This is a genomic window from Achromobacter sp. LC458 (assembly GCF_001005835.2).
GTDB classification, from domain to species: Bacteria; Pseudomonadota; Gammaproteobacteria; order Burkholderiales; family Burkholderiaceae_B; genus Achromobacter; species Achromobacter spanius_B.
The window spans coordinates 112,711-163,331 of the sequence record NZ_LBHW02000012.1 but is presented as its reverse complement, the minus strand read 5'-3'; the positions used below and the strand labels follow the sequence as shown (position 1 = coordinate 163,331).

The 50,621-nt window shown below is 66.2% G+C and carries 43 protein-coding genes (1 of these 43 running past the window's edge); 16 read left to right on the top strand and 27 right to left on the bottom strand.

The features are described from left to right. Positions 1 to 571, top strand: a 571-nt coding sequence (locus tag YH64_RS12955; protein ID WP_143215361.1) for a hypothetical protein, incomplete at its 5' end; no start/stop codon positions are given. Between the two features lie 19 nt (positions 572 to 590). Then, the gene (locus YH64_RS12950) at positions 591 to 1,835 is read left to right on the top strand and encodes a hypothetical protein (protein ID WP_255444382.1); all 1,245 of its coding nucleotides are present in this window, start codon (positions 591 to 593) and stop codon (positions 1,833 to 1,835) included. Between the two features lie 24 nt (positions 1,836 to 1,859). Here the strand turns inward: YH64_RS12950 and YH64_RS12945 are convergent, their stop codons facing one another. The 9 genes from YH64_RS12945 to ggt all read right to left on the bottom strand — a co-directional run bounded on the left by YH64_RS12945 (position 1,860) and on the right by ggt (position 12,422). Then, positions 1,860 to 3,266 carry an MFS transporter gene (locus YH64_RS12945; protein ID WP_046804623.1) on the bottom strand — a complete coding sequence of 469 codons (1,407 nt, stop codon included), beginning with the start codon at positions 3,264 to 3,266 and terminating at the stop codon, positions 1,860 to 1,862. A gap of 7 nt (positions 3,267 to 3,273) precedes the next feature. Then, positions 3,274 to 3,978: an SDR family oxidoreductase gene (locus YH64_RS12940; protein ID WP_046804622.1), complete on the bottom strand. Its 705-nt coding sequence runs from the start codon at positions 3,976 to 3,978 to the stop codon at positions 3,274 to 3,276. Between the two features lie 115 nt (positions 3,979 to 4,093). Continuing rightward, positions 4,094 to 4,693 carry a TetR/AcrR family transcriptional regulator gene (locus YH64_RS12935; protein WP_046804621.1) on the bottom strand — a complete coding sequence of 200 codons (600 nt, stop codon included), beginning with the start codon at positions 4,691 to 4,693 and terminating at the stop codon, positions 4,094 to 4,096. A 104-nt stretch (positions 4,694 to 4,797) separates the two neighbouring features. Then, positions 4,798 to 5,334, bottom strand: coding sequence for a YaeQ family protein (locus YH64_RS12930; protein WP_046804620.1), 537 nt, complete (start codon positions 5,332 to 5,334; stop codon positions 4,798 to 4,800). A gap of 67 nt (positions 5,335 to 5,401) precedes the next feature. Next, the gene (locus YH64_RS12925; protein WP_120154926.1) at positions 5,402 to 7,270 is read right to left on the bottom strand and encodes a dipeptide ABC transporter ATP-binding protein; all 1,869 of its coding nucleotides are present in this window, start codon (positions 7,268 to 7,270) and stop codon (positions 5,402 to 5,404) included. 14 nt (positions 7,271 to 7,284) lie between these two features. Then, positions 7,285 to 8,163 (bottom strand): nickel transporter permease, encoded by an 879-nt coding sequence (gene nikC, locus YH64_RS12920; protein ID WP_046804619.1) that lies wholly within the window; start codon positions 8,161 to 8,163, stop codon positions 7,285 to 7,287. Beyond that, the gene (locus YH64_RS12915) at positions 8,160 to 9,104 is read right to left on the bottom strand and encodes an ABC transporter permease (RefSeq protein ID WP_046804618.1); all 945 of its coding nucleotides are present in this window, start codon (positions 9,102 to 9,104) and stop codon (positions 8,160 to 8,162) included. Before YH64_RS12915 ends, nikC begins: the two co-directional genes overlap by 4 nt. A 136-nt stretch (positions 9,105 to 9,240) precedes the next feature. After that, complete coding sequence (locus YH64_RS12910) at positions 9,241 to 10,755, bottom strand: ABC transporter substrate-binding protein (RefSeq protein ID WP_046804617.1); 1,515 nt, start codon at positions 10,753 to 10,755, stop codon at positions 9,241 to 9,243. A gap of 38 nt (positions 10,756 to 10,793) precedes the next feature. Continuing rightward, positions 10,794 to 12,422 (bottom strand): gamma-glutamyltransferase, encoded by a 1,629-nt coding sequence (ggt, locus tag YH64_RS12905; RefSeq protein ID WP_046804616.1) that lies wholly within the window; start codon positions 12,420 to 12,422, stop codon positions 10,794 to 10,796. Positions 12,423 to 12,535: 113 nt separating this feature from the next. Between ggt and YH64_RS12900 the strand changes: the two genes are divergently transcribed. Continuing rightward, positions 12,536 to 13,438 carry a LysR family transcriptional regulator gene (locus YH64_RS12900; RefSeq protein ID WP_046804615.1) on the top strand — a complete coding sequence of 301 codons (903 nt, stop codon included), beginning with the start codon at positions 12,536 to 12,538 and terminating at the stop codon, positions 13,436 to 13,438. Between the two features lie 5 nt (positions 13,439 to 13,443). Here YH64_RS12900 and YH64_RS12895 read toward each other — a convergent pair whose 3' ends face one another. From YH64_RS12895 to YH64_RS12870, 5 genes are all read right to left on the bottom strand, one after another. Then, complete coding sequence (locus YH64_RS12895; protein WP_046804614.1) at positions 13,444 to 15,615, bottom strand: phosphocholine-specific phospholipase C; 2,172 nt, start codon at positions 15,613 to 15,615, stop codon at positions 13,444 to 13,446. A gap of 35 nt (positions 15,616 to 15,650) precedes the next feature. Continuing rightward, entirely contained in the window at positions 15,651 to 15,851 is a 201-nt protein-coding gene (locus tag YH64_RS12890) for a hypothetical protein (protein WP_046804613.1), read from the bottom strand. Between the two features lie 21 nt (positions 15,852 to 15,872). Next, positions 15,873 to 17,855, bottom strand: a complete 1,983-nt coding sequence (locus YH64_RS12885; protein WP_143215364.1) for an alkaline phosphatase family protein — start codon at positions 17,853 to 17,855, stop codon at positions 15,873 to 15,875. Positions 17,856 to 18,035: 180 nt separating this feature from the next. Beyond that, positions 18,036 to 20,066, bottom strand: coding sequence for a PhoX family phosphatase (locus YH64_RS12880; RefSeq protein ID WP_046804612.1), 2,031 nt, complete (start codon positions 20,064 to 20,066; stop codon positions 18,036 to 18,038). A gap of 405 nt (positions 20,067 to 20,471) precedes the next feature. Further along, positions 20,472 to 22,451 (bottom strand): PhoX family phosphatase, encoded by a 1,980-nt coding sequence (locus YH64_RS12870; RefSeq protein ID WP_046804611.1) that lies wholly within the window; start codon positions 22,449 to 22,451, stop codon positions 20,472 to 20,474. A 368-nt stretch (positions 22,452 to 22,819) separates the two neighbouring features. Between YH64_RS12870 and YH64_RS12865 the strand changes: the two genes are divergently transcribed. Beyond that, on the top strand, positions 22,820 to 23,266 hold the full coding sequence (locus YH64_RS12865) for a hypothetical protein (protein ID WP_046804610.1): 447 nt from the start codon (positions 22,820 to 22,822) through the stop codon (positions 23,264 to 23,266). Positions 23,267 to 23,311: 45 nt separating this feature from the next. Here the strand turns inward: YH64_RS12865 and YH64_RS30195 are convergent, their stop codons facing one another. After that, complete coding sequence (locus YH64_RS30195; protein ID WP_006218955.1) at positions 23,312 to 23,473, bottom strand: hypothetical protein; 162 nt, start codon at positions 23,471 to 23,473, stop codon at positions 23,312 to 23,314. Positions 23,474 to 23,583: 110 nt separating this feature from the next. Between YH64_RS30195 and gspG the strand changes: the two genes are divergently transcribed. From gspG to gspN, 8 genes are all read left to right on the top strand, one after another. Then, entirely contained in the window at positions 23,584 to 24,012 is a 429-nt protein-coding gene (gspG, locus tag YH64_RS12860) for a type II secretion system major pseudopilin GspG (RefSeq protein ID WP_046804609.1), read from the top strand. Next, positions 23,984 to 24,472 (top strand): type II secretion system minor pseudopilin GspH, encoded by a 489-nt coding sequence (gene gspH, locus YH64_RS12855; protein WP_046804608.1) that lies wholly within the window; start codon positions 23,984 to 23,986, stop codon positions 24,470 to 24,472. Before gspG ends, gspH begins: the two co-directional genes overlap by 29 nt. A 103-nt stretch (positions 24,473 to 24,575) precedes the next feature. Then, positions 24,576 to 24,974, top strand: a complete 399-nt coding sequence (gene gspI, locus YH64_RS12850) for a type II secretion system minor pseudopilin GspI (RefSeq protein ID WP_046804650.1) — start codon at positions 24,576 to 24,578, stop codon at positions 24,972 to 24,974. Next, entirely contained in the window at positions 24,971 to 25,597 is a 627-nt protein-coding gene (locus YH64_RS12845; RefSeq protein ID WP_046804607.1) for a prepilin-type N-terminal cleavage/methylation domain-containing protein, read from the top strand. Before gspI ends, YH64_RS12845 begins: the two co-directional genes overlap by 4 nt. Further along, the gene (gene gspK / locus YH64_RS12840) at positions 25,594 to 26,580 is read left to right on the top strand and encodes a type II secretion system minor pseudopilin GspK (protein WP_255444377.1); all 987 of its coding nucleotides are present in this window, start codon (positions 25,594 to 25,596) and stop codon (positions 26,578 to 26,580) included. The genes YH64_RS12845 and gspK overlap by 4 nt, the downstream gene beginning before the upstream one ends. After that, on the top strand, positions 26,577 to 27,665 hold the full coding sequence (gene gspL / locus YH64_RS12835; protein WP_255444376.1) for a type II secretion system protein GspL: 1,089 nt from the start codon (positions 26,577 to 26,579) through the stop codon (positions 27,663 to 27,665). The genes gspK and gspL overlap by 4 nt, the downstream gene beginning before the upstream one ends. Further along, positions 27,662 to 28,261: a type II secretion system protein GspM gene (gene gspM, locus YH64_RS12830; protein WP_046804605.1), complete on the top strand. Its 600-nt coding sequence runs from the start codon at positions 27,662 to 27,664 to the stop codon at positions 28,259 to 28,261. Before gspL ends, gspM begins: the two co-directional genes overlap by 4 nt. A 37-nt stretch (positions 28,262 to 28,298) precedes the next feature. Next, positions 28,299 to 29,057 (top strand): type II secretion system protein N, encoded by a 759-nt coding sequence (gspN, locus tag YH64_RS12825; RefSeq protein ID WP_046804604.1) that lies wholly within the window; start codon positions 28,299 to 28,301, stop codon positions 29,055 to 29,057. Between the two features lie 54 nt (positions 29,058 to 29,111). On the opposite strand, the gene gspE is transcribed toward gspN, so the two are convergent. Next, positions 29,112 to 30,539 carry a type II secretion system ATPase GspE gene (gene gspE / locus YH64_RS12820; protein ID WP_046804603.1) on the bottom strand — a complete coding sequence of 476 codons (1,428 nt, stop codon included), beginning with the start codon at positions 30,537 to 30,539 and terminating at the stop codon, positions 29,112 to 29,114. Continuing rightward, complete coding sequence (gene gspD, locus YH64_RS12815) at positions 30,536 to 32,950, bottom strand: type II secretion system secretin GspD (RefSeq protein WP_046804602.1); 2,415 nt, start codon at positions 32,948 to 32,950, stop codon at positions 30,536 to 30,538. Before gspD ends, gspE begins: the two co-directional genes overlap by 4 nt. 180 nt (positions 32,951 to 33,130) lie before the next feature. Between gspD and gspF the strand changes: the two genes are divergently transcribed. Then, on the top strand, positions 33,131 to 34,336 hold the full coding sequence (gene gspF / locus YH64_RS12810; RefSeq protein WP_046804648.1) for a type II secretion system inner membrane protein GspF: 1,206 nt from the start codon (positions 33,131 to 33,133) through the stop codon (positions 34,334 to 34,336). 94 nt (positions 34,337 to 34,430) lie between these two features. Here the strand turns inward: gspF and YH64_RS12805 are convergent, their stop codons facing one another. The 3 genes from YH64_RS12805 to YH64_RS12795 form a co-directional block, all read right to left on the bottom strand. Next, positions 34,431 to 34,769 (bottom strand): P-II family nitrogen regulator, encoded by a 339-nt coding sequence (locus YH64_RS12805; RefSeq protein ID WP_046804601.1) that lies wholly within the window; start codon positions 34,767 to 34,769, stop codon positions 34,431 to 34,433. 138 nt (positions 34,770 to 34,907) lie between these two features. Continuing rightward, a complete protein-coding gene (locus YH64_RS12800; protein ID WP_046804600.1) occupies positions 34,908 to 36,974 on the bottom strand; it encodes an NAD(+) synthase in 2,067 nt (688 codons plus the stop codon). Between the two features lie 69 nt (positions 36,975 to 37,043). Continuing rightward, entirely contained in the window at positions 37,044 to 38,414 is a 1,371-nt protein-coding gene (locus YH64_RS12795; protein WP_046804647.1) for a mechanosensitive ion channel family protein, read from the bottom strand. A 152-nt stretch (positions 38,415 to 38,566) separates the two neighbouring features. On the opposite strand from YH64_RS12795, the gene argH reads away from it, so the two are divergent. Further along, positions 38,567 to 39,988 (top strand): argininosuccinate lyase, encoded by a 1,422-nt coding sequence (gene argH, locus YH64_RS12790; RefSeq protein ID WP_046804599.1) that lies wholly within the window; start codon positions 38,567 to 38,569, stop codon positions 39,986 to 39,988. 81 nt (positions 39,989 to 40,069) lie between these two features. On the opposite strand, the gene YH64_RS12785 is transcribed toward argH, so the two are convergent. Then, entirely contained in the window at positions 40,070 to 40,309 is a 240-nt protein-coding gene (locus tag YH64_RS12785; protein ID WP_319305777.1) for a hypothetical protein, read from the bottom strand. Positions 40,310 to 40,504: 195 nt separating this feature from the next. On the opposite strand from YH64_RS12785, the gene YH64_RS12780 reads away from it, so the two are divergent. Next, on the top strand, positions 40,505 to 42,520 hold the full coding sequence (locus YH64_RS12780; RefSeq protein WP_046804598.1) for a PEP/pyruvate-binding domain-containing protein: 2,016 nt from the start codon (positions 40,505 to 40,507) through the stop codon (positions 42,518 to 42,520). Positions 42,521 to 42,644: 124 nt separating this feature from the next. Here YH64_RS12780 and lpdA read toward each other — a convergent pair whose 3' ends face one another. The 6 genes from lpdA to cadR all read right to left on the bottom strand — a co-directional run bounded on the left by lpdA (position 42,645) and on the right by cadR (position 49,314). After that, on the bottom strand, positions 42,645 to 44,048 hold the full coding sequence (gene lpdA / locus YH64_RS12775; protein ID WP_046804597.1) for a dihydrolipoyl dehydrogenase: 1,404 nt from the start codon (positions 44,046 to 44,048) through the stop codon (positions 42,645 to 42,647). Between the two features lie 2 nt (positions 44,049 to 44,050). Then, on the bottom strand, positions 44,051 to 45,517 hold the full coding sequence (locus YH64_RS12770) for a dihydrolipoamide acetyltransferase family protein (protein ID WP_046804596.1): 1,467 nt from the start codon (positions 45,515 to 45,517) through the stop codon (positions 44,051 to 44,053). A gap of 1 nt (position 45,518) precedes the next feature. Continuing rightward, complete coding sequence (locus YH64_RS12765; protein WP_046804595.1) at positions 45,519 to 46,562, bottom strand: alpha-ketoacid dehydrogenase subunit beta; 1,044 nt, start codon at positions 46,560 to 46,562, stop codon at positions 45,519 to 45,521. A gap of 2 nt (positions 46,563 to 46,564) precedes the next feature. Next, positions 46,565 to 47,797 carry a 3-methyl-2-oxobutanoate dehydrogenase (2-methylpropanoyl-transferring) subunit alpha gene (locus tag YH64_RS12760; protein WP_046804594.1) on the bottom strand — a complete coding sequence of 411 codons (1,233 nt, stop codon included), beginning with the start codon at positions 47,795 to 47,797 and terminating at the stop codon, positions 46,565 to 46,567. A 361-nt stretch (positions 47,798 to 48,158) separates the two neighbouring features. Further along, positions 48,159 to 48,755: a nitroreductase gene (locus tag YH64_RS12755; protein ID WP_046804593.1), complete on the bottom strand. Its 597-nt coding sequence runs from the start codon at positions 48,753 to 48,755 to the stop codon at positions 48,159 to 48,161. Between the two features lie 124 nt (positions 48,756 to 48,879). Further along, positions 48,880 to 49,314, bottom strand: a complete 435-nt coding sequence (cadR, locus tag YH64_RS12750; RefSeq protein WP_046804592.1) for a Cd(II)/Pb(II)-responsive transcriptional regulator — start codon at positions 49,312 to 49,314, stop codon at positions 48,880 to 48,882. 99 nt (positions 49,315 to 49,413) lie between these two features. On the opposite strand from cadR, the gene YH64_RS12745 reads away from it, so the two are divergent. Beyond that, positions 49,414 to 50,621, top strand: the beginning of a protein-coding gene (locus YH64_RS12745; RefSeq protein WP_143215359.1) for a heavy metal translocating P-type ATPase. The gene runs 1,264 nt beyond the window's last position; the window shows 1,208 of its 2,472 coding nt (coding positions 1-1,208); its start codon is at positions 49,414 to 49,416; its stop codon lies beyond the right edge, outside the window.

Below are 50,621 nucleotides of genomic sequence, written 5' to 3'. Positions count from 1 at the left end.
CGCGCTGGTTGCGGGCGTGGTCCGGGCCGAGTCGTTTGACCGCCAGCTTGAGAACCAGCGCTACCAGCAATGGCTGACCGACTTCCGGCAAGACCTGCAAACCTTGCGGCAGTCGCCTGACCCGGCCAACGCCGACATCGACAAGATGTTTGCCAAGACGCTGGTGCCAGGCTCGCGCGCGACGCAGCTGGTCAAGTCATTGGCGAAGGCGCCGGGCGGCAGCACGCACGGGGAAATTCACTTCGTGGGAATCCAGCGGGTCTTCATGGGCGCCTTGGCCCAATCGGTGGTGGCCGGCGATGGCGGCGTGTACCCCGACACGCACGACACGTACAAATTGCAGACCTTGCGCGTGCGCTACATGCACGTGGACGGCGGCGGAAGGCTGGAGCGGTATTTCAATAACCCGGAAATCTTCACGCCCTACCGGCTGCCGGACAACGGCGTGTATGCGCGCAATGCTTACCCGTTCCTGTTGTTCGAAGATAGCCAGGGCGGGCTGCGCCTGGGCGGGGTGTCGAAGGAATTCTGGGATCTGGTGCAGTTCATGGACTCGCTGCAATATGCATAAGCCGCCCAGTAGCCTGCCTATGCCGCACAGTTTTCACACCCCGCGTACTTCGCACCCCCTGCATATTTCGCGCAGCCGGCCTATTCCTCGCACCGCGCACGCCAGCCCCATCCCGCGTTTGTTGTTGCTGTTATGCGCGGCCGCGCCGATGTTCTTCGCCGCCCCGGCCCACGCCGCCTGCGGCCCGACCGAGACCGACTTCTCGGTGCCGTCCACCCTGCCCGCCGTGCCGGTCACCCTGGCGCTGGACGATGAGCGCGTGCTGCTCGGCAAGCGCGGAGAACGGGTGCCGACCAACGGCAGGCTGGCCTGGATAGATGACAGCGGAGACCTGATGCCGCACACGTGGGCGGACAAGGTCGACTGGTCCGCGTACCGCGCCGGCAACAAGGTGGCGGGCTCCGCGCCCACGCGGCTGTACTTCGACGCTGAGGGGCACCTTTGCCGCATAGAGCGCTATCGGCCAATACGCGGCAAGGCAGTGCTGGACGGCGGCTTTACGCTGGCGTACGACACCACCGGCGCGTTGACGGCTTATACCGAATACGGCGAGGCCGGCGCATCCGGCGATCAACCCTACCAGCCAACGCGTCGCGCGTGCGTGCAGCGCGACGCCCAAGGCCGGCTGACGGCGTTCATCGACGACGGTTGTAGCCTCGGCAGTGCCGGCAGCACTGCCAGCGCCACGACCGGCACCACCACCGGCGCCAGCCGTCACTATGTGCGCGATGCGTCCGGCGGCTTGCTGCGCGTGATCGATCTGGCGTCACCGGGGCAGCCCGTGGCCGTTCAGACCCTGGACGCGCAGGGCAAGCCCGGGCCGCGTTACGTTCTTCAGAGCCTTGGCGACTTCGCGCCGGGCGGCGATACGCTGGCCGCCTATGCCGCGCCGCCCGGCAAACCGTCTGATCGATTGTTCCCCGTGCATCGCGATGCGCTGGCGGCGCTGCCCGTCGACGTGCCGGACAACCCGTGGCGCGTTGTCCGCATCAAGGACGACGTGCCGCTGGACGACGACATGCTGTCCTGGGACCCCGACGCGCAGATCGTGCTGGCCGAAGGCGCGCAAAGCACGCCCGGTGGCGCGATCCTGACGCCGGCTCAACAGCAAGCGGTATGGCAAGCGATGGGGGAACACCCATGGCGCGTGTACTTCTACCGGGACCCGGCAAGCCGCGTCATGCTGCTGCCCGCCTTGCCGCCGGAAACGTGGAAGGCATGCAGCGACCCGGCCAACCCGGCCCCCGACGCCTGCGCAAGCTGAGGATCGGCCCGCCCGCCCGGGCAATCAGCCCCTGCCCGGCCGCGTATCGACTGCCAAACACAGCAACGCCGTCACCAAGGCCAGCGCCACATGCCCCACATACAGCGGTGAAAACGCCGCATGGTTCACCGCGCCGTGCCCCAGCAACAGCACCGTGATCGCCACCCCCATCACGCCGCCGATCTGCCGCGTGGCCTGGTTCACGGCGCTGCCCACCGCGTAGTGCTGCGCCGGTAAACGGCTGACCGCCGCCGCCGACAAGGACGGCAGCACCATGCCCACGCCGATGCCGCTAAGCAGCAGGCCCGGCAACCATTGCGTCAGATAAGCCGGCTGCTCGCCCGGCACCAGCAAGAACCACAGGCCGCTCGCCGCATAGATCAGCGCCCCCGTCACCAGGAACGGCCGATGGCCCAGACGCGCGGCCAGCCGCCCCGTCAGGATGGCCGTGGGCACCACCAGCAAAGGCCCCGGCGTTACCGCCAACCCGGCACGCGGCAGGCTGTACTGCCACACCCCGGTCATGTAGAAAAAGAAAGCAAAGAACATCATCGCGAACGCGATGCCGAAGCTCAACGTCGCCAGGTTCACGTAGCGATACGTGCGATGCGAAAACAGCGACAGGTCCACCAGCGGATGCGGCGTCGACCGCGCCCACGCCACGAACGCGCCCAACGACACCACGCCCACCGCCGCCACCACCCCCAATTCCAGCCGGCTCCATGAAGGCGATTCCGACTGCACCGTCGCCAACGCCAGCGCACCCACCGCCAACATCAACAATGTCATGCCCACGCCATCCACCCGGCGGCGCGCGTCCGGCTTGACCGATTCACGCAGCAGCCCCGCCCCAAACCACAGCGACAGCGCGCCCAACGGCAAGTTGATATAGAACGCCCACGGCCAACCCGCCGCGTCCACCACGAACGCCCCCAGGCTGGGGCCGACCGCCGCCGCCAGACCGCCCACCGCGCCCCACAGGCTGACTGCCACCGCGCGCTTGGACACCGGAAACGCCGCCAGCACAATCGACAGTGACGCCGGCGTCAACAACGCCGCGCCTATCGCCTGCAACACGCGCGCGGCAATCAGCCAGCCCACGCTGCCCGCCAAGCCACACGCCGCCGACGCGGCCAGGAACAACACCACCCCCATCATGAACATGCGCTTGCGCCCATGCGTGTCCGCCAACCCGCCCGACGGAATCAACATCGCGGCGTACACCACCGTGTAGGCGTTCAGCACCCACGACATATCCGCGGCGGACGCCTCGGGAAAGCCCGCCCGCAACGCGCCGAACGCCGCGTACAACATCGTGCCGTCCAGCGACACCAGAAACACCGCAATGCTGGCCACCCAGAACACCGGCCAGGGCGACGCCGCCACCGGTTCGGCCGCGGGCGACGTAGAAGAATGAGTCGTAGCGTGCATGACAGCCTTAGCCCCGCGCCTGCAGGTACACCGCCGGCTCGGCGGACAAGCCCTGCTTGACCTGACGCGCCACCGCATCGGCCAGCACTTCCTCGGCGCCCTTTTCCAAGCCGTCAAACGCTTGCACCACGATGTCTTGCGGCGTGGACTTCGGCGCGTCGATGCCCTTGGTGAAGTCGGTATCGACAAAGCCCATGTGCAGCCCCAAGACCTGCGTCCCTTGCCCACGCAGATCATGACGCAGCCCGTTCGTCATCGCCCACGCGGCTGACTTGCTCATCGCATACAAACCCAGCGGCTGCCCATTGACCCAACTGGCCACCGACAGCACATTCAGCAACGCCCCGCCGCCATTGGCGCCCAGCACCGGCGCAAAGGCCTGCGCCACACGCAATGACCCGTACAGGTTGACCTCCAGATGACGCTGGGCCGATTCGATTGCATCCGCATCCAGAAAACCACCCAGCGCCGCGATGCCCGCATTGTTGATCACCAAGGTCACGTCCGTGGCCAGCGCCGCTGCCGCCGCCACATCGGCCGCGTTCGTCACGTCAAGCTTGATGGCCTGGACGCCCGGCAACGTCACCATGGACGGGTCCCGCGCCCCGGCGTAGACCTTGCGCGCCCCCCGCGCCAACGCTTCGCGCGCAAACGCCAGGCCAAGCCCACGATTGGCGCCGGTAATCAAAACGACTGCATTCTTTAAATCCATGATGATTTCTCGATAAGGCCTGCACACCGCTGGTGACAGAAGGCACAAATATGACGATCATCATATTTGTGTCGGATAAAAGGGCCGCGCATGGCGACCCTTGGAAATGTGGGATTCAGTGCGCCGGGCGGACTGCCTTGCGCTCGTACTGATCCAGAATCGATTGGCGCGCCGACGCCAACACCGCCCGCCCGTCGTCGTTATCGCCCAACGCACGCGCCAGCTGCAACGCGCCCACCATCGTGCTGGTCACCGCCACCGCCGCATGCTCGCCCGCCTCCGCCGGCAACACCGCCCGCACCGCTTGTATCAAGCGCTGCACACGCACCGCCGACACCTCGCGCACTTCGGTCGACTGACGCGGCATCTCGGAGGCCAGCGCCGCTACCGGGCAGCCGCTTTCGCAGCCTTTCAGATGCGCATTGCCCAGATACGCTTCCACCCACGCACGCAGCGTGCTGGCCCCCTCGGCCTCGCGCCGGGCCACGCTTTGCTTCATCCGCGCCGCGCCGTCGCTGCCCGCCCGCTCCATCGCAGCGGCCAGCAACGCATCACGCGATGGGAAGTGCGCATAGAACCCGCCATGCGTCAGCCCCGCTTCCTTCATGATGTCCGCCACGCCCACCCCGGCGTACCCCTCTCGCCGGATCGCGCGCGCGGCGGCGTCAACGATCCGTTCGTGGGAAAGCGCTTTGCGGTTGGATGGGCCAGGCATGATCGGGCTTCTGAAATATGATGATCATCATATTAATCCCGCAAAAAACCGGCGAGCAAGAAAAATCGCCGGAAAATGTGTAACGCCGGGTTCAGGCGCAGCGCTTAGCGCCACACCTCGGGCTCGATGCTGACCTCGCCCTTGTCGGCCGAGAAATACACGATGCCATCAGAAATGTTTGCATTCAGCTGCATGGTGCGTTCCGCCAGCTTCGCCAGCGCCCGGCTCTGCTCCGAAGGCAGATTCACCACCTTCAGGTTGCGCGTGCGTTCCAGCTTGTTGCGCACGCCGTCCCACCAGATCTTGCTGGCAGACCCGCCGTAGCAATAAACGATGACCTCGTCCGCCCGCCCACAAGCGCGCAAGATGCGCCGCTCTTCCGGCTGCCCGACCTCGATCCACAGCTTGACCGCCCCCGTCAGATCCTTGACCCACAAATCGGGCTCATCGGTATCGCTCAGCCCTTTGGTAAACGCCAGGTCTTCCTGCGCATGCAACGCAAACGCCACCAGCCGCACCATCATCCGTTCATCGGTCTCGGAGGGATGACGCGCCACCGTCAGCGCGTGGCTGCCGTAGTAGTGGCGATCGGTATCGGCAACGTTAAGTTCGGCCTTGTAGATAGTGGCGCGCAGGGCCATGGCAAAAATCCGTATAAGAAAGGGCAAATAGCGTGAAGCCCGCCATGATACCGCCTGCGCACATTCGTCAATAAACCCCGACCGAATGCCGGGCCACAAAATGCCCCTCTCCGACGGCCACCAACGGCTCCACCAGCGGATCGTCCCCCAGCTTTCTCATCGGGCTGGGAATCTCATCCACCAGCAACGACCTCTCGCGATGCCGCCTTTGCGGATCCGCGATCGGCACCGCCGCCATCAGCTTCTTCGTATAGGGATGCTGCGGATTTTCGAAGATCGCCCGGCGCGGTCCGATCTCGACGATCTGCCCCAGATACATCACCGCCACCCGATGGCTCACGCGTTCCACCACCGCCATGTCATGCGAGATAAACAGGAACGACACCCCCAATTCCCGTTGCAGATCCAGCAGCAAATTCACGATCTGCGCCTGAATCGACACATCCAGCGCCGACACCGACTCGTCGGCAATCACCACCTTCGGGTTCAGCGCCAATGCCCGCGCAATGCAGATCCGTTGACGCTGCCCGCCGGAGAACTCATGCGGATAGCGGTCGATCATTTCAGGCAGCAAGCCGCACTTATCCATCAGCCAGCGCACCCGGTCTTGCGCCGCCTTGCCCTTGGCCACGTTATGAATCAGCAGCGGTTCCATAATGGAATAGCCCACCGTCATGCGCGGATCCAGCGACGCAAAGGGGTCCTGGAAAATGAACTGAATGTGCTGGCGCAGCGTCTGCATCGCGCTACCGCGCAACGCCCCGATATTCTTGCCGTCGAATTCAATCGTGCCGCTCTTGCTCTTGACCAGCTGCAACAGCGACCGACCCGTCGTCGTCTTCCCGCAACCCGACTCACCCACCAGCGACAAGGTCTCGCCCGGGTACAGATCAAAGCTGACCTTCTCCACCGCATGCACGCGCTTCTGCACGCGTCCCAGAATGCCGCCCGTGATGTCGAAACTGGTCGTCAGATCCCGCACCTTGAGCACCGGGCCATTCTCGCGACGCACCGTTGACGGCGCCGCCACCGGCGCATCCACCAGCGCCGCCGGGTTTGCCACATGCGCCGCCTCTTCCACCTTCAACAGCGGAAACGGCGCCGGCTCATCCGTGCCATGCATCGCGCCCAAGCGCGGCACCGCCGACAACAACGCCCGCGTATACGCATGCCGCGGCCGCGCAAAAATCTCGTCCGAGCCGCCCTCTTCCACCTTGTCGCCGCGATACATCACCAGCACACGGTCGGCCACTTCCGCCACCACGCCCATATCGTGCGTGATGAAAATCACCCCCATGTCCATCTCTTCTTGCAGCTGACGTATCAGTTGCAGAATCTGAGCCTGAATCGTCACGTCCAACGCCGTCGTCGGCTCATCCGCAATCAGCAATTGCGGCTTGCACGACAACGCCATCGCAATCATCACCCGCTGCCGCATGCCACCCGACAACTGGTGCGGATAACGGTCAAGAATCGCGCGCGCCTCGGGAATTCGTACCCGTTCCAGCATCCGCAACGTTTCCGCCCGCGCCGCCGCCGCGTCCAGCCCCTGGTGCAACTGCAACGCCTCGGCAATCTGGTTGCCCGCCGTAAAGCTGGGGTTAAGCGACGTCATCGGCTCCTGGAAAATCATCGCCACGTCCGCGCCACGCACTCGTTGCAGCGTCGTATCGGGCGCATGCGCCAGGTCCAGCACCTCGCCGTTGCGGCGGCGCAGGAACATATCGCCATTGACGATCTTGCCACCGCCGTATTCCACCAGCCGCATCAGCGCCAGCGACGTCACCGACTTGCCCGAACCGGACTCGCCCACAATCGCCAGCGTCTCGCCGCGATCAACGTGGAACGACACATTGCGCACCGCTTCCACCGTGCGTTCGGGCGTCTTGAAGCGCACCGTCAGGCCGCTGACATCAACGACGCGTTTGGGATCCATTGTTGCCATAGTCATTACTTTTCCTGACGCGGATCGAGCGCGTCGCGCAACCCGTCGCCCAACAGATTGAAGCCCAGCACCACCAGGAAAATGGCCGACCCGGGGAAGATCGACATCCAGGGCGCCTGGGTCATGAAGTTCTTGGCCGTGTTCAGCATCGAGCCCCACGACGGCGTCGGCGGTTGCAGGCCCAGCCCCAGGAACGACAGGCTGGCCTCGGCAATGATCGCCGTGGCGATGGTGATCGTGGCCTGCACGATCAGCGGCGGCATCACGTTCGGGAACACGTGCCGGCCGATGATGCGCAAGTCCGACGCGCCCAACGCCCGCGCGCTTTGCACATAGTCTTCGTTCTTGACGGCCAGCACCTGCCCGCGCGTCAAGCGCACAAACTTCGGCGCGGCCGACACGCCGATGGCGATCATCGCGTTTGTCAGGCTGGGCCCGAGGAAGGCGGCCAGCGCGATGGCCAGGATCAGGAACGGAATCGCCAGCAACGCCTCCGTGGCGCGCGAAATGATGCTGTCCGTCCAGCCACCGAAGTAGCCGGCGGCCAAGCCAAACGGCACCCCGACCACCAAGGCGATCAACACCGACACCAGGCCCGCCATCAACGACGCCCGGGCGCCATAGACCATGCGGCTGAAAATGTCGCGACCCAGCTCGTCCGTGCCCAGCCAGTACGACGCCGACGGCGCCTTGCGGATGGTGGTGAAGCTGGTCTGCAAGGGGTCGTGATTGGCGATGAAAGGCGCCAGCACGGCCAACAGCACAAAGAACGCGACGATGGCCAGGCCCAGCATCGCGATGTGATTACGTTTGAATTTTCCCCAGGCGCGGTTGCGGCTGCGGGGCGGCGTGACGGCAGCGGCCGTTGCAGTATTTGCGCTCATGAGTGCCTCAGGCGGGGGTTGACCAGGATGTAGAGAATGTCGGCCAGCAGGTTCATCAGAATGAAGCCCACCGCCACGCAGAGCACCACGCCCTGCACCACCGCGTAATCACGCGTGAACACCGCGTCCACCACCAGCTTGCCGAACCCCGGAATCGTGAAGACCTGTTCCGTCAGCACCGCACCGGCCAGCAATTCGCCGAACAGCAGCGTCACCAGCGTCACGATCGGCATCAACGCATTGCGCAGCGCGTGGCGCAACACTACCTGGCGCGGCGACACGCCCTTGGCGCGCGCCGTACGTACGTAGTCAGCCGACAAGGCTTCCAGCATCGACGAACGCGTATGCCGCATCAGGTACGCCGCGATGGCCGTGGACAGCACCAGCGACGGCATCAGCATGGTCTTGATCGACAACCAAAAGTCTTCGGCGGGCGACACATAGCCCGATGCCGGCAGCAGCTTCCATTGCACCGACACCACCATGATCAGGATGATGCCCAGCCAGAAGTTGGGTATCGACATGCCGGAGAGCGCCGCGATGTTCGCCCCCATTTCAATCGGCTTGCCCTTGCGCACCGCGGCGACGATCCCCATGGGAATGCCGACCAACAGCGCAAAGAACATCGCCATGGCGGCCAGTTGCAAGGTCACCGGCAGCTTTTGCGCGATCAGCGTCGTGACCGGCACGTCGGTGCGCAGCGACTTGCCCAGGTCGCCTTGCAGCACCTGCCCGGCCCACGCCGCGTACTGCATCGGCAAGGGGTCGTTCAGGCGGTATTTGTCGCGCAGATAATCCAGGACGGCCGGGTCGCGCTCTTCGCCGGCCAGCGTCAGCACCGGGTCGCCCGGCAGGATTTTCTGCAGCATGAAGACGATCATCGACACCAGTATCAGTGTCGGTATCGCGACGATCACGCGGCGCAAGATAAGTTTGAGCATGTGGGAAAAACCGTATAACAGGAACGGCGGACGGCATCAGGCCTGCATCACCTGGCGCGCGTCCGCCGCAAAAAGCCAAAGGACGCGTTGCCGCGTCCAACGCGCGCGGCAGCCCTGGGGCCGCCGCGCCTCGTTCTTACTTCTGGGCGAACGTCACGCCCTTCAGGCGGATCATGCCATCCGGGTACGGCGTGAAGCCCTTGACCTTCTTGCCCATCGCGAAGGGCCACGGCTGGTAGTAGTTATACACGCCGGGCAGCTCGTCCTGGATGATGGTCATCGCCTGCTCGTAGATGGCCTTGCGGCGCGTCTCGTCAGGAACGGTGCGCGCTTCGTTCAGCAGCTTGTCCACTTCCGGGTTGCAGTAGTGGCCGTCGTTCAGCGCGCCCTTGCACGTCACGAAGGCGTAGATATTGCCGTCCGGGTCCACCCGGCCCGACCAACCCAGCATGACGATCTGGAAGTTGCCGCCCGACGCTTCCTTTTGCAGCGCCGCGTACTCCGTGGGGCGCAGCGACAGGTCAAAGCCCGCCTCGGACGCCATCGCCTGCACGATCTCGGCAATCGACGAGGTAGTCGTGTTGTTGCCGAACACCAGTTCCGCCTTCACGCGATCCATGCCGGCCTGCTTGAGCAGCGCCTTGGACTTCGCCACGTCGCGCTGGGTGACGGGGAATTTGTCGCTGTGATAGGGGCTTGCGGGCGGGAACGGCTGCTGCGCGGGTTCAAAGATGCCGCCGCCGGCCACTTCGTTGATGGCGTTGCGGTCGATGGCGTACTGGAACGCCTGACGCACCAGCTTGTTCTTGAACGGGTTGTCTTCGGCGCGCTTGCCGTTGCCCACGTTGAACATGAACTGCTGGAAGCCCAGGCCGGCCACCGGCGCGAACGTCAGGCTGGCGTCGGTCTTGACTTGGGGCGCGTCGGACGGGTTCAGGCGTTCAAGCATGTCCAGGTCGCCCGCGCGCAGGTTCGACAGGCGCACCGTCGTGTCGGGGATCGGCAGGAAGGTGACGCGCTTGAACGCGTAATCCTTGGCGTCGTAGTACTGGTCGAATTTTTCCAGCACGATGCGGTCGTTCTGGATGCGTTCAACGAACTTGTACGGACCCGAGCACACGGGCTTGCGGCCCACGGCGGCCACGTCGGCGTCGGTGAAGGTCTTGGGCGACAGCATCATGCCGGCGCGGTCGGACAGTTGCGCCAGCAAGGTGGCGTCCGGCTTCTTCAAGGTCAGCACCAGCGTCGTGGCATCAGGCGCGTCCACTTTTTCAACCGAGCCCAGTTCGCCCTTGCGCAGGCTGTCCGGCAGCGTCATCGCGCGTTCCAGGTTGGCCTTGGCGGCCGCGGCGTCGAACTTCGAGCCGTCATGGAACAGCGCGTCGTCGCGCAGCTTGAAGGTCAGCACCTTGTTGTCCGGGCTGAACGACCACGAGGTGGCCAGTTGCGGCACAAAGTGCAGCTTGGGGTCGATGTCCACCAGCTTGTCGCACAGCGACGTGAACACGATGCGGCCCACGTAGGTACGGGCGCGGTGCGGGTCCAGCACGTCCGGATCTTCCTGCAGGCCGATGCGGATGTTCTGCGCGCACGCGGCGCCGGCGGCAAGCGCCAGCAGGCTGGCGCCGAAGGTCAAGGTCAAGCGTTTCATTGTGAGTTTTCCCCTTGTAGCTTGCGAGCGGTTTGGTCTTAGAAGCCGACCGCCTGGCCGTCGCGACGGCTGTCGCTGGCGGCGACGTAACCCAGTTCGTTGTCGTTTTCCGACATGCGCCAGATGAATTGGCCGGCGCCGAAGTCCATGTACGGATCGTCAACGGACTTCAGAGCATGCCCCAGGTCTTTCAGGCCCGCAATGGTGGAAGCCTTCATATTGGTCTCGATGTCCAGCGTGAAGTCGCGGTTGACCTTCCAGCGCGGCGCGCAGCACGCGGCCTGCGGGTTCTGGTGGTAGTCGATCATGCGCACAACCGTCTGCATATGGCCTTGCGGCTGCATGTCGCCACCCATCACGCCAAAGCTCATCACCGGCTTGCCGCCGCGCGTGAGGAAGCCCGGGATGATGGTGTGGAACGGGCGCTTGCCGCCTTCCACCACGTTGGCCGACTTGGGATCCATCGAGAAACCCACGCCCCGATTCTGCATGCTGATGCCCGTGCCCGGCACGACCACGCCCGATCCGAAGCCCATGTAGTTGGACTGGATGAACGAAATCATCATGCCGTTTTCGTCGGCGGCGGTCAGGTAGATCGTGCCGCCTGCATGCGGGCGGCCGGCTTCGAAATGCGTGGCCTGGTCCAGACGGATCAGCTTGGCGCGGCTGTCCAGGTAGGCGTCCGACAGCATCTGTTCGGGCGTCACCTGCATGGCGCGCGGGTCGGCCACGTACTTGTACAGGTCGGCAAACGCCAGCTTCATGGCTTCGATCTGGATGTGCTGCGACTGCACGGAATCCACGGGGATGTCCGACATATCGAAGCGTTCCACGATGCCCAGCGCGATCAGCGCGGCAATGCCCTGGCCGTTCGGCGGGATCTCGTGCAGCTCGTAGCCACGGTACGACTTGGAAATGGGCTTGACCCAGTCCGGGCGGTAGTTGCGCAGGTCTTCCAGCGTCATCGCGCCGCCGCATTCCTTGCTGAAGGCGGCGATACGTTCGGCCAGTTCGCCTTCGTAGAAGTCGCGGCCCTTGGATTCGGCGATGCGGCGCAGCGTGTTGGCGGCATCCGGAAAGCGGAAGTGTTCGCCGACCTTGGGCGCGCGGCCCTCGGGCATGAAGGCGGCGGCGTAGCCGGGTTGCGACTTCAATTCGTCAGCGGCGGCGGCCCACTTGTGCGCCACTACCGGCGGCACGGCATAGCCGCGCTCGGCAATTTCGATGGCCGGTTCGAACAGTTGTTCAAACGGCAGCTTGCCCAGCTTTTCGTGCAGCGCGGCCCAACCGGCCACCACGCCCGGCACCGTCACGGCATCCCAGCCGCGCTTGGGCTGGATGGCCAGGCCATCCGGGCCCGTGCCGTACTTGGCCTTGAAGTATTCGGTATTCCAGGCCGCCGGGGCCACGCCCGACGAATTCAGGCCATGCAATTCCTTGCCGTCCCAGACGATGGCGAAGCAGTCGCCGCCCAGGCCGCAAGACACCGGTTCCACCAGCACGATGGTGGCGGCGGCGGCAATGGCCGCATCAACGGCGTTGCCGCCCTTGAGCAGCATGCGCAAGCCCGCCTGGGCCGCCAGCGGGTGCGACGTGGACACCACGTTGCGCGCGAACAGCGGAATGCGTACGGAAGGATACGGATTGACCCAGTCGAAGGTTTTCATGGCTTGTCTCTAAACGGTCTGAACGGTTAAGCAGGCGAAGGTACTCTCGTGATCTAATTAAATCAATTTGATTTTTTGTTCCGTCATAAAAGAAATTTTTATGGATCACGGCGATGAGCACCATCCGGTTTTTACGCACTTTCCTGGCCGTCGCGCACCATGGCTCTTTTTCCGAAGCGGCCGAGCAGGTGGCGCTGACCCAGGCCGCCGTCAGCTTCCAGATGCGTTCGCTGGAAGCCGAGCTGGGCCGGGAACTGTTCGACCGTAGCGGCCGACTTGCCATTCTTAACGCAGCTGGCCGCGAATTGCTACCCGAAATCAAGCATTTGCTGGATTTATACGACCGGATGCGGCTGCCCCGAACCGTGCCGGGCGAACTGGCCGGGTCGGTGTCGGTGGGCAGCATCGTGTCCTGCATGGGCACCTTGTCCAAGGTCGTGTCCGGGCTAAAAAAAGCGCACCCCAAGCTGGACGTGCGCATTTTGTCGGGCAAGGCCAGCGAACTGGCGGGCAAGGTCGAAGACGGCGAGCTGGACGCGGCCTTTCTGGTGGAAGCCGGCCGCAAGATGGCCAGCACGCGCTGGACCCCGCTATATGAAGAACAGCTGGTGGTGATTGCGCCGGCGTCAGCCACCGGCAAGGACGCCCGCCAGGTGCTGGCCAACAACCCCTTCCTGCGCTTTGACCGCACGCAGCGCACCGGCTTGCAGATTGACCGGCTGCTGCGCCGCCTGGCGGTGCCGATCAATGAATTCCTGGAACTGAACGCCATCGAGACGCTGGTGGAACTGGTGCGCCAGGAAGTCGGCGTCACCCTGCTGCCGCTGATCAACGGGTCCAACTGGCAGCACAGCCCCGAACTGCGCATCCTGACGCTGCCGCAAGATTTAGGCCCGCTGTCGCGGGCCGTCGGGATGCTGGAACGGCGCGAACACGCGCGCCAGAGCATTACGGCGGCGATCTGCGAAGCCTGCGCCACGGCCTTCCGGGCGCGCGAACCGCAAACCGCCGCGTAAGGCTTCTACATGCCCATCGCCGGATCGGTGACGGACGGCTTGCCGGTTTCGACGCGGCCGGCGAAGCGGCGCAGGTAGGACGGGTCTTGCGCCAGGCGGGCGGTGAAGTCGTACCAGTGGCCGCTGCCTTCCAGCGCCCAATGTTGTTCGACCTTGCTGCCGGCCGGCACGGTCAGCGTCCAGCGCTCGTTATTGCTGTAGTAGGCGTTGGGCGTGACTTCGAACGTGCAGGCGTCCTTGCCGCTGTTGATGAAGCTGACATAGACGTCGCCATTGGCGATGTCATAGCAGACACGGATTTCCGGGTCCAGCTGCGACGTGCGGGCCAGCGCCAGGTCGCCCGCGAAATGCCGGTGATAGCCGTTGGGGCCCAATACCCACAGGTCGTACTTGCCGCCGTCGGCCGCCGTGTCCCAGCTGCCTTCCAGCTGCTTGCCCGGTTCCACGGTATAGCGGCGCGGCAGGCGGTCCAGGTGCAGGCGGTCATACACATGAAAAACCGCCGCCTGCTTGCCCGTGTTGGAAAACAGCAGCCACATGTTGCCGGTGGTGGGCTGGCTGCGGCCGCTGGTGTGCAGCTCGTAGGGCAAGGCGCGCGAATAACGCACGCCTTGCTCCTGCACCGGCTTGGCCTGCGTCGTCGTGTCGGGCAAGGGCACGGCGGTCAGCGCCTGCTGGTCGGCGCGCAACTGGTCGGCGCCGGACCGGGTCAGGATATTCAGGTCGGGCAGCTTTTCATCGTTGGGCGTGGCGAAGTTGAAGGCGGACGTCAGGTCGCCCAGCACGGCGCGGCGCCACGGGCTGATGTTGTCTTCCGGCACCCCGAAGCGCGCTTCCAGGAAGCGCAGCACCGAGGTGTGATCGAACGCCTGCGAATTGACCCAGCCGCCACGGCTCCACGGCGACACCACGTACATCGGCACGCGCGGGCCGGGGCCATAGACGCGGTTGTCGGCCGCGTCTTGCGCCGAGGCGTGCGTGTGGCGATCCAGGTCGGTGTTGACGGTGGACGCGCCGGCCATCGAGCCGTCGGGGTTCAGGGACGGCGCGGCGGGCGACGGCACGTGGTCGAAGTAGCCGTCGTTCTCGTCGAAGTTGATCAACAGGACGGTCTTGCTCCAGACGTCGGGGTTGGCCGTCAGCGCGTCCAGCGTTTCCTGGATGTACCACGCGCCCTGCACCGGGCTGGACGGGCCGGGGTGTTCGGAATACGTGGCGGGCGCCACGATCCACGACACCTGCGGCAAGGTGCCGTTGTTGACGTCATCGCGCAGCGATTGCAGGAAGCCGCCGTCGGGCATGGTGTTGGCCGTGCCTTTGTACAAGGGGTTGGCGCCGTCCATGCTGGGCGTCCAGGCCGGGTACGGCGAACCGTCGGCGGCGTTGCCTGCCTGTTCGTTGGCGCGGCGGTATTGCTGGAAACCGGCCAGCGAGTTGTCGCCGAAGTTCTCGGGCAGGTTCTGGTAAACCTTCCAGCTGACGCCGGCCTTTTGCAGGCGTTCGGGATACGTCATCCAGGTCCAGCCCGTGGTGGACGCGCCCAGGCTGTCCCACTGGTTGCGGGTCGACGGGCCATTGCCTTGGGCCAGCGGGTCGTTGGTGCCGGTCCACAGGAACAAGCGGTTGGTGTTGGTGCCGCCGTGGGTGGAACAGTGGTAGGCGTCGCACAGCGTGAAGGCTTCGGCCAGCGAAAACTGGAATTCCACCTCTTTCTGGCGGTAATAGCCCATGGACTGGTTCTGCTTGTAGCGCGGCCACTGATCCATGCGGCCGCCGTCCCAGGCCATCTGGGCGTCCATATAGTCGTGCGGCGTGCCGGACACGCGCTGGGCATTGCCCTGCGTGCTGTCCAGGTGATACGGCATCACCACGCGAGTGCCGTTGGTCTGTTCCCACACCGAACGGTTCTGCGGCAGCGGAATCGTCATGCGGTCGCCAAAACCGCGCACGCCCTTGTACGTGCCGAAGTACATGTCGAACGAGCGGTTCTCCTGCATCAGGATCACCACGTGTTCAACGTCGTTGATCGTGCCGGTGCGGTTGTTGGCGGGAATGGCCAGCGCGCGGCGGATGGCCGGCGGGAACATCGACAGCGCGGTCAGGCCGGCAGTGGATGCGGCGGCATTGCGCAGGAAGCGGCGCTTGCCGGCGTGGATCGGGTCTTTTTCGGACTTCACGGATGCTATTCCTAGTGATCGATAAGAAGCGCGGCTCAGGGCGCGCAACGCAGTTCGGGCTTGGCCGGGGTCGGCGGCGTCACCGGCGTTTCGGTGCCGCCGTTGCCGGGCGTGCCGGCGCCGTTATCCGGCTTGCTGTCATCGCCGTCGTCGCCGCCACACGCGGCCAGGGCCGCGGTCAACATCAGCACCGCGCCGGCGCGCACGAAACCGCGCAATATCAGGGACTTGCTCATGGTTTTTCTATCCTTGCCACATCAGGGAAACAGGTCGGAAACGGACTTGCCGGACAGCGCCAGGGACTTCACTTCCGTCTCGGTCAGGGCGCGCGACCAGAAGGCCAGGTCGTCAAAATTCATCGTGTACGGGCCCTTGGTGCCGGCGCAGCAGATGCCGTAGGTGCCCTTGCCGTCTTCGTTCAGGCCGATGTGCGGACCGAACAGGCCGGCCACTTGCGCCAGGTTCACCGAGCCCGTGGTCACGTTGCGCCGCAGGAAGCCGATTTCGCTGTCGTACACGTACGCCGTCATCATCTTGGCGGGCTTGTCGATGGTCATGGCGATGTACACGGGCTTGTTCGGCGTGAACTTGATGCCGTTGATATCGGCGCGCACGCCGCCCCCGGCCAAGTTAAAGCGCAGCTCGGGGCCGGCCCACTGGGCGATGGTGATACCGGGGTTGCCGCCCGAGTTGTAGTCCTTGTTGCCCAGGATCGAGCGGTCGTTCGCCGTGCCGTCCGACTGATACCAGAAGCCGATGGTGAACACGGACACGCTGTCCAGCATGCCTGCCGGGTAATCCAGCTTGAACGCGCCCAGGGCGGCCGAGCCACGCTCGTTCTGGAACATCTTGCCGAACACGCCGCCGTCCGCGAACGCGGGCGCCTGTACGCCGTCATACGGGGTGATCGCGCCGCCGCCTGCTGCAACGTCGGTCAGATTGCCTTCAAACGGAAACAGCATCGTCAGCCCCGTGCGCAGTGACGCCAACAGCGGCACCGGCTTGGCATACACCACCGACGCATGCGTGGCGCTGCTGGCGCGGCCCGCCGACACGGTGTAGTTCAGCGTGTGCACGCCTTCCGTGTCGAACGTGAAACCGCTGTCGGTATAGGTGGCGTCGGTGCCGGGCAAGCGCGCAACTTCCACGCCGTCGCGGCTGACCACGATCTGGCCGTCGGGCTCGCCCACGCGCACCCAGGACAGCGTCACGCTCTTGTTGTCCATGGACGTGCGGGCCGACAGGCGGCGCAGCGCCAGGGCTTCGGACAAGGGCGTGCCCGCCATGTCGTACTGGCCGGCGGCGGGCAAGGCGCCCAGGTGCGCCAGCATCGTGGGGGCCACGTCGGCGGCGCTGGGCAGCGCGTACCAATTGCTGTCCCACGCGCCGTCGAACGAGGCGTCATCCGCGCTGCCGCCCAACATTGTCGGCTGGTTGCTGGCCAGGAAGATGGTCTTGTTCGCGGACAGGGGCAGGCCATCGGCCACGCCGGTCTTGCCCAGGCCATGGCTGGAGGCCACCACCATCAGCCAGTTCTCGTTCGGATGCGCGGCGCGACGCTCGGCGATCTGCTTGGCCAGCACGCCGATGGCCGCGTCCGTCTGGCGGATAACCGCATCGTAGTTGCCGGTAAAGCCGTTGTCCGAGGCCGCGCGTTCGGGTGCGCCGAACTGCGCAACCACCACGTCGTAGCCTTCGGTGATGCGGTCGCGCGCTTGCGAAGCCACGCAATCGTCCACGCCCGCGCAGTCGGTCAGGGTTTGCAGGTAGCCCGCGTCGCGATCGCCGCCGACCAGGCCGGCCAGCAACGGCGAATTGAATGCGCCGGCCGTGCGCGCCTCGGGGTGCGCCAGCTTGACGCGCTGGAACAGGCTGGCCGCCTTCATCCCCTGCCCGGCCGCGTTGGAGCGCACGCCGTGTACGTCCGCCCACTGGCCTGTCAACAAGGTGGTCCAGCCGGGCGCGGATAGCGTCGGCTGCTGCGTCACGTCGCCGGTCACGCCGCCCGTCCAGGCGCGGGTTGCGGTCAACTGGCCGATGTTGGCCAGGGACTTGTCGGCCACGCCACGGCGCATGGCGTCATAGGTCAGGCCGTCCACGCCGATGAACAGCACCTTGTCGGCGCGCGGCGCGGCGGGTTCGCTGACCGGCGGTTGCGTGGGCGGCGGCGGCGCGGTCGTGCCGTCATCGTCGTCATCACTGCCCCCACAGCCGACCAATGCGCTGGTGGCCAGCAACATGGCGCACCATTTTCTCCAATCCATTGTTCTCATGCTTCTCTTCTCGTTTCATGAACACGGTTTACGCTGCGCACAGTGTGGCGAGCGAACGTGAAAGGCCCATGAAACAAAGAGCAGAAAGCTTGATCGACGGATCAGGAATTTTTGCAAGGCGGCGGGCGGCGCCGCCTTGCCACGGACTCAGGCGTTGATCTTCACCGCCGTCAGATATCCGACCGAGGCGCCCCGGCCGTTGCGGTACTTGGCCTTGACCAGCGGCTCCAGCACCGGGCGCACCACATCATGCACGTCGTTCCAGTCCGCCGTGTGCTGAAAATTGCTGGTGATGTAGGTCCAGCCATTGATGTCGTCCACCGCGTGCAGCCCCGTGGATTCCGCCGCCACCGGGCAGGACAACAGGCGCGACAGCACCCGCGTATCGACGTTGAACGCCCACAGGAAACTGTTGACGCGGCCCATGCTGTCTTCGCCCACGAACAGCGTGCGCAGTTTCTCCGAGAACTTCAGGTTGTCGGGGTTGGATATCCGGTCGCTGCGGTGGCGGTTGCCCAAGGCGTCGGGCGCGGCCAGCATCGCGCCCACCAACTCGGGCACCGCGCCCATGTCCACCGGCACCCATTCGCTGTCGATGCCCTGCCCGTCCGTATCCACTTGCCCGGCTTGCAGCCGCAGTTGATAGACCGCGCCCGCGTCCGGGCCTTCTACGTGCAGGTGCGGCGAGGTGCCGTCCACCATGGACGTTTCGATGTGCGCCATCGCGGTGTACGCGATCTTGTCCTGGGCGTTTACCGTGGTGCCCTCCATCTTGGTGAAGGCCAGCGTGCCGCCCACCAGTGCCGCGTAGCGGTGCGTTTCCAGGAATGCCGCGGCTTGGCGGCGGCCGGGCTTCAGACGCACCCAGTTGTTCTTGCCGTCAAACCGAATGCGGGTGTAGGCCGCATTCTTGGGGTCCGCCGTGCGCACGTCCATGATGTCGGCGGCGACCAGGTCGTCGGCCAGTTCCTTGACCTCGGCGCTGGTGGCATGGCCCAGCCGGATCCAGGTCAGCGTCCCGGCGCCGGGCCCCGTGCCTGATGTCTGCGTCCAGCGGGCCACGTACAGCGTGCCCGAGGACAGATCCGCGCGGCGGTCCGCCACGAACATGAACAGCCCGCCGTTGGTGGCGTCGTCGCCCATCAAGGCGGTGCGCTGGTCGGGCATGATCTGCACCAATTCATGCGAGATGCGGCCCATGCAGTAGTGTTTTTTGATGCTGCCGGTGCCGTCCGGCTGCACGGTGATTTCGGGCAGGTGGCCGTAGTGATAGGGGTTGGCGCGGCGGGCGTCGCCATACAGGTGGCGGCTGAATGCGCGGAACGACGCCGAGGTGCGCGCCGTGGTGGCGTCGGGCTCGTATTCTTCGCTGGACAGATGCGTGTTCCACGGCGACAGGCTGGCGCCACAGGTGACCCACAGGCCATGCACCGGCGCGGTGTCCACGTTGCTGTAGCGCACCAGGGTCAATTGGCCGGTTTGCAGGTTTTGCGACAGCGTCAGCACCGCGATGGGCGATGGCAGCCGCGCCCACATGTCCTGGCCGGCCCGATCGCGCGACAGATATTCGAACTGCACGACGGCGTAGACGGTGGCGGTTGCCGGTTTGGTGACGGTGGGCGGACCCGTTGCGCCGTCGGCCTCGCCAAGCGGGCCGGCCAGCGTCAGCAGCGACATGCCATCCGGGCAGTCCGAAAAGAACGGGCGCGCGCGGCCGGGCCCGGACGTATCCATGATGGGCGCGCCATGGATGTCCAGATAGCCGCCCGCCAGCACCATGCCGCCCTTGCCGTCCGGCACGCGGTCGCCGGTCATGAAGAAAGCCTCGTAGCCCAGTTGCACGCGGCGCCGCGAGCCATCGGCAAACACCAGGTCCATCGCGGATTCCACCGTCGTGCGCGCCATGCCTTCCGGCTCGGACAGGCCGGGCGCGGGCATGGAGATGAATTCGGCGGATACGAACGGCGCGGCGCCCGGCGTGGCGACGGATGGGCGGGCGATGGGTTTGGTGCTTGGCAACGCGGGGGTGCCGCCCTCCGAGGCTCGCGCGGGGTGGCCGGCCAACAACCCGGCCAAGCCCGCCGCGCTTGTTGCGCCTGCGGCGCCCAGCGGCAGCATGGGCGCGCCGGCCAGCATCTTCAATAGTCGGCGACGCTCTGTGTGATCAGGATTTTTCATGTGAACGCTCCCAGGTTCAAAGCCGAACAACGAACCGGCAATGCGCGCACAGACGCTGGCGAAGGCGCAGGTCCAGGTGCAGGTGCGGGTGCGGGTGCAAGTGCAAGTGCGGGTGCAAGCCGAATTGCAAGCCCGACCGCAACGCCTCCGCAAACGCAATCACGCCTGGCAGCGCATGCCGGAAGACGCATCAACTGCATCAGGCAAGCCTGACGCCGCCGAGTGTAGGAGCGAGCCGACGCGGACATGGTCGGCGTTACACCTGTGAAATGATTGCCGATGCCCACAATGCATAAGGGACCGGCTAGCCGGTCCCTTATGTCTTCCCTTACACCGCGCGGCATCCCGATGGGCGATGCCGCGCCCCGGCGTGCGGGCTATTGGCGGTTGCGTTGCGCCTGGCGCTTACGCGCCGATCTTCACGCCGGTCAGGTAGCCCACCGCCGCGCCAAAGCCGTCCTTGTAGTTGGCCTTGACCAGCGGCTCCAGCGTCGGGCGCACCACCGCGTGCACGCTGCCCCAGTCGGCCGCGTGCTGGAAGTTGCTGGTGATGTAGGTCCAGCCATTGATCTCGTCCACCGCCTGCAAACCGGTGGATTCCGCCGCGACCGGGCACGACAGCAACCGCGACAAGGCCTTGGTGTCGATGTTGTAGGCCCACATGAAGTTGTTGACGTGGCCGCCGCTGTCCTCGCCCACGAACAGCGTGCGCAGCTTTTCCGAAAACTTCAGGTTATCGGGGTTCGAGATGAAGTCGGCGTTGTGCGTGTTGCCCAGCGCGTCGGGCGTGGCCAGCGGCTTGCCGATCAGTTCCGGCACGGCCGCCATGTCCACCGGCACCCATTCGCTGTCGATGGCGCCGCCGTCGGTATCGGCCTGACCCGCTTGCAGATGCAGCTGGTACACCGCGCCGGCCGAGTTCGCTTCCACCTTCAAGCCCGGCACCTTGCCGTCGATCATCGACGATTCAATGCGCGACATCGCGCTGTACGCGATCTTGTCCTTGGCGTTGACGGTGGTGCCTTCCATCTTGGTGAAGGCCAGCGTGCCGCCCACCAGCGCCGCATAGCGGTGCGTTTCCAGGAACGCGGCGGCCTGGCGGCGGCCGGGTTGCAGCTTGACCCAGTTGTCCTTGCCGCTGTAGCGGATCTTGGTGAACGAGGCGTCGGCCGGGTCCGTCGTGCGCACGTCCATGATGTCGGCGGCCGTGAGCTGGTCGGCCAGTTCCTTGACTTCGGCGCTGGTCGCATGACCCAGCTTGATCCACTTCAACGTGCCGGCGCCCGGGCCCGTGCCCGACGTCTGCGTCCATTGCGCCACGTACAACGTACCGGCCGACAGATCCGCCGCGCGGTCGGCCACGAACATGAACAGGCCGCCGTTGGTGGCGTCGTCGCCCATCAGCGCGGTGCGCTGGTCCGGCATCATCTGCACCAGCTCGTGCGAGATGCGGCCCATGCAGTAGTGCTTCTTGATCGTGCCGGTGCCATCCGGGTGCACCGTTACTTCCGGCAGGTGGCCGTAGTGGTACGGGTTGGCCTTGTTGGGGTCGCCATACACGTTGTTGCTGTAGGCCTGGAACGAGGCCGTCGTGCGTGCCGTGGTCGCGTCAGGCTCGTATTCTTCGCTGGACAGATGCGTGCCCCACGGCGACAGGCTGGCGCCGCAGGTGATCCACAGGCCATGCACCGACGAGGTGTCCACGTTGCTGTACTTCACCAGGCTGAGCTTGCCGGTATTCGGGTCTTGCGACAGCGTCAGCACGGCGATGGGCGACGGCAGCAAGCCGTACATGTCGTTGCCGGCCTGGTCCATCGACTGGTATTCAAACTGCACCACCGCGTACACGGCGTTGCCCGCCACGCCCGGCACCGTGGTGGGCGCGGACAAGGCCAGCAGCGAGGTGCCGTCGGGGCAGTTCGAGAAAAACTGGCGCGCGCGGGCGGGCACCGAGTTGTCCATGATGGGCGCGCCGGCCAGGTTGAAATAGCCACCCGCGACGGCGGTGCCGCCCTTGCCGTCGGGCACCGTGTCGCCGGTGATGAAGAACGGTTCGTAGCCCAGCTGCACGGTCCGCTTGGAGCCATCGCTGAACGTCAGCGCCATGGCGGAGCTGACGGTCGTGCGCGCCATCAGTTCGGGGTTGGCCAGCGTGGGCGCGGCCATCGGGGTGAACGATGCCGACGTGAACGTCACCGGTGCGGGCTGCTGCGTGCCGGGGCCGGGATTGGGCTGCGGATTGCCCGAGGTGTCATCGTCATCATCGTCGCTGGAATTACAGCCGGCCAACAACGCAGCCATGCTGACGCCGCCAATCGGCAGCATCGGCGCGCCTCCCAGCATCTTCAGGAGTCGGCGGCGATTGGCTTGATTCGTGTCTTGCATGCGGGTTCCCATTGGATCGGATGAATGCCCGGCCGTTGACGCCGAGCGGTGCCCGCATGCTAGATAGGCGGCGTGTAATCACAATGACAGAAAGCTGTACGCAAGCTGAATCGACACGGCCGGTATGCATCGCGGGATTGTCACGAAGCGCCGCTATAGTCAGGCGCGTTGCTTCATCGATTCGCCGCATCGCCGATTCGCCGCATCGCCGCATTGCCGCATTACCGCTTCACCGCATCACCGCATCACCGCATTGCCGCATTACCGCCTTGCCGCATTACCGCATCGCCGCATCACCGCTGCACCGCTTCACCGTTCCATCGCTTATCCGTTCCACCGCCTAACCGCCCAACCGTTTCGTGTCCGCCATGCCTCTGTCGTTTCGCCCCACCCTGCCCTCCGCCCCCGCCGCGCTGCGCGTGATTGCCGTGCTGGCATTGGCCGCCGGCTTGGGAGTGTGGGCGTCGATCTTGCTTGCCCCGCGTCCGGGCGCGCTGCCGCCCGCCGTGTCCGCGGCCCCGCCGCGCGCGGCCGACAATACGCCGGTGGCGCTATGGTTTGGCAAAGATGAAGTGATGCGCACGCAGATCAGCGTGCTGGGCCTGATCGCGGCCGGCCCGGATGGGGCGGCGGTGCTTAGTGTGGATGGTGGCCCGCCCCTGGCGTGGCGCGCGGGCGCCGAAGTGGCGCCGGGCATCGTGCTGCGCGATATCGCAGTAGACGCCGTGACGGTCGAGCAAGGGGGAAGATTGAATCGCCTGGCAACGCCCGCCGCGTTGGCGGCGCCAGCAGGCATTACGCAGGGAAAAGAATAATGCGGGGTTGCAGACCCGGCGGCGCGTCCTTACCGCGCCCGCCGATCAGCGCTTACGGCCTGCGGGACGCCCCATCTGCTTGCGTCCCGCCATGTTCGACAGGGAAGATCCCGTCGGCTTTTGCGTGGCGGCAGCCAGCTTCTTCTGTTGAAGCGCCTTTTCAACCAACGCTGCCAAACCAGTCGAAGACTTCTCTTTTGTAGCCATTACCGCTCCTTGTAGAAGGGCCATGGTAGCAGGCGCGCCGTTTGCACCGCATTACTGTCATATTTCATGTCCACAATCCCGGGCTTCTACTAGAAGACCGGAGTCGTAAAGTGCGTCAGTTACCGCGCGGGCTTGCCCGTCAGCAAGGTTTCACCCTGATCGAGATCATGGTGGTGATTGTGATCATGGGGATCCTGGCGGCCCTGATTGTGCCGCGTGTGCTGGATCGCCCGGACCAGGCGCGCCAGGTGGCGGCGCGGCAGGATATTGCGGGCATCATGCAGGCGTTGAAGCTGTACCGGCTGGACAACGGCCGCTATCCGAGCACGGCGCAGGGCCTGCGCGCGCTGGCTGAAAAACCGGATGGCGCGTCGAACTGGCGCGGCTATCTGGACAAGCTGCCCAATGACCCTTGGGGCCATCCCTATCAATACCTGAGCCCGGGCGTCAAGGGCGACATCGACGTGTTCTCGTTTGGCGCCGACAACAAGCCCGGCGGGGAAAGCGGCGATGCCGACATTGGTTCCTGGGAACTCTGAACGCGGCTTCACGCTGGTCGAGGTGCTGGTGGTGCTGGTGATCGTGGCCATCGCGGCCAGCATGGTCAGCTTGTCGATTGGCAAGCGCGACAACGGCCTGCGCACCGATGCGCAGCGGCTGGCGGACGCGTTCACCGTGGCGCAGAGCGAGGCACGCAGCGATGGCCGGTCCATCCGCTGGTTGGCCGGCAACACCGGCTGGTCGTTTGAACGCGCGGGCCGCCCACCCGGCCCCAGCGCCCAGGAAAACGTGGTCGTGCCAGTGGATCGCCTGGAAGGCGACGACATGCTGCGCCCGCAAACCTGGCGCGCGGGTGCCGTGCAACTGCGGCTGACGCCCGATCGCCCGTTGGTGTTCAACACCGAATGGGTCGCGGATCCGATCACCCTGACGCTGCACGCGGGCGATGCCACGGTCACCCTGCAACGCGACGCCGCCGGCCGTTATGAAATCCACTAGATTTTCCCGCCGCGCGGGCGAACGATGCGACGTGGACGTTCCCACGGACGGGGACGCCTTGCCGGATACGGGCGGCTCGCCAGAGGCCGCCGCCCGCCTCGATATGCCCCGCGCCATCCCCCCCCGCGCGCGCCGTGAACGCGGCTTCACGCTGATCGAGGTCTTGGTGGCGCTGGCCATCATCGCCGTGGCGATGGCCGCCGCGCTGCGCGCCACGGGCGTCATGACGGCCAACAACCGCGCCTTGCAGGACAAAACGCTGGCGCTGCTGGCCGCGCAGAATGCCTTGACCCAATTGCGCCTGGAACAAAGCCTGCCGCGCGCCGGCTCGCAAACCGTGCCCTGCCCGCAAGGCGGGCGCGCGTTGCAGTGCGAGCTGGTCTTTACCAATTCCATGAACCGCAGCTTCCGCCAAGTGTCGGTCAACGTCCACGACGCCGGCTCCGCCCGCCCGGACGCCGTGCTGCTGCAATTGGACGGCCTGCTGTCCAGCCTGCGATGACGATGCAACGCCCCGTTTCCCGCGCCGCCCGCCAGGCGGGCTTTACGCTGATCGAAGTGCTGGTCGCGTTGGCGCTGATGGCGCTGGTCAGCCTGATGGCCTGGCGCGGGCTGGCCAGCGTGTCCAGCGCGCGCGACTGGATCGAGCAGCAAGCCGAAGACACCGACGCCATCGTCCGCACGCTGGGGCAGATGGCGCGCGATGTGGAACTGTCTTATTCCGGCCCCGGCTTTGACGCAGCAGGCAAGGACGCCGTCACGCTGACCAGCGGCGTGCGCCTGCTGCGCCAAAACCAGGGCGGCCAGACGCTGGAACTGCTGCGCCCCGACCCGGACGGCAACGGCCTGTGGCAACGCGTGCAGTGGCAGGTGCGCACCGACGGCTTGTGGCGCGTCAGCGGCCCGCCCGCGCCGCGCAGCCCGCTACCCGCCGCCGTCAATGGCGTGCTGCTGCTGCCTGGCGTCAAGACATTGAGCCTGCGCGCCTGGGTACCCGGCGTGGGCTGGGCCAACGCCAACGCCAACGCCAGCTTCGGCGCCCCGCCCACCGGCATCGAAATCGCGCTGGAACGCGGCGCGCCCGGCCAGCCGCAACGCTACACGCGCATCCTGGAGCTGCCATGATGCGCCACCGCGACACGCAGCAAGTTGCCCGCCCACGCGGCCCGTGCACGCAGCAACAGGGCGCCGCGGTGATCAGCGCGCTGATCATCGTTGCCATTGTTGCCGCCTTGACCACCAGCCTGTTCCAGCGCCAGACGGCCAGCACGCGGCGCGTGGAAAACGAAATGGCGCGCGTGCAGGCGCGCGTCATGCTGGCGGGCGGCATCGACTGGGCGCGCCTGGTCATCCGCGATCACGGCAAGCGCGAAGCCACGACGCGCGGCGACCAGATCTGGGCCACGCCGATCCTGGACACGCGCATCGAGCGCCCGGGAGACGATCGCGTCGCCGTGTTCTCGGGGCGCGTGCAAGATGAACAGGGCAAGTACAACCTGAGCAACCTGGCGCGCAATGGCGTGCCGCAACCCGAGCAGGAAAAGGTGTTGCGCCGGCTGCTGGCCGCGCAGCAACTGCCCGATACGCTGGCGCCGCGCATCATCGACATCATTGCCATGGCGCAGCCGCCCGCCCTGCCCGCCGATGCGCCGTCCGCCCCCAACGGCCAACCCGCCACCGCGCCGGACGCGCGCGCGCCGCTGCCGCGTGGCGTGGATGACATCGCCGCGCAGCTGGGCCTGGAACCGACGGTGCGCGACGAGATGCGCCGCACCATGACCGTGCTGCCCATCGCCACCAGCGTCAACGTCAATACCGCGCCCGCCGAGGTCATCGCGGCGTTGGTGCCCGGCCTTTCGCTGGGGCAGGCACGCGCGCTGACGGGCGAGCGGGATCGCGGCAACTGGTTCAACAACGCGGGCGACTTCGGCAACCGTCTTGCCGGCACCGGCGTGGACGCGCCCGCCCCCACCGTTACCACGGCCAGCGGCTGGTTCCTGGCCAGCGGCACCGTCGTCTACGAACGCGCCCGAGTCGCCATGCAAGCCTTGGTGCGCAGCGCCCCGCCCGCTGCGCCCGACACGATATGGACAAGAGAAACCCCTTGAAAAACGCCTTGCGCATTGCGCTTGCCCCTCTGGACGAATTCAGCGCGGATTCGCCGCTGCCCTATGCCTGGTTCGACCGGCGCGGGCGCTGTGCGCAGCAGGGCGAGCTGCCCTTGCACGCGCTGGGCAACGCCTATCCCAACGCGGTGTGCGAAGCCGTGCTGCACCCGCGCGACGTCATCGCCACCACCATCCGCATACCGGCCGTGCCGCGTGCGCGCTTTGCCGCCGCCGTGCACGGCGCGCTGGAACCCCTGGTGCTTAGCGACCTGGAGGCGCTGGCCATCGGCTTCAGCCCGCGCGCCGCGGATGGCAGCGTGGCACTGGCGTGGTCGCCGCGCGAGCCGGTACGACGCGCGTGGGCGTTGTTGAGCACGCACGGCCTGCGTGTCGACGCGCTGATTGCACCGCAGACGCTGGGTACGACAGTGGCCGGTCCGTCCTCAGAGCCGTCCGCCCCGCTTTCCTCGACCCAGTCCTCGACCCTGTCCTCCCCCGCTTCTTCCGCCTTCGACGCCGATCCATCCGCCACGCCCTTGCGCGATCCGGCCGACCCGCGTTGGCTCGCGCCGTCGCCCTCGTGGTCGTTGGCCATGCCGCGCCTGGCGCCCGTGCGCGCGTCGCGCTGGCGGCCCGTGTGGCGCTGGGGCGCGGCGGCGGCGGTGGTCTGGATTGCGGGATTGAATCTTTACGCCTCGCGGCTCAGCGCGGAAGCCGACGCGCTGACGGCGGGCATGCGTCAACAGGTGCTGGCCGCCTTTCCGGACCTGCCCGTCGTGCTGGACCCGGCGCGGCAGGCGCAGCAAGGCCTGGACGCGCTGCAAGCCAATCGCGGCGCGGCCAGCGCGGGGGACTTTCTGCCCCTGGCACGCGCCGCCGCCCAAACGCTGCCCTTTGCCGCCGACAAAGTCGCGCGGCTGACGTACGCCGATCAAGCGCTGACCCTGCAACTGGCCGACGCGGGTGCCGACGCGCAGCGCGTCTCCGAAACGCCCGCGCTGATCCAGCAAGCCGCGGCCCTGGGCCTGAAGCTGGAACGCGGCGACACCGATAACACCTGGCGCATCACGCGCAAACAACCATGACCGCCATTGAACGCCTGCATCGCCATTGGCAAACCGCCGCCGGGACGTTGCGCAAAACCGTCGACCCCACGCTGACCCGCGCGCGCCAGCGCTACCAGGCGCTGGCGCCGCGCGAGCGACGGCTGGTCACTGTCGCGGGCGCACTCGTCGGCATCGCCGTGATCTTCGTCACGCTGATCGAACCGCCCCTGAAAACCGTGCGCAAGCTGCAAGCCGAGCTGCCCGCGCTGCGCGGCCAGGCCGCCACCGTGGCCGACTTGACGATGCAAGCCCGCGCCCTGCGGCAACGCTCGGCCACGCCGGTCGCCGTTGCCCCCACGCCCGCCGAAATAAGCGCCAGCCTGGAAGGCGCGGCGCTGCCGGCGGCGATGTGGTCGCTAGGCCAGCCCGAATCCGGCAAGGGCGTGCGCTTGACGTTGAACCAGGCGCCGTCGTCCGCGCTGCTGCGCTGGCTGGATGGCGCCGCGCGCGATTGGGGCCTGCAAACACAGCAAGTGGAATTGACGCGTGCGACCAATCCCAATGGCCGCCCACTGCCAGGCCTGGTCAATGGCCACATCACGTTAACCACCGCCGATGCGGGGGCAAGCCACTGATGCCGATGCTTTCATTTGCCATGCCGGGTGCCCGCTGATGGCTCGCCTCCCTTTCAACAAGCGGACCGCCGGCCTGTGGCTGGCCGGCGGCGTCTGTTTCCTGGCGGCCGCCGCAAGCGTGCTGCCGGCACGTTGGCTGTTGGCGATGCAGCCGGATGACTCCCTGGTTTCGCTCGCGGATGCCAGCGGTACGTTGTGGCAAGGCAGCGCGTGGGTGGCGCTGGGGCCGCCGGGGTTGCAGCGCGTGTTGCCGCAACCCGTGCAATGGCAGTGGCGCTGGGATGCGATGGCGTTGGACATCACGCACCCATGGTTGCAAGGCCCGCTGCGCGCGCGCGTCGGTTGGGCCGGGGTGTCATTGCCCGCGCAATCGCTGCGCGTGCCGGCCACGGTGTTACCCGCGCTGGGTGCGCCCTGGAACACGCTGGCGCCCGACGGCATGCTGGAGATCAATTGGCAAGCGCTGCGCCTGGGCGGGGATTTGCCCGCGGGCAATATCGCGGACCTGCGCTGGCGCAACGCCGGCACCGCGCTGACCTCCATCGCCCCCGTGGGCACCTACCTGTTGCGTCTGCAAGGCGCGGGAAAGTCTGGCGCAACATTGGCGCTGACGACCGAAAGCGGGCTATTGACGGTAACGGGCCAGGGCACGGCCGGCCCACGCGGTGTGCGCTTCGATGGCAAGGCGACGTACGCGCCCGGGGCCACCGACGCTCAGCGCGCCGCGCTGGACGGCCTGATGTCCACCCTGGGCCGCCGTTCTGGCGATACGGTCGTCTTCAGCACGGGTAAATAGCAAAAAACAAAAAGCAAAAGGCAAAAGGCAAAAAGCAAAAAGCAAAAGGCGCCATCAAGCGTCGCGCGTCACCCGCACGATTTCCTCGGGCGACGTCTGCCCGCTGTCGACCCAACGCTGGCCGTCTTGCCGCATCGTCCGCATGCCCGAGGCCATGGCGGCCTGGCGCAATTCGCGTTCGTCGCGGCCTTCGTGGATCAAACGGCGCGCGTCATCGTCCACCGTGAACAGTTCGTGGATGCCGGAACGGCCGCTGTAACCCGTGTGATTGCACGTCGGGCAACCCACAGGGTGAAACACGCGCACGCCATCCTGCATCGACGGCTTCTTGCATTCCGGACACAGCTTGCGCACCAGCCGCTGCGCCAGCACTCCCAGCAGCGACGAAGCCAGCAGAAAGGGTTCCACGCCCATGTCCGTCAGCCGCGTCACGGCCGAGACCGCGTCGTTGGTGTGCAGCGTCGCCAACACCAGGTGACCGGTCAGCGACGCCTGCACCGCGATCTGCGCGGTTTCCAGGTCGCGGATTTCGCCGATCATGATCACGTCCGGGTCCTGCCGCAAGATGGCGCGCAGCGCCAGCGCGAAGCTCATGTCGATCTTGGCGTTCACCTGCGTCTGGCTGATGCCCGACAAGTCGTATTCGATGGGGTCTTCCACCGTCAGGATATTGCTGGTGGCCGAATCCAGGCGGCTCAATGCCGCATACAGCGTGGTGGTCTTGCCGCTGCCCGTCGGCCCCGTCACCAGCACGATGCCGTGCGGCTGCCGGATCAAGCGGTCCAGCTGCGTCAGCACATCGGGGCACATGCCCAGGCGTTCCAGCTGCAAGCGCCCCGCCTCTTTGTCCAACAGGCGCAGCACCGCGCGTTCGCCGTGGCCCGTGGGCAAGGTCGACACCCGCACGTCAATCGGCCGGCCGCCCACGCGCAGCGCGATGCGCCCGTCTTGCGGCAAGCGCTTTTCGGCAATGTCCAGGTGCGCCATGATCTTGATGCGCGATATCAACGCCGCGTGCAGCGCCTTGCGCGGTGACACCACGTCGCGCAACGTGCCGTCCACGCGATAGCGCACCACCGAGTGCGTCTCAAAAGGTTCGATGTGGATATCGCTGGCGCCATCGCGCGCGGCCTGGGCGAACAGCGCGTTGATCATGCGGATCACCGGCGCATCGTCCTGCGCTTCCAGCAGGTCCGCCACTTCGGGCATGTCCTGCAACAGGCGGTCCAGGTCGATCTCGTTTTCGGCCACGCCCATGACGGACGCGGCATCCTCCGAATGGCTGTAAGCCGCCGTCAACAACGTTTCCAGCGCCTCGTCATCCACCTGCGCCAGCGCCACCTCGCCATGGCAACGGCGTATCTCGCGCACCGCCCATTCCGGCGTGCGCGGGCTGACGGTCAGCTGCGCCTGCCCCGCGCGCAGCGACAGCACGGCGCGCTGCGCCCGTGCCCAGGCATAGGGCAAGGGGTGCGCGCTCATAGCAGCGACTCGGGGTCCACCGCCACGCTGTGCATCAGCGCGCCGGACACGCGGATCGGGCGCGCGGCATCGCGCGTGGGGTTCGCGCCGGGATACTGCCGCACGGCAAACGACTGCACCGTGGTGGGCGGCGGGCGGCGCAGCGTGTCGGCCTGTTGGTCGGGGCGCAGGTCATAGGCGTTGTTCGACACCGACGGCGCCGAGCCCGGCGGCGGCAACATCGGCGCCTGCATATCGGGCAGCGCCCAATGCTGGCCCGGTTGCGCGGAGCCCTGCGCGCGGCGCATGTAGTCGTAGCGGTCCATCGTGACGCTGGCGCTGCGGTTGGCGTCGCGCACCACGTAGGGGCGCAGGAACACCATCAGGTTGGTCTTGGTGCGCTTGCGCGTGTCGTAACGGAACAGCGAACCGATCACCGGCAGCGAGCCCAGGCCGGGCACGCTGTTGGACGTCAACGTCACGTTGTCTTCCAGCAAGCCGCCCAGCACGATGATCTGGCCATCGTCGATCAGCACGCTGGTGTCGATGGCGCGCTTGTTGGTCACGATGCCCGTCGTGGCGTTCGAGCGGCTTTCGTCGATGCTGCTGACTTCCTGGTAGATGTCCAGCTTGACCGCGCCGCCTTCGGAAATCTGCGGGCGGATGTTCAGCTTCAAACCCACGTCTTCGCGTTCGATGGTCTGGAACGGATTCGAACTGCCGTTGCTGCCCGACGTGACATATTGGCCGGTCACAAACGGCACGGTCTTGCCCACCAGGATGCTGGCCGACTGGTTGTCCAGCGTCAGCAGGTTCGGCGTGGACAGGATGTTGGCTTCGCCCGTGTTCTGCATGGCACGAGCCAGCACGCCCAGGTTGATGACCTGGTTGCCCAACACGTCCACCGTGCCCTTGACCACCCCCAGGCTCAGGCCGCTGCCCAGGGCGTCGATCGACGTGGGCCCGGTGCCCGTGATGCCGCTGCCGCCCAGGTTGGTGCCGCCGATAAAGCTGGTGCCGTTGCTGTTGATGTTGCCCGCGCCCGTCATCCACTGGATGCCGAATTCAGCGGCCTTTTGTTCGCTGACTTCAACGATCAGGCTTTCCACCAGCACTTGCGCGCGACGTTGGTCCAGCTGGTCGATGACTTCACGCAGGCTGCGGTACAGCGGTTCCGGCGCGGAGATGATCAGCGAATTGGTGGCCGGGTCGGCCTGGATGGTGGCGCCGCCGGCCGAATACGACACCGCTTGCGAGTTGTTGTCTTCCCGCGCGATGCGCTCTTGCTCGCCCGACAAGCCACCCTTGGACGAGCCCGACATTGCCCCCCCCATGCCCTGCCCCGCCGGCACGTTGCCGGCAGACGTGTTTTGCGCCCGGGCGCCGTTCTGCGCGCCGCCCGTGTTGCTGCTTGCCGCGCCGCCCGAGGCGCCGGGCGCCGCGTTGGCCTGTCCGGTCAGCAAGCCGCCCAACACTTCGGCGATGCGCGTGGCCTGCGCGTTGCGCATGTAGACCACGTGCAGATTGCCCGCGCGGTTTTGCTGCGCGTCCAGCTTCAGGATCAGGTCGCGCGCCAGCCGCGTGCGCGCCGGGCTGCCCGAGCGCACCAGCACGCTGTTGCTGCGCGGGTCGGCCACCACGGCGATGCGTTGCGTGGGGTCGCTGCTTTGCGTGTCCAGCAATTGCGAGGCCAGGATGGCGATGTCGGTGGCAATGCCGGACTGCACCGGCACCACATCGGTGTCGATGGAGCTGGGCACGTCGATACGCGCGATGACTTGCGCGATGCGTTCCAGGTTGTCGGCGTAGTCGGTGACTACCAAGGTGTTGTTGCCCGGGTACGCGTTGATCGGGTTATTCGGCGGCACCATGGGGCGCAGCACCGGCACCAGGTTGGCGGCGTTTTCGTACTTCAGCGGGAACACGCGCGTCAGCATCTCGCCGCTGCTGCTCGAGCCCTTGGCGAACGCGGACACGGGCACCGGGCCACGCGCGGCGTTGCCGGCCGGCGCGCCTGCCGCCGCCTGCGCGGGACGCGCCTGAGCTTGCCGCGCCTGGGTCGGCGGCGTGTTGCCCACCACCGCGCTGCCTTGCAGCTTGGCGTCGGCTTCGGGCACCACGCGCGTCACGCCGTCCACATCCACAATTGCAAAGCCTTGCAGTCGTAGCGCACCGGTCAGCATGGCCAGCGCCTGTCCGCTATCCACGGGTCGGTCCGACACCAGCGTCAGTTTGCCCTTGACGCGAGGGTCCACCAGGAAGTTGCGCTGCGTGAACAACGACAGCGCGCGCAACACGGCGGGGATGTCGGTGTCGACGAAATTCAAGCTGACACGGTTGTCCGTTTGTTGAGCATGGGCCGTGCTGATCGCCGGTCCGATTTGGCTTGCGATGAGCAAGGCGGCAAGGCTGAATTGCGCGATGTGACGCATGACGAGATAGGTGCCTTCAGACGTGAATGCAAGTGTGAAAAAACGTGAAATCGCGTCGGAGTATACGGGGTGACAGTGCAACACTACGGTCATATTTGACATGCAACATACGGGCTGCAAACCCTTTAAATTCGGGGCTTTTGCGCGTTTTTGATTCGCGCGTCGCCCCCTGCTTTCGCCATGCCTTCCTATCGATACGAAGCCACCGACGCGCTGGGCAAAATCGTGCGCGGCACGATCGATGCCGACACCGAGCGCGGTGCCCGCAACCAGCTGCGCGGCCGGGGCTTGCTGCCCTTGTCCACCGCATCGGCGGCGCGCGCGCAAGGGCTGGGCGCCAGCTTGCGCACGCGTTTGTCGGATGCGGACCTGGCCTGGTTGACGCGCCAGTTGGCCAGCCTGCTGGCCGCGCGCCTGCCGCTGGACGCCGCGCTGTCGGCCACGCTTGAACAAGCCGAGAAAAAACACATCGCGGCCACGCTGGGCGCGGTGCGCGACGACGTGCGCGCCGGCCATCGCTTGTCTACCGCGCTGGCCGCGCGGCCGCGCGACTTTCCCGAGATCTATCGCGCGCTGATCGGCGCCGGTGAAGAATCCGGCGACCTGGCGCAAGTAATGGAAAAGCTGGCGGACTACATCGAGGAACGCAACACGCTGCGCAGCAAGGTGATGACGGCGTTCATCTACCCGGCCGTGGTCGCCAGCGTGTCGGTCATCATCGTGATCTTTCTGCTGGGCTATGTCGTGCCGCAAGTGGTGTCGGCGTTCAACCATGCCAAGCAGCAGCTGCCGATGCTGACGCGCGTGATGCTCGCGCTGTCGGACTACGTGCGTGAATGGGGTGCGGTGACGGGCGCGGTGCTGGTGGCCGCCATCGTGCTGTGGCGCTACACGCTGCGCGCGCCGGCCGCGCGCCGCGCCTGGCATGCCCGCGTGTTGCGGCTGCCGCTGGCGGGCCGCTTTGTGCTGGGCGTGAACGCCGCGCGCTTTGCGTCGACGTTGGCCATTCTGTGCGGCAGCGGCGTGGCCTTGTTGACGGCGCTGGAAGCCGCGCGCCGCACCTTGGGCAACGATGTGCTGCGGCTGGCGGTGGATGAGGCGTCGGCCCGCGTGCGCGAAGGCGCGGCGCTATCGGCCTCGTTGGGCGCGCAGAAGGTGTTCCCGTCGCTGCTGGTGCACCTGATCGCCAGCGGCGAGAAAACCGGCCGCTTGCCGGAATTGCTGGATCGCGGCGCGCAGAACCTGTCGCGCGATCTGGAACGCCGCGCCATGGCGATGACGGCGTTGCTTGAGCCGGCGCTGATCCTGCTGATGGGCGGGTTCGTGCTGCTGATCGTGTTGGCGGTGATGATGCCGATCCTGGAAATGAACCAGCTGATCCGTTAAAAAAACAGAGGGCTAAAAAGACCAAGGCGCCCGCCCCGGTGATGGGGCGGGCGCCTTGGACGTTCAGCCGCTGGCGGTCAACCGGCGGCGCGGATCACAATGCCTCTTCGTCGGCTTCGCCGGTGCGGATGCGGATGGCTTGCTCGACGGGCGACACGAAGATCTTGCCGTCGCCGATCTTGCCGGTGCGCGCGGCCTTGACCACGGCTTCGATGGCGGCTTCGACCTGGTCGTCGGGCAGCACGACCTCAACACGGATCTTGGGCAGGAAGTCCACCACGTATTCCGCGCCCCGGTACAGTTCGGTATGGCCCTTCTGGCGGCCGAAACCCTTGACTTCGGTGACGGTCAGGCCGCTGACGCCGACTTCGGCCAGCGCCTCGCGGACTTCGTCGAGCTTGAAGGGTTTGATGATGGCGGTGACTTGTTTCACGTTGGGCGTCCTGGGTTTTTGATGTGTTGCGGCGCCCTGCCCACCGCTTGCGAGGCAGCCAGGGCGCGATGGATAAGAGAATACCACCGGGGCCCGCCCTGCAAACGGGCGGCCGGCGTCATTGCTGGAGAACCCCGATCAGGCGTCGGGCGCGGCATCCGGGATGCGTTCGGCGTCGCGCATCCACACCACCGATTCCGAATCGCTGGGCGCGCGCCAGTCGCCGCGCGGCGACAACGAGCCGCCCGAACCGACCTTGGGCGCATTGGGCACGCAGGTGCGCTTGAACTGAGTTGTACGGAAAAACCGGTCCAGGAAAATCTTCAGGTTGCGCTTGATGGCGGCCAGGTCGTACTGGTTGCGCGCCACGTGGCCGGCGTCCGGCCAGGCGCCCGCTTCGCGGTCACGCCAGGCGGCCAGCGACAGGAAGGCCACCTTGGTGGGCGCAAACCCATAGCGCAGCGTGTAGTACAGGTTGAAGTCCTGAAGCTCGTACGGGCCGATGGAATCTTCGCTTTTCTGCACGGGCTTGTCGTCGGCGCCACCCGGCACCAATTCCGGGCTGACGTCGGTGCCCAGCACGTCCAGCAGCACGCCGGCGCCGTCATCGCCCAGCCGGCCGGATTCCGCCACCCAGCGCACCAGGTGCGTGATCAGGGTCTTGGGCACGCTGGCGTTGACGCTGTAGTGCGACATGTGATCGCCCACGCCGTACGTGCACCAACCCAGTGCAAGTTCGCTGAGGTCCCCGGTGCCGATGACGATGGCGTTGCTGAAGTTGGCGATGCGGAACAGGTGATTGGTGCGTTCGCCGGCCTGCACGTTTTCAAAGGTGATGTCGTAGACCGGCTTGCCTTCCGCGTACGGGTGGCCCAGGTCTTTGAGCATTTGCAGGCAGCTGGGGCGGATGTCGACTTCGGACGCGGTGCAGCCCACCACCGCCATCAGGCGGCGCGCCTGTTGCAGCGTGCGGGTGCTGGTGGCAAAGCCGGGCATCGTCACGGCCAGGATGTTGGACCGGGGCAGGCCCAGCGTGTCCATGGCCTGCGCGCACACCAGCAGCGCGTGGGTGGAATCCAGCCCGCCGGAAATGCCGATGACCACCTTGGACATCTTGCTGGCCGACAGGCGCTGGGCCAGGGCCTGCACCTGGATGCTATAGACCTCTTTGCAGCGGGCGTCGCGCTGTTGCGGGTCGGCCGGCACATACGGAAAGCGCGCCACTCGGCGCTCAAGCGGCAGTTCGGCATCGTCCAGCGGCGGGTTTACCGGCACCGGCACCGAACGGAACTTGCGCACTTCGTCCTGATGGCGGCGCACGGACTGGCCGAACGTCGTCTGGCGCATGCGTTCGCGCGACAGGCGGTCCAGGTCCACATCGGAAAACAGCAGGTGCGAATGGTTCAGGAAGCGTTCGGATTCGCCCAGCAGTTCGCCGTTTTCATAGATGATTGCCTGGCCGTCCCAGGCCAGGTCGGTGGACGATTCGCCCCGGCCGGCCGACGTGTACATATAGGCCGACAGGCAGCGCGCGGACTGCTGCGCCACCAGCTGATGGCGGTATTGCGATTTGCCGACGACGATGTTGGACGCCGACAGATTCACCAGCACGGTGGCGCCGGCCAGCGCCGCGAACGAGGACGGCGGGATCGGCACCCAGACGTCTTCGCAGATTTCGACGTGGAACTGGAACAGCGGCAGCTTTTCCATCTGGAACAGCAGCTCGGGCCCGAAGGGCACGGTCTGGCCCAGCAAGACGATGTCGGTGACGGCCGCGCAGTCGGCGGCGCTGAACTGGCGGGCTTCGTAAAACTCGCCGTAGTTGGGCAGGTAGCTCTTGGGCACCACGCCCAGCACGCGCCCGCCCGCGGCCACCACGGCGCAGTTGAACAGCTGGTGGGACACGCGCAGCGGCGCGCCCACGATCACGGCGATATCCAGTTCGGCCGTGGCCGCCACCACTCGCGCCAACGCTTCTTCGCACTCATCCAGCAAGGCTTTCTGGTGGAACAGGTCGTCGCAGGTGTAGGCCGACAGCCCCAGCTCGGGAAACGCCACCAGCACCGCGCCGCCCTGGGCGGCCTGCTGGGCCAGTTCTATGGTTTGGGTGGCGTTGAAGGCCGGATCGGCGATGCGGCATTCGGGCACGCCGACCGCCACCCGGGCGAAGCCGTGGGAATACAGGTTGAAGAACGGGTTCGACATCGGGGGTTCGCCTGGGGTCAATGAAGACTAAATTCCAACGCGCGGATTATCTCATGGCGACTGGGCCGGCTACGGCTGGCCGGGCACCTTGCCGTCGCTGGGGCCACGCTGCGCCGACGCCGCGCCGTGCCCGTCCGGCAAGACCAGCCCGGGGCGCTCGCGTTCGGCCGCCAGCGCGGCCTGGATCGCGCTTTCGCGCAGCTGGCTGCCCATGGCGCCAAAGTCCGCGCCCGACGGCTGCTGGTACAGGCGCAGGCCCAGTTCGGGCAGGATGGCCAGCAGATGGTCAAAGATATCGCCCTGGATGCGCTCATATTCCACCCAGGCGGTCACGGCGGTAAAGCAATAGACCTCGACGGGAATGCCGTCGGACGCCGGTTCCATCATGCGCACCATCATCGCCATGTCCTGGCGCACTTCGGGGTTCTGTTTCAGATAGGCCAGGCCGTAGGCGCGGAACGTACCGATGTTGGTCAGCCGACGGCGGTTGGCCGGCACGCTGGCCAGTTCACCCATGGTCTGGTTGGCTTGGGCGATGTCCAGCGTCTTGGCTTGCAGATAGTCGTGCAACAGGCGAAACCGCATCAGTTGCCGGGCTTCTTCGTCGGTCAGAAAGCGCACGCTGGCCGCATCGATGCGCAGCGTGCGCTTGATGCGACGGCCGCCCGATTCAAACATGTGACGGTAGTTGCGATAGCTTTCCGAGAACAGTTTGTAGGTCGGCACCGTGGTGACCGTGTTGTCCCAGTTCTGCACCTTGACGGTATGCAGCGCAATGTCCTTGACGAAGCCGTCGGCGTTGGACTGCGGCATTTCGATCCAGTCGCCGATACGCAGCATGTCGTTGCTGGTCAACTGCGTGCTGGCCACCAGGGACAGCAGCGTGTCCTTGAACACCAGCAGCAGCACGGCCGACAGCGCGCCCAGGCCCGAAATCATCCACAGCGGCGAGCGGTCGATCAGGATGGAAAGCACCAGCACGGTGCACACGGCCATCAGGACCAGCTTGCCGATCTGGATATAGCCCTTGATGGACCGCGTCTGCGCCCGGGTGGTCGCCGAATACGTGTCCTGCCAGGCGCTCAGCACGCCCGAGAACGCCACGAACACGCAGATCCACGCGCCCGCATGCGCCAGCCGGCCCACCACCGACACCGCCCGCTCGGCATGCGGCACCAGGCCGATACCCATCGACACCACGGCAAACGGCACGGCGTACCACAGGTTTTGATACGCGCGGCGGCGTTGCAGGGCCTTGTCCCAGTCGCCCCGGCCGCTCAGGACCAGCACCCGGTGCGCCAGCAGCAGCACCACGCGCGCCACCACCCACTGCACGAACAGCGCCGTCAGGACCAGCACGCCGGCGCCGACCAGCGTCTGCGCCCACGCTTCGTGCGGCATGTGGGCGTCCAGCTGGGTCACCAGTTCTTCCCATTCCATGGGCATATGTTTTGTACTCGCTCTAGGTTCTTGAAACCAACGGGGGATTATCCGACAAGTGGCGTGCGACGCGCGTTCCCGTCCCCAAAAATCGCGGCCCCGCCGCCCACGCGTGCGCCGGCTTGTCGGCAGGCCCTATAATTCCGCCCATCATGGCAAACACTCCCTCCCCCGATCAAAACCAGTTCGCCAACAAGGCGCAGGCCTGGTCCGCCCGGTTCTCGGAACCGGTATCCGAACTCGTCAAACGCTATACGGCGTCCGTGGATTTCGACAAGCGCCTGGCGCGACACGACATCCAGGGCTCGCTCGCGCATGCGGACATGCTGGCCGCCCAGGGCATTATCGGCGCCCAGGACCTGGCCGACATCCAGCGCGGCATGACGCAGATCCTGTCTGAAATCGACGCCGGCAGCTTCCAATGGCTGCTGGATCTGGAAGACGTGCATCTGAATATTGAAAAGCGCCTGGTGGAACTGGTGGGCGATGCGGGCAAGCGCCTGCACACCGGCCGGTCACGCAACGACCAGGTCGCCACCGACATCCGCTTGTGGCTGCGCGACGAAATCGACAACCTGCAAGACCTGCTGCGCCAGCTGCGTCATGCGCTGGCCGCCGTCGCGCTGGATAACGCCGGCACCATCATGCCCGGCTTCACCCACCTGCAAGTTGCCCAGCCGGTCACCTTCGGCCACCACCTGCTGGCCTACGCCGAAATGTTCGGCCGCGACGCCGAGCGCCTGGCCGACTGCCGCCGCCGGGTGAACCGCCTGCCGCTGGGCGCCGCCGCGCTGGCCGGCACGTCGTTCCCCATCGACCGCGAACGTGTCGCCAAGACGCTGGGCTTTGACGGCGTGTGCCGCAATTCGCTGGACGCCGTGTCCGACCGCGACTTCGCCATCGAATTCTGCGCCGCCGGCGCGCTGATCATGACGCACGTGTCGCGCCTGTCCGAAGAGCTCGTGCTGTGGATGAGCCCGCGCGTGGGCTTCATCGACCTGGCCGACCGTTTCTGCACCGGCAGCTCGATCATGCCGCAAAAGAAAAACCCCGACGTGCCCGAGCTGGCCCGGGGCAAGACCGGCCGCGTCAACGGCAACCTGGTCGCCCTGCTGACCCTGATGAAGGGCCAACCCCTGGCCTACAACAAGGACAACCAGGAAGACAAGGAAGGCCTGTTCGACACCGTGGACACCGTGCGCGACACGCTGACCATCTTCGCGGACATGGCTGCCGGCATCAAGGTCAAGGCCGACAACATGCGCGCCGCCGCCCTGCAAGGCTTTGCCACCGCCACCGACCTGGCCGACTACCTGGTCAAGCGCGGCGTGCCGTTCCGCGACGCCCACGAAGTGGTTGCCCACGCCGTGCGCGACTGCGAACAACGCAACTGCGACCTGGCCGACCTGTCCACCGACGAGCTCAAGGCCTACCACGCCCAGATCGGCGACGACGTCCACCACGTGCTGACACTGGAAGGCTCGGTTGCCGCCCGCAAACACATCGGCGGCACCGCCCCCGAACGCGTAGCCGAAGAAGCCCACCGCGTGCTGGCGGAAACGGCCCAAGGCTGATTCCACCGCCCAGCGGGTTGCGGTAAAGACAAGGCCCCCGGTTGGGGGCCTTGTTGCGTTCAAGGCATGCAGGCGTATCGGCTACGCGATGGACACGTCCAGCCTGCGGCCCAGGGTTTCCAGCGCCGCTTCGACCTGTTCGATGCGCGACGAATGCCGCAGATTCAACAGGCGATCAACCTGGGGCGTATGAACGCCCAGACGTCGAGCCATCTCGGCTTTGCGAACCCCTTGGCGAATCATTTCGTTGGACAGGAACACTTTGCTGGTAACCACGGCGGGCAAGGTGACAGAGTGCTGCCCGTTCATCGGTTGCGACACTGGCAGCCTCGGGAAAATCGGGAAAGAGCACCAACAACGTACCGTTCGTGTCGGGAGTCAGCGTGGGACCGATCACCCCCCGGCTCACACGCTTGGCCACACCTGGAAACATCCCACTACGGGCCGGCGTGGCGGCTCCGATATGATCGCAACCTCTTGCGATCCGCCTCCTTTTTTGATGCGCCCCAATCCTTGATGCGCCCCACTGCCGCCTTACGTCGTCCTGGCCCGCCGCGCCGGCCGAAACTGCTTGTGCTTGCCCTGGCCGGGCTGCTGGCCGCCGGCTGGGGGCTGGCTGCCCAGGCGCAGACGGCGCGCAAGCCGTCTCCCTACGAAAACCAGCGCCCGTTGCGCCCGGATGAACGCGAAGCCAGGCTGGCGGAAAGCGCCAAGCGCGGCGGGCCAGGGTTTCTGGGCCAGATCCGCACAGAGGCCGAATTCCGGCAGTTGGCGCGCGTCTACAACGCCGGGACGCCGCTGGAGATTCCCCATGTGTTGTTCGTGATTGATCGACAGCGCGGCGACCGCATCTACTACCTGGACACGCCGCGCTACACCTTGCACGAGAACTTTGCGCGTGAACGCCAGCTGCTGCCCGGCATGGACAAGGCCACGTTGATTGCGCAGTACAAGGACCCCGACCGGCGCCTGCTGTTCGGCACGCTGAGCTGGCAGCGGGACCTGCCGGGCTACACCTATGAATTTTGGGAAGGCGACCGGGTCACGCCCACGCTGCTGCGCCTGACCCAGGACAAGCTGCACAGCACCTTTTACGAGCCGGTGCGCTTCAAGGCGAATTCCACGATGCATGAGCAGACGGCGCAATCGGCCGGGCTGGCTTTCGTGACGCAAGAGGCGCTGCTGCGCGAGCAGACCTTTCTGCCGCTCAATACCGGCCGCGCACAGGGGCGTCTGCGTATTGTGAAGTCGGTGGAGGATACGCCCGACCTGGCGCCGACCGACATCGTGGTGCTGGACGAAGTGCCGGTTGCGCTGCCGCCTGTCGCCGGGCTGGTCACGCAACGTCCGTCCACCTTGTTGTCGCACGTGAATCTGCTGGCCAAGGGGTGGCGCATTCCCAATGCGTATGTGCGCGATGCCGTGGCCGTGCTGCGCGAGCATGATGGCCAATGGGTGCAACTGACGGTGAACAGCAACGGCTATCACGTCGAGCGCATTGCGCGTCCGGACGCGGGCTCGTTGCCCCCGCCGCGCGCCGCCGTGGCGCTGCCCAAGCCCGACCTGTCGGTGCGCGCCATCAAGCCGCTGACCGGCATGGCCACGCGCGACAGCCGGCATTGCGGCGTCAAGGCCGCAAACCTGGGCGCGCTGAAAGCCGCCCTGCCGCCGCTGGCCAGCGTGCCGGACGGCTTTTGCATACCCTTCGCGCAGTACGCCGGGTTCATGGATCGACTGGGCGTGCCCGAACGCATCGCGGCGCTGGAACAGCGGCCCGACTTTATCGGCGACGCCAATGTGCGCCGCGCCGAACTGGCCGCGTTGCGCCAGGACATCGTCAACGCCCCGCCCGACACCGCGCTTGCCGACGCCTGGCGGGAACGCTGGAGAACGCAGTTGAAGGGGCGCGGCGTCTTCGTGCGTAGTTCGTCCAATTCCGAGGATTTGCCGGGGTTCAGCGGCGCGGGCCTGTACACCACGGTGCCGAACGTGACGCAGCCGGATGCCTTGGCGAAAGCGGTGCAGACGGTATGGGCGTCGGTCTACAACTTCGAGGCGTACGAAGCGCGGCGCGCGGCCGGCATCGGCCAGGGTGGCGTGGTGATGGCGGTGCTGGTGCAGTCGGCGGCGGCCTCGGACAGTTCCGGCGTGATGATCACGCGCGACCCCTTCGATGCCTCGCGCCGCTACGTGACGTACATCTCGGCCAAGCGCGGCCTGGGCATCAAGGTGGTGGAAGGCAAGCGCCAGGCTGAACAGCTGATGTATTCGACGTGGTCCAAGGCGGTGCAGGTGCTGAGCCGGTCGGCCGAGGACACGCAGCTGGTCGCGGACGCGGCAGGCGGCGTGCGCGAGGTGCCCATCGAAGGGTCAAGGCAGGTGTTGAACGATGCGCTGGTCGCGCGGCTGGCGGCCGTGGGCAACCAGATCAAGCTGCGCTTGGGCAACGTGGACCAGGACATCGAATGGGCCGTGCAAGGCGACAACATCATCGTGCTGCAAGCCCGGCCGTATATCGACGGCGGCCGTTGAATTGATTACGGCGGGCAGCAGCCGGTAAAGACAATGACGCCCGGCAACGGCCGTTAAGGACGACTACGGCCGGCAGCGGCGTTTGCCCCTACCGGCCGTGCATCTATCCGCGCACCAGGCCACGTCAGATGTGCAGCGCGTGGCCCAGCGCTTTCAACGCGGCTTCTTGAACGGCTTCGCCCAGCGTCGGATGCGCGTGGATGGTGCCCGCCACGTCTTCCAGGGTGGCGCCCATTTCCAGCGACTGGCCGAACGCCGTCGACAATTCCGACACGCCGCGTCCCACCGCCTGCCAGCCCACAATCAGATGGTTGTCGCGCCGGGCCACCACGCGGACAAAGCCGTCGGTGGACTCCAGCGTCATGGCGCGGCCATTGGCGGCAAACGGGAAGGACGCGGCCAGGCAGTCCAGCCCCGCGGCCTGGGCATCATCGGGCGACAAGCCCGCCACCACGACTTCCGGGTCGGTGAAGCACACGGCGGGAATGGAGGCCGGCTGAAAGTGGCGACGCTTGCCCGCCACCAGCTCCGCCACCATCTCGCCCTGCGCCATCGCGCGGTGCGCCAGCATCGGTTCACCGGCGATATCGCCAATGGCCCAGACGTCGCGCATCGACGTACGGCATTGGTCGTCGATACGCAGCGCATTGCCCTTGCGGTCCAGTTGCAGGCTTTCCAGGCCCCAACCCTGCGTGCGCGGCCGGCGGCCCACGGCGATCAGCACGCGGTCGGCCGGCAACAGGGTTTCGGCGCCTGACGCATCCTGGATGCGCACCGCATCGCCCGCGCCGTTCAGGCCCAGCACCTTGCGGCTCAGATGCAGCGACACACCCATCTTGGTCAGCGCGGCGGCGACGGGCTTGGTCAGTTCGGCGTCGTAGGTGGGCAGGATGCGGTCCTGCGCTTCCACCACGGCAACTTGCGCGCCCAGTTTACGGTACACGGTGCCCAGTTCCAGGCCGATATAGCCGCCGCCCACCACCACCAACTGCTTGGGGATGGACGTGGGCGACAAGGCCTCGGTGGACGACACCACCATGCCGCCAAACGGCATCGACACCAGCGGCGTGGGTTCGGACCCGGCCGCCAGCAGCAGGTGTTCGCACTGGATGCGCAAGGTGCCGCCGTCGGCGGTGGCCACTTCGGCCGTCTTGCCGTCCAGCAGGCTGGCCCAGCCCTGCACCACCTGCACGCCGTTTTTCTTCAGCAGCGCGCCCACGCCGCCCGTCAGCTTGCCCACGATGCCGTCCTTCCAGGACACCGTGCGCGCAATGTCGATGGCGGGCTGGGATACCGAGATACCCAGGGCAGATTCGCCCGCGTAGTGACGTGCCTTGTCGAATTCCTCGGCCGCGTGGATCAGCGCCTTGGACGGGATGCAGCCGATGTTCAGGCAGGTGCCGCCCAGCTGCGCGCCTTCGACCAGGATGGTCGGCACGCCCAGCTGGCCGGCGCGGATGGCGGCCACGTACCCGCCCGGGCCGCCGCCGATCACCAGCAAGGTCGTTGTCTTTGTGATCTGGCTCATGCTTACTCCACGAAAAGCAGCGCGGGTTGTTCCAGCAGCGCGCGCACCGCCTGGATGAAGCGCGCCGCGTCCATGCCGTCCACCACGCGGTGGTCGAACGACGACGACAGGTTCATCAGCTTGCGCGCCACCACGGCGCCGTTGCGGAAGGCGGGCCGTTCAACGATCCGGTTCACGCCGACGATGCCGACCTCGGGGTGGTTGATGACCGGCGTGGTCACGATGCCGCCCAAGGGCCCCAGGCTGGTGATCGTGATGGTGGACCCGGTCAGCTCGTCGCGCCCGGCCGTGCCGCTGCGCACCGCTTGCGCCAGGCGCCCGATCTCGGCCGCCATGGACCACAGGTCGCGCGCTTCGGCGTGTCGCATCACGGGCACCATCAGGCCGCCATCGCTTTGCGTCGCGATGCCGATATGCACGGCGCCGTAACGCGTCACCACGCCGCCTTCGTCGTCATAGCGCGCATTGATCTGCGGAAAATCTCGCAACGCCACGACCATGGCGCGCGCCAACAACGGCAGCAAGGTTAGCTTGCCGCGCGACTCGCCCCATTTTTGGTTGAGCTGCACGCGCAGGTCTTCCAGTTCGGTCACGTCGATTTCCTCGACGTAGCTGAAATGCGGAATGCGGCGCTTGGACTCGGCCATCTTCTGCGCGATCTTGCGGCGCAAACCGATGACGGGCACCACGTCCTGGTCATGGCGTTCCACATACGCCGACCCGCCGCGCACCGCGTTGCCTGTGCCTTGCGATTGCAGATAGGCGTCCAGGTCTTCGTGCATGACGCGGCCGGCCGGGCCGCTGCCGGCAACAAAGCGCAGTTCGATACCCAAGTCCCAGGCGCGCTTGCGCACGGCGGGCGAGGCCAACGGTTTATCGCCCGGCTGGCGCGGCACGGCGGGCGCGGCGGAAGAAGCGGATGCGGATCGCGCGGCTTGTTGCCCGGGTTGATGCCCCGCTTGTCGAGAAGATTGCGCACTGGCTTGTTGATTGCCTTTGGGCTGGGCCGGTGCAGCAGCCGAGGCAGACGCCGGCGCCATGGACGCGGCGATCTGGCCCGCGATGCCGCCGGCTTTCGCGCCGGCAGCCCCGCCAGCAGCCCCGCCAGCATTCCCGCCAGCTTCAGCCTGCGCGGACGTGGACGCCGACGCGTCGTCGCCTGCCGGCTGGGCCGGTGCCGATGCGCCCTGCTTCGGCGCGCCCGAGCCCGGTCGCACATTGCCCTCGCCTTCCACTTCCAGGCGAATCAATTCCCCGCCCACGGCCATCACCTGGCCCACGTCGCCACCCAGCGCGATCACTTTGCCGACGACCGGCGACGGGATTTCCACCGTGGCCTTGTCGGTCATCACATCGGCCAGCGGCTGGTCTTCGGCAACCGTGTCGCCCACCTTGACGTGCCAGCCCACCAGTTCGACCTCGGCAATGCCTTCGCCGATGTCGGGCATCTTGATGATATGAATGCCCATGTCACACCTCCATCGCGCGTTTGAACGCTTCGCCAACCCGGCGCGGGCCGGGGAAGTACGCCCATTCCTGCGCATGCGGGTAGGGAGTATCCCAACCGGTCACGCGCTCGACGGGCGCCTCCAGGTGATGGAAGCAATGCTCTTGGACCAGCGCAATCAATTCCGCGCCATACCCGCAGGTGCGCGTGGCTTCGTGCACCACGACGCAGCGGCCGGTCTTCTTCACGGAATTGACGATGGTCTCCAGATCCAGCGGCCACAGGCTGCGCAGGTCGATGACCTCGGCGTCGATGCCGGTTTCTTCGGCGGCGGTCAGAGACACATAGACCGTGGTGCCGTAGGTCAGCACCGTCAGCGCGTTGCCGGGGCGCACGATGGCGGCGGTGTCCAGCGGCACGGTGTAGTAACCGGTGGGTACCACGCTGCCGGGGCGGCCGGTCCACGGCGTCACGGGGCGATCATGGTGGCCGTCGAAGGGGCCGTTATACAGCCGCTTGGGTTCCAGGAAGATCACCGGGTCATCGTTCTCGATGGACGCAATCAACAGGCCCTTGGCGTCATAGGGGTTGGACGGCATTACCGTGCGCAGCCCGCAGACCTGCGTGAACATGGCTTCGGGGCTTTGGCTGTGGGTCTGGCCGCCGTAGATGCCGCCGCCGCAGGGCATGCGGATCGTCATCGGGGCGATGAATTCGCCCACCGAGCGATAGCGCAGGCGCGCGGCCTCGGACACGATCTGGTCGGAGGCGGGGTAGAAATAATCCGCGAACTGGATTTCGCAAACGGGCCGCAAGCCGTAGGCGCCCATGCCGACGGCCACGCCGACGATGCCGCCTTCGGAAATGGGCGTGTCGAACACGCGCGAGCTGCCGTACTTGGTTTGCAGGCCTTCGGTGCACCGGAACACGCCGCCGAAATAGCCGACGTCTTGTCCGAACACCACCACGTTGTTGTCACGCTCCAGCATCACATCCATGGCCGAGCGCAAAGCCTGGATCATGGTCATCGGCGCCGAGGCCGGACCAGCGTTGTTATCGATTGCCATGGTCAGACTCCGAGCTGCTGGCGCTGCCGGCGCAGATGCTCCGGCATGTCCTTGTAGACGTCTTCAAAGATGCTGGCGGCGCTGGGGACGTGACCGTCCACCAGGGTGCCGTAGCTTTCCGCTTCCTTTTGGGCCGCCACGATCTCGGCGTCGAGCTCGGCGCGCACGGCGTCGTGTTCTGCGTCGGACCAGATGCCAAGCCCGATCAGGTGCTTCTTGAAGCGTTCGATCGGGTCGCCCAGCGGAAAGTGCGCCCAGTCATCGCCAGGCCGGTATTTGGAAGGGTCGTCGGAAGTCGAGTGCGGGCCGGCGCGGTAGGTCACCCATTCGATCAGGGTTGGGCCCAAGTTGCGGCGGGCGCGTTCGGCGGCCCAGCGCGAGGCGGAATACACCGCCAGGAAATCGTTGCCATCCACGCGCAGCGACGCAATGCCGCAGCCCACGCCGCGCCCGGCGAAGGTGGCGCCTTCGCCGCCGGCAATCGCCTGGAACGTCGAAATGGCCCACTGGTTGTTCACCACGTTCAGGATGACCGGCGCGCGATACACGTGCGCGAAGGTCAGCGCGGTGTGGAAGTCGGCTTCGGCGGTGGCGCCGTCGCCGATCCAGGCCGAGGCGATGCGGGTGTCGCCCTTGATGGCCGACGCCATCGCCCAGCCCACCGCCTGGATGAACTGCGTGGCCAGGTTGCCGGAAATCGTGAAAAAGCCGTTGGGTCGGTCGGAATACATGACCGGCAGCTGGCGACCCTTGAGCGGATCGCGCTCGTTGGACATCAGCTGGCACATCATCGTCACCAGCGACACATCGCGCGACAGCAGGATGCTTTGCTGGCGATAGGTGGGAAAACACATGTCGCCCTGTTCCAGGGCCAGCGCGTGAGCGGAGCCGATGGCTTCCTCGCCCAGGCTTTGCATGTAGAACGAAATTTTCTTCTTGCGCTGGGCCGTCAGCATGCGCCCGTCGAAGATGCGCGTCTTCAGCATGGCCCGCATGCCGGCGCGCATCAGATCGTTGCTGATCTCGGGCGCCCATGGCCCGACCGCGCGGCCGTCGTCGTCGATCACTCGCACCAGGCTGTACGCCAGCGCGCCGGTATCGACCGGGGCAACATCAATGGGGGGTTTGGGCACCTCGCCGGGCGGCGATAGATGCAGATAGGAAAAGTCGGTCTTGCAACCCGGACGCCCTGTAGGCTCGGGGACGTGCAACTTCAACGGCCCATACTGGCTCATATATTGTCTCCACGCTTGATCGTGTCACGCGTTTTCTTCCTACCAAGGCATTGCCAAGGGCGTGTGACCCCAAGCGCAGCCATCGTCGGCACGCGCATAGGGATAAATATGCGTGGCCGTCGACGAGATTAGCACAGGGGACAGGGTCGTTGAGGGGCCAGCCAAGCGCTTGCGACCGGGGTGGACCTAGGGGTTTTCCACGCTTTACCCGCAGGGGTGCCCGGTGGCATGTCGCGTGCGTGGCGATGCGTTTGCCAGGAAAGACCGAGCCATAGGTGGACGTAAAAAAAGCGCCTCTTTCGAGGCGCTTGGACGCTTTGGGTGCTTCGGGTGCTTGCCACGCTTTCAATATCGGCTGCAATCAGACCGGGCCGGTCCACTCCGAGACGAACTCGCGGTAATCAGGCCGATTGGCCGGCGGCACGGCGCAACCCGGCGTGCCGATGGCCAGGTAACCCAGGAAGCGGTAGTCCAGCGAATCCAGGCCCAAGGCGTTCTGCACGTCTTCAACGTAGGTGCCCACGCCGGTGCTCCAGAACGCGGCGTAGCCCAGCATGTGCGTGGCGTTCAGGATGTTCATGACCGCGCAGCCGGTGGCCAGCAGCTGTTCGTGTTCGGGAATCTTGGTGTTGCCGTGGGCGATTTTCTGCGCCACGCCGATAAACAGCGGCACGCTGGCCATCCATTCGCGCACCGACTTTTCTTTCTCGGGCGTCATGCGCGGGTCGCCGCTGCGCTTGACGGCATCCAGCGCTACGTCCGCCAACTTGCCGATGGCCTCGCCTTGAATCACGACAAAGCGCCACGGGCGCAAGGCACCGTGATCGGGCGCCGACATGGCGGCTTGCAGGATCTGTTCCAGCTCGTCCGGCTTGGGAGCCGGCGCGCGCAGGAACTTAAAGGAACGGCGCGAGGTCAGCGCGTGCAGCGGGGTGGCGGTGGGGGTGGTGGCAGTCATTGAGTCGGGCGCTTTTGTAAAAAAGACAGATTCTCATATTAAGCGATGCCGTCCGGCCGATAGGGGTATCCCCTGCCCGGCGGCAAGGGCATCGCCGCGAATGGGTGGCGGTCAGGCCGGGGATTCACCCGAGATGCGTATGCCGTTCCTGGCGCTCTTCCACCTGCATTTCGGACAAGCCATGCAGGATGCCGCAATCGTCCGTATCCGGGCGCGCGGACAGGCAGCGCTGGCGCAATTCGGTCAGTTGGGCTTTCAGTTGCAGAAGCTCGGCGATGCGTTCATCCACATGCGAGATGTGTTCGTCGAACAGCTCATTAATAGGGCCACAACCCTTCTGGTGGTTGTCGGCCAGGGACAGGATCGCGCGGATTTCATCCTGCGTCATGTCCAGCGCCCGGCAATTGCGGATCAGGCGCAGACGTTCCAAATGGGCCTGGCCGTAACTGCGGTAATTATTAAGCCCGCGGTCGGGCGCGGGCAGCAGGCCTTCTTTTTCGTAATAACGCACGGTTTCGACCGTAGTGCCGGCCGCCGTCGCCAATTCGCCGATTCGCATCACGCCTCCTGGAACGCATTCCGAGTGAAATTTTGGGCTTGACCCTATAGTAACTCCAAGGTGTGCAATGGCGTCATCCGTTTCAACAAGGCGCAGAAGATGGCTTTTCCTCCGATCAAATCGCACGATCACCGCGCTGGCGGGCAGGCCGACGCCTGCTGCAGCGGGCATGACCACGCCCACGGGGACCACGAGCACGACCACGCCACGCATGACCACGCCGCCCACGACCGCGGTCAGGGCGGCCATGACCATAGCCATGGCACGGGCGGGCACGATCACAGCCAGCGCCATAGCCATGGCTCGGACAAGCACGGGCACGATCACGATCACAGCCACGGCCATGAGCACAATCACGCCCCCGCCCCCACCGCCTGCTGCGGCCATGACCATGGCGGGCAGGCATTTACGGCGTCGGCCAGCGGCGCGGCGACGCTTACGGCCGGCCCCGGCCAGGCGCTGGCGCGGTTGCGCATCGGGCAGATGGACTGCCCCACCGAAGAAACCCTGATCCGCAAAAAACTCGACGGCCTGGACGTCGTGCACGCGCTGGACTTCAACCTGATGCAACGGGTGCTGACGGTGGTGCACGCCGAGGGCGCGCTGGACCGGGTCATCGCGGCCATCAAGTCGCTGGACATGACGCCGGAACCCCTGGCGGACGGCGCCGCGGGCACCCCCGCCGCCGCCAGCCGCGTGAACTGGTGGCTGATCGGCGGGGCCGGCGTGCTGGCCGCGCTGTCCGAGTTTTCGCATTTCGCGGGCTGGCACTGGGGCGTCACGGCCGCGCTGGCCGTGGCAGCCATTCTGGCTTGCGGCGTCACCACCTACCGCAAGGGCTGGATCGCCGTGCGCAACGGCAACCTGAACATCAACGCGCTGATGAGCATCGCCGTGACCGGCGCGGTGCTGATCGGCCAGTGGCCCGAAGCCGCCATGGTGATGTTCCTGTTCAACGTGGCCGAGCTGATCGAAGCCCGTTCGCTGGACCGCGCCCGCAACGCCGTGCGCGGCCTGCTGGACCTGGCGCCCGAAACCGCCACCGTGCGTCAGGCCGATGGCGCCTGGCTTGAGGTGCCGGCCGCGCAACTGAGCGTGGGCGATGTGGTGCGCGTACGCCCCGGCGAACGCATTGCGGCCGACGGCATCATCGTCAGCGGCCGTTCCACCGTGGACCAATCGCCGATCACCGGTGAAAGCCTGCCCGTGGAAAAGGCGCAGGACGACCCCGTCTACGCAGCCACCGTGAACGCCGCAGGCTCGTTCGAATACCGCGTCACCGCCGCAGCCGGCAACACCACGCTGGC

Coding starts and splice junctions, on each gene's coding strand:
- YH64_RS12900 (WP_046804615.1), top strand. CDS start 12,536: ATGAGCACCATCCGGTTTTTACGCACTTTCCTGGCCGTCGCGCACCAT.
- gspI (WP_046804650.1), top strand. CDS start 24,576: ATGCCCCGCGCCATCCCCCCCCGCGCGCGCCGTGAACGCGGCTTCACG.
- YH64_RS12865 (WP_046804610.1), top strand. CDS start 22,820: ATGCCTCTGTCGTTTCGCCCCACCCTGCCCTCCGCCCCCGCCGCGCTG.
- gspK (WP_255444377.1), top strand. CDS start 25,594: ATGATGCGCCACCGCGACACGCAGCAAGTTGCCCGCCCACGCGGCCCG.
- YH64_RS12755 (WP_046804593.1), bottom strand. CDS start 48,755: ATGACTGCCACCACCCCCACCGCCACCCCGCTGCACGCGCTGACCTCG.
- YH64_RS12890 (WP_046804613.1), bottom strand. CDS start 15,851: ATGAGCAAGTCCCTGATATTGCGCGGTTTCGTGCGCGCCGGCGCGGTG.
- gspD (WP_046804602.1), bottom strand. CDS start 32,950: ATGCGTCACATCGCGCAATTCAGCCTTGCCGCCTTGCTCATCGCAAGC.
- gspE (WP_046804603.1), bottom strand. CDS start 30,539: ATGAGCGCGCACCCCTTGCCCTATGCCTGGGCACGGGCGCAGCGCGCC.
- YH64_RS12950 (WP_255444382.1), top strand. CDS start 591: ATGCCGCACAGTTTTCACACCCCGCGTACTTCGCACCCCCTGCATATT.
- YH64_RS12870 (WP_046804611.1), bottom strand. CDS start 22,451: ATGCAAGACACGAATCAAGCCAATCGCCGCCGACTCCTGAAGATGCTG.
- YH64_RS12935 (WP_046804621.1), bottom strand. CDS start 4,693: ATGCCTGGCCCATCCAACCGCAAAGCGCTTTCCCACGAACGGATCGTT.
- YH64_RS12945 (WP_046804623.1), bottom strand. CDS start 3,266: ATGCACGCTACGACTCATTCTTCTACGTCGCCCGCGGCCGAACCGGTG.
- YH64_RS12845 (WP_046804607.1), top strand. CDS start 24,971: ATGACGATGCAACGCCCCGTTTCCCGCGCCGCCCGCCAGGCGGGCTTT.
- YH64_RS12765 (WP_046804595.1), bottom strand. CDS start 46,562: ATGGCAATCGATAACAACGCTGGTCCGGCCTCGGCGCCGATGACCATG.
- cadR (WP_046804592.1), bottom strand. CDS start 49,314: ATGCGAATCGGCGAATTGGCGACGGCGGCCGGCACTACGGTCGAAACC.
- nikC (WP_046804619.1), bottom strand. CDS start 8,163: ATGAGCGCAAATACTGCAACGGCCGCTGCCGTCACGCCGCCCCGCAGC.
- gspH (WP_046804608.1), top strand. CDS start 23,984: ATGCCGACATTGGTTCCTGGGAACTCTGAACGCGGCTTCACGCTGGTC.
- ggt (WP_046804616.1), bottom strand. CDS start 12,422: ATGAAAACCTTCGACTGGGTCAATCCGTATCCTTCCGTACGCATTCCG.
- YH64_RS12800 (WP_046804600.1), bottom strand. CDS start 36,974: ATGTCGAACCCGTTCTTCAACCTGTATTCCCACGGCTTCGCCCGGGTG.
- YH64_RS12885 (WP_143215364.1), bottom strand. CDS start 17,855: ATGTTGCTGGCCACCAGCGCATTGGTCGGCTGTGGGGGCAGTGATGAC.
- YH64_RS12770 (WP_046804596.1), bottom strand. CDS start 45,517: ATGGGCATTCATATCATCAAGATGCCCGACATCGGCGAAGGCATTGCC.
- YH64_RS12780 (WP_046804598.1), top strand. CDS start 40,505: ATGCGCCCCACTGCCGCCTTACGTCGTCCTGGCCCGCCGCGCCGGCCG.
- YH64_RS12880 (WP_046804612.1), bottom strand. CDS start 20,066: ATGAAAAATCCTGATCACACAGAGCGTCGCCGACTATTGAAGATGCTG.
- YH64_RS12910 (WP_046804617.1), bottom strand. CDS start 10,755: ATGAAACGCTTGACCTTGACCTTCGGCGCCAGCCTGCTGGCGCTTGCC.
- YH64_RS12915 (WP_046804618.1), bottom strand. CDS start 9,104: ATGCTCAAACTTATCTTGCGCCGCGTGATCGTCGCGATACCGACACTG.
- YH64_RS12795 (WP_046804647.1), bottom strand. CDS start 38,414: ATGGAATGGGAAGAACTGGTGACCCAGCTGGACGCCCACATGCCGCAC.
- YH64_RS12940 (WP_046804622.1), bottom strand. CDS start 3,978: ATGGATTTAAAGAATGCAGTCGTTTTGATTACCGGCGCCAATCGTGGG.
- YH64_RS12925 (WP_120154926.1), bottom strand. CDS start 7,270: ATGGATCCCAAACGCGTCGTTGATGTCAGCGGCCTGACGGTGCGCTTC.
- YH64_RS30195 (WP_006218955.1), bottom strand. CDS start 23,473: ATGGCTACAAAAGAGAAGTCTTCGACTGGTTTGGCAGCGTTGGTTGAA.
- argH (WP_046804599.1), top strand. CDS start 38,567: ATGGCAAACACTCCCTCCCCCGATCAAAACCAGTTCGCCAACAAGGCG.
- gspM (WP_046804605.1), top strand. CDS start 27,662: ATGACCGCCATTGAACGCCTGCATCGCCATTGGCAAACCGCCGCCGGG.
- YH64_RS12930 (WP_046804620.1), bottom strand. CDS start 5,334: ATGGCCCTGCGCGCCACTATCTACAAGGCCGAACTTAACGTTGCCGAT.
- gspF (WP_046804648.1), top strand. CDS start 33,131: ATGCCTTCCTATCGATACGAAGCCACCGACGCGCTGGGCAAAATCGTG.
- lpdA (WP_046804597.1), bottom strand. CDS start 44,048: ATGAGCCAGATCACAAAGACAACGACCTTGCTGGTGATCGGCGGCGGC.
- YH64_RS12760 (WP_046804594.1), bottom strand. CDS start 47,797: ATGAGCCAGTATGGGCCGTTGAAGTTGCACGTCCCCGAGCCTACAGGG.
- gspN (WP_046804604.1), top strand. CDS start 28,299: ATGGCTCGCCTCCCTTTCAACAAGCGGACCGCCGGCCTGTGGCTGGCC.